Here is a 56,643-nt window from a genome sequence, read left to right as displayed (position 1 = left end):
CATCGCGGTGCGGGCCGAGTCGAGCCCGGAGACGCCGCGCCGCGGGTTGGGATTGGTGCTGGACGCGACGAGCGACTGCACCTCGGCGGTGAGCGCCCGGTGGCCCTCGACGGTGACGGTGGCGCAGGTGCCCGGCACCGCGCTGTCCCGATGCTCGCGGAACAGGCTGCTCGGGTCGAGCACCTCGCGCAGCCCGGCGTCGGTCTGCTCGAACGCGGCGACCTCGAGCGAGCCGAAGCGGTTCTTGACCGCGCGGAGCAGGCGCAGGGAGGTGTGCTTGTCGCCGTCGAGGCTGAGCGTGGTGTCGACGATGTGCTCGAGCGCCCGCGGCCCGGCGACGGTGGAGTCCTTGGTGACCTGGCCGACGAGGATCATCGGCAGCCCGCGCGACTTGGCCACCCGGGTCAGCACCTGGGCGACCTCCATCACCTGGGTGACCCCGCCGGGGCGACCCTCGACATCGCCCGAGGCGATGGTCTGCACCGAGTCGATGACGACGAGCGCGACCGAGGCACCGTGCGCGTCGATGTGGCCGATGACGCCGCCGAGATCGGTGTCGTCGGCCAGCAGCAGATGAGGACTGTCGGCGCCGAGCCGCACGGCCCGCACCGCGATCTGTTCGACCGATTCCTCGCCCGACACGTAGAGCACGGTGCGCTGCTCGCGCCGCGCCACCGAGTCGGCGACGGCCAGCAGCAGCGTGCTCTTGCCCGAGCCGGGCGGCCCGCTGCACAGGCACACCTGGCCGGCGACGAGACCGCCGCCGATGACGCGGTCGAACTCGCCGATGCCGGTCTGCAGCCGCGCGACCGGACCGCCGATCGCGACCTCGGAGACGGGCCGGGCCGGGCGGGCCGGGGCGCTGCCCTGCGCGCTCGCCCGCAGCCCCGCGGTGCGGGGAGCCGGGGCATCCTCGGCGATGGTGGAGAACTCGCCGCACTTGGGGCAGCGGCCGTACCACTTGCCGCTGACAGCACCGCAGGCCGAGCAGCGGAAGGAGGACGAGGTCTTGGCCATGTCAGCCCCGCCGGCGCGAGGCGGGTCGGAGCGGCGTCGGCGGGATCACGGCGTGACGGTATCGCCGGGTGCCGACAGAAACCGCCGGGTACCGATGAGGAGTGCTGCTCAGCCCTCGGCGCCGGCGCCGGACGGAGCCGGGACGGTGAGCGTGCCGCCGCCACTCGCGGACAGCGTCACCGGGACGGTGACGGTGACGGTGCCGGCCGAGGCGAAGGTGAAGGTGATCGGCACCGACGTGCCCGGGTACAGCTTGCCGGTCGACTTCAGCAGGAGCAGCACGTTCGTCGCGTCCGGGACGCCGTAGGGCACCCGGCCGCCGGGGCTGAGCGGGATGCTCTGGCTGCCGGGCGACGCCGCCGCGCCGCCGGTCCGGGCCGCCTTGGCGGCGTTGCCCGAGTAGCTGCCCCAGCTGCCGAACGCCGAGGACGTGATCGAGGTCAGCTTGTCGGCCTTCGAGCCGGAATTGACCAGGACGACGGTGAGCGGGGCGGCCGCGCCGGTGTCGTAGGCCGGGCCGGTCGGGGGCTGGATGGCGAGCCCGCGCAGGCCGATCGAGCCGACGGTGGCGTTGGTGCCGTCGAGGCTGGGCTTCTCGTTCGCCGTCTGGGCCTGCTGACCGGCGGCGCAGCCCGCGGTGAGAGCGGTGGCGACCACAGCGACGCCCAGGCGCGCGGCGACCCGACGGGTCAGGCCGGTGCCGGCGATTCCGCCACGGGGACGAGGTCCCTCGGTGACCGGCTCTGAATTCACGTCGACTCCTCGCTGACGACAACGAGTCCACAGCCTAGCGAGCCGCTGTTCGGCCTCGCGCCCGGAGTCGGTCAGATGTGATCTGTCAAGGGCCAAGAGGTACTCGGAGGGCCCACTTAGCGGGCGTTGCAGCAATTGGCAACGAGAATCGCCGACCAGCCCGATCATGTGCTGCGTGTTACCCTGGGTGTAGCGAAAGGGGCTTCACCACATGACTTTCAAGGTCGGCGAGACCGTTGTTTATCCGCATCACGGAGCCGCTCTGATCGAGGCGATCGAAGAGCGACTTCTCAAGGGAGTCAAGAAGACGTACCTGCGGCTGAAGGTGGCCCAGGGTGACCTGACGGTGCTCGTTCCGGCTGAGAACGCCGAGATCGTGGGCGTCCGCGACGTCGTGGGTCAGGACGGTCTGGACAAGGTGTTCGAGGTGCTCCGCGCGCCGCACACCGAGGAGCCGACCAACTGGTCGCGCCGCTACAAGGCGAACGGCGAGAAGCTCGCGTCGGGCGATGTCAACAAGGTGGCCGAGGTTGTGCGTGACCTCTGGCGGCGCGATCGCGACCGCGGCCTGTCCGCCGGTGAGAAGCGCATGCTGGCCAAGGCCCGGCAGATCCTCATCAGCGAGCTCGCGCTCGCCGAGGGCACCAACGAGGACAAGGCCGAGGTCGTGCTCGACGAGGTGCTCGGCGAGGCCGTCGTCGCCTAGGTCCGACTCCATACCCAGTTCCGCAACGATGGCGGCGAACGGTCCTGCGACCGTCGCCGCCATTCTTGTCGCCGCCGGGTCCGGGCAGCGGCTCGGCGCCGACCTGCCGAAGGCGTTCTGCACGGTCGCGGGCCGCACCCTGCTGGAGCACGCGACCGGCCGGTTCACCGCGCACGCCCTGGTGTCGACGGTCGTGGTCGTCGCTCCCGCGAGCCACCTGGACGACGCGGTGCGCCTCACCGGAGTCGTGGTCGTCACCGGCGGTGCAACCCGGCAGGAGTCGGTGGCCGCCGGACTCGCGGCGCTCGGTGCCGACGCCGACGTCGTGCTGGTGCACGACGTCGCGCGACCCTTCGTGCCCGACTCGGTGATCGACGCGGTGATCGCCGCGGTCGTCGCGGGGGCCGACGGCGCGGTGCCGGTGCTGCCGCTGCACGACACGATCCGGCGTATCGACGCCGAGGGGGAGTTCGTCGAGGTGGTCGACCGCAGCACGCTCGTCGCGGTCCAGACACCGCAGGGCTTCCGGGCCGCCGCGCTGCGGGCCGCGCACGAGGCCGGCCGCGACCGGGCCGTCACCGACGACGCCGGCCTGATCGAGGCGATCGGCGGACGCGTGGTGGCGGTGCCCGGCGCCGACGAGTCGTTCAAGATCACCCGCCCGTGGGATCTCACCGTCGCCGAGGCGGTGGCCGGTGGCTGAGCTGCGCACCGGCATCGGCGTCGACATCCACCCGGTCGAAGCCGGTCGCGACTGCTGGGTCGCCGGGCTGCTCTGGCCCGGGGTCGACGGCTGTGCCGGTCACTCCGACGGCGACGTCGCCGCGCACGCCCTCTGCGATGCCCTGCTGAGCGCGGCCGGGCTCGGGGATGTCGGCGCGATCTTCGGTACCGCCGATCCGCGCTGGGCCGGGGCGTCGGGCGCGACGTTGCTGGGCGAGGTCGTCCGCCTCGTCCGGGCCGAGGGCTGGACGGTCGCGAACGCCGCGGTGCAGGTGATCGCCAACGACCCCAGGATCGGCCGCCGGCGGGCCGAGGCCCAGGCCGCGCTGTCGGCGGTCGTCGGCGCGCCCGTCTCGGTGGCCGGCACGACGTCCGACGGTCTCGGCCTCACCGGCCGCGGCGAGGGCCGGGCCGCGACCGCCACCGCGCTGCTCACCCGCCCCTGACGCCGGCGAGCTGCCGGGTCTGACGAAACGCGGCGAGGCGTCAGCCGAGCGCCTTCGCCAGATCGGCCCAGAGGTCCTCGACGTGCTCGATGCCGACCGACAGCCGCAGGAGGTTGGCCGGCGTGCCGAACGAGGCGTCGATCGCGTGCCGGGCGCGACGCTCGATGAGCGACTCGACCCCGCCGAGGCTGGTGCCGTGATTGATCAGCCGCAACGACTCGCAGAGCCGCTCGGCGTCGTCGGCCGTCCCGTCGATCTCGAAGGCGATCATGGCGCCGAAGCCGGCGAAGTCGCGGGCGGCGACGGCGTGGCCGGGGTCGCCGGGCAGGCCGGGGAAGCGCACCCGGGTCACCCGGGGATGCGCGGACAGCCGCACCGCGAGGTCGGCGGCGTTCGCCTGGGCCCGCTCCATCCGCAGCGCGAGGGTGCGCAGCCCGCGAGTGGCGAGGTAGGTCTCGAGTGCCCCCGGCAGCGCGCCGGTCATCGTGCGCCGGGCGTGCACCTGCTCGGCGAGTTCCGGATCGCGCACCACCAGCGCGCCCATCAGCACGTCCGAGTGCCCGGACAGGTACTTCGTCACCGAGTGCATGACGATGTCGGCGCCGAGGTCGAGCGGGCGCACCACGAGCGGCGTGGAGAACGTCGCGTCGACGCCGACGAGCGCCCCGGCGGCGTGGGCCGCGGCCGCGAGCGTCACGAGATCGGGCACCGTCATCAGCGGGTTCGTCACCGTCTCGAGCCAGAGCAGGTCGGCGCCGTCGAGCGCGGTGATCACGGCCGCCGTGTCGCCCGGATCGACCGGGCGCAGCTCGAGCCGGCCGAGGTCCTGCTGGGCCCGGAAGATCGACACCGTGCCGGAGTACGCGTCGGCCGGCACCACGGCCACGGCACCGGTCGGGCGCCCCTCGACGACCGCCGCGATGGCCGCGATCCCGCTGGAGAACCCGAACGCCCGGCCGCCCTCGAGCTCGCCCAGGATGTCCTCGAACGCGGCGAGCGTGTCGGTGACGTCGTGGCGGGAGTAGCGGTTCTGCTCGCCGTCGTGCCGGAAGGGGGCCGCGAGCACGATCGGCGCGTTCAGAGGGGCGCCGGGCGCGTGCGGCCGGCCGCCAGCGACGACGAGCGATTCGGGGTGCAGCTTGGATTCGTCCACGCCGGTCACGGTAGTGCGAAGGTGTGCCCGAAGGGGCGGACCGCACGGGCAGGCGATCACCCGGGTCGGGTCGTAGCGTGCCGCCATGGCGATCCCCGATCCGCACGCGATCCCGGAGGACGCGACGGCGTGCACGGAGTACCGGACCGAGGCCGACCAGGCGTGGGACGGCGGTGATACCGATCGGGCGTACGAGCTCTACCACTCGCTGACGCAGTCCTTGGCCGCGACCGATGCCCAGACCAGCCACGCGCAGTACCGGCTCGCGCTCATCGCGGTCAACCGCGGCGATCACGACCTGGCCTACGACCTGCTCAGCCGCTCGTCCGAGCCGGGTGCCGCCGATCTGCGCCGCTCGCTCGACAACGCCACTCCGAACGACCCGGTCGCCGACCCCGACGTCGTGCCCCTGACCGCCGAGCAGACCGACGACTGGTGGGAGGCGGGCGTTGCGGCCAAGCACGCCGGCGACTGGGATCTCGCCCGGCGGTTCTTCACCTCCATCGCGTCCTCGACCTGCAACGGCCCGGACGTCATCGCCCGGGCCGAGGTGCTCGTCGGCGAGGCCACCCACCAGCTCGGCGAGGACGCGAACGCGCGGCTGTGGTTCGAGAAGGCGCTGCCGAACCTCAGCGGCGGCACGGCCGAGATGGAGATAGCCCGGACGATGCTGGGCGAGGTCGGCGTGCACGCGACGGCCGATCACAGCAGCCCGGCGGCCGAGCAGCTCGTCAACGGCATCGAGGCCTACCAGCAGGGTGACCTGGCCGCCGCGCGGACCGCGCTCGAGGCCACGCTGCACCTCGACGGCCCGGCCGAAGTCAAGGGCCGGGCCCGGTACTACCTCGGCGCCCTGGACTACCAGGACCGCCGCTACGCCGATGCGCGCAACCATCTCGAGGAGGCGGCCCGCAGCGCACCCGACCAGGAGCGGGCCTGGGCCACCGAGATGCTGTCGTGGCACTGGGACGAGGCCGCCGCGCCCTGATCGGGTCGGCCGGGCCCCCCGCCGTCCGTACGATGGGCGGGTGACGCTGCACCTCCACGACACCGCGACCCGGTCGTTGCGGGCTTTCGAGCCCCTCGAACCCGGCAAGGCGTCGATCTACCTGTGCGGTCTCACCACCCAGGGGCCGCCGCACATCGGGCACGTCCGCAACTGGATCAACATGGACATCCTGCGGCGCTGGCTCGAGCACAACGGCTCCGAGGTCACCTTCGTCCGCAACGTCACCGACATCGACGACAAGATCCTGAACAAGGCGGCCGCGGCCCGTCAACCATGGTGGGCGCTGTCGTTCCGCAACGAGCGCGAGATCATCGCGGCCGAGGACTCGCTGGGCTGCCGGCCGCCGTCCTACGAGCCGCGGGCCACCGGCCACGTCACCGAGATGGTCGAGCTGATGCAGCGCCTGATCGACTCGGGACACGCCTACGTCGCCGACGGTGACGTCTACTTCGACGTGCGCTCCTACCCGGCCTACGGTCAGCTCTCCGGGCAACGGGTCGACGAGATGCAGGCGGCCGGCGACTCGGTCGGCGACGACCGCAAGCGCGACCCGCGCGACTTCGCGCTGTGGAAGAAAGCCAAGGAGGACGAGCCGGCCAGTGCGTCGTGGCCGACCCCGTGGGGACGCGGCCGGCCCGGCTGGCACCTCGAGTGCTCGGCGATGGCGACGAAGTACCTCGGCCCGGCGTTCGACATCCACGGCGGCGGGCTCGACCTCGTCTTCCCGCACCACGAGAACGAGCTGGCCCAGTCGCGCGCGGCCGGCGACGGCTTCGCGAGCTACTGGATGCACAACGGGCTCGTGACGATGGCCGGCGAGAAGATGAGCAAGTCGCTCGGCAACACGCTGCTCGTGCGCGAGATCGTCAAGCACTGGCGTCCGGTCGAGGTGCGGTACTACCTCGGCGCGGCGCACTACCGCTCGGCGATGGAGTTCAGCGACACCGCGATGGACGACGCCGCCTCGGCCTACCGGCGCATCGAGAACTTCGTCGAGCGCGCGATCGAGGCGGTCGGCGAGACGGTCGAGGGGCCGGTGTGCGCCGACTTCACCGCCGCGATGGACAACGACCTCGGCGTGCCGCTGGCCCTGGCCGCGATCCACACCGTCGTGCGCGAGGGCAACACCGCGCTGGCCGACGGCAACCTCGTCGCCGTTCGCGGCGCGCTCGGCAGCGTGCTGACGATGACCTCGGTGCTCGGCCTCGACCCGCGGCAGTGGGAGACGTCCGAGGGCGATTCCGCCGGGCTCACCGACACCGTCGACGCGCTCGTCCGGGTCGCCCTCGAGCAGCGCACCGCCGCCCGGGCCCGCAAGGACTGGGCCGCCTCCGACGCGATCCGCGACCAGCTCGCCGACGCCGGCGTCCTCGTCGAGGACACCCCCGACGGTCCGCGCTGGACCCTCGCTACCCAGAAGGGCCGTTGATGGCCGGCAACTCGCAACGTCAGGGCGCGATCCGCAAGTCGAAGAAGGGGCCGCAGGTCGGCTCCGGCGGGCAGGTGAAGCGCGCGCTCAAGGGCAAGGGCCCGACCCCGCCGGCCGAGGACCGCAAGGGGCACCCGGCCGCGCGCCGGGCGGCGGCCGCGGGGCGTCGCGACACCGGCAACCGCAAGCCGCGCGAGACCGGCGCGGCCGAGCTGCTCGTCGGGCGCAATCCGGTCGCCGAGGCACTGCGGGCCAAGATCCCGGCCACCGCGCTGTACCTGGCCGTCGGTCTCGAGCCGGACGAGCGCATCACCGAGTCGGTGCGGCTGGCCGGCAACCGCGGCATCGCGCTGCTCGAGATCAGCCGCAACGAGCTCGACCGCCGCACCGGCGGCATCCTGCACCAGGGCATCGCGCTGCAGGTGCCGCCGTTCCAGTACAGCGAGCTGCCCACCCTGCTCGCTGATGCCGCCGACTCGGGCGTCGCGCCGCTGCTGGTCGCGCTCGACGGCGTCACCGACCCGCGCAACCTCGGCGCGATCATCCGCTCGGCCGTCGCGTTCGGCGCGCACGGCGTGGTGATCCCCGAGCGGCGCTCGGCCGGCATCACCGCCACCGCGTGGCGCACCTCGGCCGGCACCGCGGCCCGGCTGCCGGTCGCCCAGGTGACCAACCTCGTCCGCGCCCTGAAGGAGTGTCGCGACGCCGGGCTGTTCGTCGTCGGCCTCGACGCCGACGGCACGACGACCCTCGACGACCTCGAGATGTCGACCGAGCCGCTGGTCGTGGTCGTCGGCTCCGAGGGACGCGGGCTCTCCCGCCTCGTCGGCGAGACCTGCGACCTGACGCTGTCGATCCCGATGTCGCCCGCGGCCGAGTCGCTCAACGCGTCGGTGGCCGCCGCCGTCACGCTGGCCGAGATCGCGCGCCGCCGCCGTCACTCCTCCTGATCGCGCTTCCCTCCGGCCGACCCCGTGCTGAGGCCGGAATTCGGGGTCGACGGGAGGGGCGGCGCAGGTAGAGGATGCGCGCATGGGGCAGGCAATTGCAGGACGGCAGCGCGCGCGTATCGACGGTGACTTCGTCGTGTTCCTCATCGGCGCCCGGCTGCAACTGCGCCACCCGATCCGCTCCTTCGGCGACCTCGGCGGGCGCCGCGGCATGAAGCACATGCTCGACCACCTGACGAAGCACCCCGAGAAGGGCCTGCTCGGCTTCGAGATGGGCTTCCCGACGATCGTCCAGTACTGGCGCTCGTTCGATCACCTCGAGGCGTTCGCCCGCGACCAGGACGACCCGCACTCGGTGGCCTGGCGCAATTACTGGAAGCGCGTGGGCCAGGACAACCGCACCGGCATCTGGCACGAGACCTACCTCGTCCGGGCCGACGAGTACGAAGCCGTCTACGCCAACATGCCGCCGTTCGGGCTGGGTAAGGCCGGCTCCCTAGAGCCGCTCTCGCAGGACAGCCGGGCCCGGCTGCGAATCCGGCAGAAGGCCTGACGCTACTTCTTGTCGACGTACTTGCGGGCCGGGACGAAGAACTCGGCCGGCGCCGGCTCGCCGCGCAGGTCGGCGACCTCGGAGCGCACGGCGCTCATGATCTCGTCGGTGATCTCACGCAGTGTCTCGGCCGTCGGCTCCTTGCCGCGGAAGCGGCTGAGGTCGAGCGGTTCGCCGACCGAGGCCAGCGAGATGCGCCGCCGGCCCAGCCGCTTGTGGCTGAACCCCATCCGGTGCGCGCCCCACTGCCCGACCGGGACTACGGGGGTGTCGGGCGAGAGCAGCACCAGCCGGGCGATGCCGGTCTTGGCCTGCATCGGCCAGTTGTCCGGGTCCTTCGTCGTGGTGCCCTCGGGGTAGATGACGATCGCCTCGCCCTGCTCCAGCGCGGTGACCGCGTCACGCAGTGACTTCGAGGCGTCGGTCGTGCCGCGGTAGACCGGGATCTGCCCGGCACCGTGCATGATGCGTCCGACGATCGGCCAGCCGAACACGCCGGCCTTGATCATGAACCGGGGCACGCGGCCCGACTGCCAGACGAAGCGGGCCATGAGCACGGTGTCGACCTGCGAGATGTGGTTGACCGCGATGATCACCCCGCCGGTCCCGGGCGCCGGCACGCGGTCGAGGTGGCGCCACCGGATGCGGAACAGCAGGCCGTCGAGCGGATAGAGGATGACCACGCAGAGTCGGATCCAGAACCCGGCCTTCGGCTTGTGCAGTCTGCTCACGGTTGTCCCATCGACGGTTACGGCGGCGTAGGTGAGTCTGCCGATACTTTCGTGGGCCGGCCGCAGGAGGGTTCCCTCCGACGGGTCCGGACGCTCAGAGGTCGGTGCCCGCGTGGCCGGCGTCGAACAGCGTGGCGGTGTAGAAGAACGTCAGGGCGGCCAGGTTCTGGGTGGCCAACTCGTCCTGGAACGAGCCGCCGAGCAGGTCGGCGTCGCGCACCGGGTTGGCCACGGCCTGGGCGCGAGCCTCGCCCAGCCCGTCGAGGCTGTCGGCGTAGCAGTGCAGCGCCGCGACCCGGGTGACCACCGCGTCCCAGGCCTGCTCGACGACCGGGTCGGCCGGGCGCTCGATCGGCAGGCCGCCGGTCTCTCCCTCGTAGCGGGCCGAGGCGACGCGGAAGCACTGCGCATCGACCTGGTCGAGCTCGATCGCGACGTCGATGCGCACCCGGTGCTCGTCGAGGCGGCCCGAGCGCCAGCCCGGGCTGGCGATGATCCGTTCGACCGCCCGGATCGCCGCGACCACGAGCCCGCGCTCGCGGGTGTGCACCAGCGGCCCGCTCCAGGCCTGCTCCGAACGCCAGCGGCTCGCGACCCGGATGGCCCGCAGCTCGGCCGGGTTAAGCCGCGGCCCCGGCGTCGCCCGGCGGGCGGCCAGCGCGGCGCCCCCGAGGAGCACGAGGAGCACGCCGGCGACGATCGCGAGAACCCAGTGACCGGTGACGAGGGCGATCACCAGCAGGATCGCGTCGAGCACCGCCACGGCACTGGCCGCGGTGACCCGCGGCTTCACCGGGTCGGCCCCGCCGCGGGCGATCAGCTTCGTGGTCAGCTCGGGCGAGACGGGACGCAGCGGGCCGGGGGCGTTGAGGGTCAGCTGCTGCGGCGACCCGGCCGACCCGGCCACGGTCGCGAGCACCTCGTCCCGGGCCCGCTGCAGCTTCTGCTCGGCCTCGAGCGGCCCGGGTGATGGCGCGGTCACGAGGGGGGTCCGGGGTGGCGCGGCGTCATCGCCCCATCGTGCTCGTCCGGTCCGTCCCCCGCCAGCAGGGGCCGGGTAACCTCGTCCCCGTTGCCGCCTTAGCTCAGTTGGTCAGAGCAACCGCCTTGTAAGCGGTAGGTCGTCGGTTCGACTCCGACAGGCGGCTCCGCTCGCTCAGGCGTCCCGCCCAGGACATCAGGGGCAGCGCAGCGCCCTACGACAGGTCTCGTGGCTCGACGGCAACGCCGGCGAAGATCAGAATCGGTGCGTGCCGCTCATCCGCCCCGAATCACCTCGTTTCGCGAACGGCGCCGAGAAGCGGGTGTGGGAGAGCCTGCGGGACCGGCTCGACCCGGCCGACGCGCTGATCGCGAACTTCCGGTTCACCGACGAGAGGAAGGACCACGAGGCCGACGCGATCGTGCTGCTGCCCGGCTACGGCGCCGCCGTCGTCGAGGTGAAGGGCGGTCGCGTCTGGGCCGCCGACGGCGGGTGGCGGCAGGCCTCCGGCAACGGCCCCGGCCGGACCATCCACCCGGTCGAGCAGGCCCGCGCGTGCCGCTACGGCCTGCGCACCTACATCGAACGCGACGCCCGCTGGCGCGCGGCCGGCCACTCGCGGTTCCGCTGGACCCATCACGTCGTCGTCCCGTACACGACGCTGGACCACGACTTCGCCGTGCCGGACTGCCCGCGCTGGATGATCCACGACCGGGGTGATCTGCCCGACCTCGTGGAGCGGCTGCGTGCAGCGCTCCGCCGCCAGGACACCTCCAACCGTCCGCTCGATCACGACGACGTCGGTCTCGTCCTCGAGATCCTGGCCGGCCGCGGCCAGGCGCAGCGCGACATCGTCGCCGAGTCCGACGAGCGCGAGGACGAGGCGCAGCGGCTCACCGAGGCGCAGGCGATGATCCTCGACGCCACCCGGGTGCTCCCTCGCGTCGAGGTCCGAGGCGGCGCCGGCAGCGGAAAGACGTGGATGGCGGTCGAGCAGGCCCGCCGGCTGTCCCGGGCGGGCCGGCGGGTCGCGCTGCTCTGCTACTCGCGCGGTCTGGCGGCCTACCTGCGCCGGCACGTCGAGACGTTCGACCGGCGTCAGCGCCCGGCCTACGTCGGCGAGTTCCATGCGCTCGGACGCAGCTGGGGCGCCGCGCCGGGCTCCGACGACGACAGCGACTACTGGGAGCACCGGCTGCCGGCCGAGATGGTGTCGCTCGCGAGCGCCCTGCCCGACGGCAAGCGGTTCGACGCGATCGTCATCGACGAGGCGCAGGACTTCGCCGACGAGTGGTGGCCGGCCGTCCTCGCCGCGCTCAAGGACGAGGAGACCGGCGGGATCTACGTCTACAGCGACGAGGGGCAGCGGGTGTTCGCCCGGTTCGGCCAGCCGCCGGTGCCGCTCGTCCCGCTGATGCTCGACCAGAACCTGCGCAACACCAAGCAGATCGCGACGGCCTTCGGGTCGTTGGCGCCGATCCGGATGAAGCTCTTCGGTGGCGACGGGCCCGCCGTGCGGTTCATCGAGTGCGCGACGGTCGACGCGGTGGAGGTCGCCGACGACCAGATCGATGCCCTGCTGGGCGAGGGTTGGCGGGTGGAGGACATCGCGTTGCTGACCACGGGCAGCCGGCACGACGAGCAGGTGTCGCGGCAGGAGCTGCTCGGCCAGGAGGGCTACTGGGACACGTTCTGGGACGACGAGCAGGTCTTCTACGGCCACGTGCTCGGCTTCAAGGGCCTGGAACGGCGCTGCGTCGTGCTCGTGCTCAACGAGTCGACGGTGGGTGAGCGGTCCACGGAACGGCTCTACGTGGGGCTGTCCCGCGCGCGGGATCAGCTCATCGTGGTCGGCGACCCGGAGTTCGTGCGCACGGTCGGCGGCGACGAGGTGCTGCGACGGCTGCGCGGATGACCGTGTGACGCGATCCGACGACTGTGTCGTCTGGCCGGCAGCCCTGGTGCCGGCCAGACGACGTCGCGGAGTGTGTAGACCGGCTGGCGGATCGCGCCCCACGATCAGTCGACACCCACCACACAGATCGACGGGTCCGCCCCGGGCGTTACAGGTGCCGATCAGTGCGGGGAGCGGGTGACCGTCCTGCCCTGCGGGGTGTGACTGCTGCCCGGGGGAACCTTCGTGTGTGACCGGTTACCGGGGGCGGCCGGCGCCGACGACGACGCGGGATCGGACGACAGGCCCGCCGACGACGAGGCGGACGACCCCGGGTGCGACGGATGAACGGGGTGCGTCGGCGCGTCGCTCGGGCGGCCGGTCTCGGTGCGACGACCACCGGCCGGATTGCCGGGCGACGAGCCCGGGGCAGAGGGCTTGCCGGCCGGGTGCGTGGCCCCGGGGGCGCCGGCCGACGGATGCAGGACGGCGGCGCAGTAGGTCGCGACCTGTGCCTCGCCACCGGCCGCTGCGACCAGAGCACTGTAGCCGCGGGAGTGCGCGTAGGCCGCTCGCGGACCGGCGGTGCCGGTGCGCGACCGGTCGTAGGCGGTGCAGAGTCCGTAGGCGGTCGGTCCCGTCGCGTCGGGACCCGTGGTGTGGGTCGACCCGCCGCCGGGCGCCGTCGATCCGGACGGGCGATGGCCGGAGCTGTGGTTCGCCCCGTGGCCGGTGCTCCCGGGCGCGGGGACGCCGAGGAGCCGGTGGGCCACGGTCTGCAGGGCGTCGGGCAGGACGCCGGCGAAGGCCGCGCCGGTGACACCGCCGAGCCCGAGCAGGCCAAGAATCGACGCGGCGACCAGCCGGCCACCACCGCGGGACGGGGACGGCCGCCGGCGCGCACCCGGACGTGCGACCCGATGCGGCGCGGCGCCGTACCCGGCGGGACGGTACGCGCCGGGGTGTTCGGCCCGGAAGGCGAGGCGGGCCGCCTCGAGCCCCGCCGTCTCGCCGGCCGAGGGGGGACCGGCGAGCGCCGTGAAGAGGTCGGCGACGAGCCGCGCCTCGACGGGGGCGTCGGACGGCAGCGGGGTGCCCGAGACCAGCGCGGCGAGGATGTCGTCGTCACGCTTGTCGAAGGTGGAGGGAAGCGTCGGCATGTCGCCGAACAGATCGTCGGAACGCGTCATTGTGTTACGCCCCGCTCGGCCAGGATCTTGGCCAGGTTCTGCACGCCGCGGTGCGCGGCGACGCGAACGGCCCCCGGGCTGCGGCCCACGACCTCGGCCACGCGGGCGACGTCGAGGCCGGCCACGACGCGCAGGACGACGACCTCGGCCTGCAGCCGGGGCAGTTGGGCGACCGCGGCCAGGGCGGCCCGGGTGTCGAGGTTCTGCAGCGCGTCCTCGGCGGTGTCGCGGACGGGCGGGCCGTCGGCGTCAGGATGGCCCTCGGGCAGGTCGACGGTGGGCACGCGGCGCATCACCCGTCGGGTCTCCTCGACCGAGCGGCGCCGGGCGATGGTGAACAGCCAGCTGCGCCAGCCCGGTTCGTCGCCCGCGAAGCGCTTGATGCTGCGGACGACGCTGATCCACGTCTCGGCCGCGACGTCGTCGGCCGTGCGCGGATCGAGGATGCGGAGGTACCGGACGAGGGCCGGATTCGAGTCCCGGTAGAGCTGATCGAACGAGCGCTCGTCGCCGCGCTGGACGCCTGCCAGCACGGCGGGGAAGGCGTCGCCGATCACCGCGCAAGTATGAATCATGTGAGCCGATCGGGACACCCATGGATTGGCCGTTCGCGTCCGGATCGCGGCACTCGCGCGGCTTGTCGGATGCGTCGGCCGAGCGGGGTCAGCCCAGGCGCAGAACGTGCGTCGACACCGGTGCCGCCGCCGGTGCGAGACGGCCCGGCCGCGGGGCGGCGACGGCCAGGAAGCTCTTCGGCGACGTCGGCTGCGGGTAGAAGTCGAAGCGGCCGAACGACCACAGGTCGAGCCGCGCCCGACCCGACGTGTTCCGCACGTCGAGCAGGTTGCCGTTGCCGAGCGGCGCCGGGGTCGAGCCGAGCGTGGTCTCGTGGGCGTTCGCCCGCACCTGCGGCCGCGACGGGGCGCCGACGTGCGGCACGTTGCCGGGCCAGAGCGCCTCAGCCGTGGTCACCGCCGGGTTGCCCACCAGGAGCTTCGCGTTGAGGGCCGTCGTGTACCGGCCGGCGACACTGGTGCTCGGGGCGACGGTGCGGCTCCAGCCGGTGTACAGCGTCGTGGACAGCAGGTGCACGGCCGAGCCCGGCGTGTACCGCTCGCCGTAGGAGAACGTGTTGTCGTCGACGAACCCGAGGATCGTCACGATCAGGTGCACCGCGGTCGAGCCCCGGTTCAGCACGGTGACCGACGGGTACGCGTAGCCGGTGCTGCTGTCGACGAACCGGCCGGCGGCGACGAGCGAGACGTTGGTCGTCACCCGCCCGCCGGCATAGGTCATGACCGAGGTGGCCGGCGCCGCGTGGTTCGTCGGGTAGGCGGTCAGCGTGCCGCCGCCGGTGCTGCCGTACGCGGTGACCTCGACGAGCAGCGACGACACGTGCGGGGTGTCGCTCGGGTCGAAGTCGACCGGGATGTCGAGGTAGTAGCCCTTCGGTAGCGCCTTGAGCCCGAACGCCTTGGTGTCCATGATCGTGCCCTGGTTGAGGTACGTGTGCATGGCGCCGCCCTGGCCGTATGCGGTCGAGAGCCCGGCGGCGGAGTAGAAGCCGAAGACGTCGACGCTCACCGGGGTGGAGCCCGACGAGGTCGAGAGCACGATCCGCCCGCCGGCGCCGATGCGGGCCAGGACGAAGTTCGTGCGGGCCGAGCGCTGGGTGACGGTGAGGTCGGGCGCGACCGGACGAGCCGTGCCGGCCGGGTAGACGGTGACGGCGGTCGTCGAGGTCGGGTTGGCCGCCGTGATCTCCAGGGCGACGGCCGACACGCCGGTCGCCGGGATGCCGGGCGTGCCGGTGACCTGCAGCGTGTACGGGTGGCCGGCCACGATGGTGCGCGACTTCAGGACGCGCTGCGACGTCGAGAGCCGGTGGTACATGCCGGCCGAGTAGACCGGCCAGGCCGTCGCGGCCACCGCGCGGGGAGTGAGGTCGCCGGCGGTGGTGTCCACGAATCTCGGCCTGACCTGGTAGTAGTACGGCTGCCCGGTCTTCACCGCGACGTCGGTGTAGGACCGGCTGGCCTGGCTGATCCACTTGTAGTAGGCCACCGGCTGACCGATCGTGCCGCGGTAGAGGTACGAGCCGGCCACGCTCGAACCGATGGGGCTCGGCAGCAGTCCCCAGTTGACCGTGATCCGGCCCGGACCGGGCTGCACGTAGGTCGTCGGATACGGCCGGCCCTCGACCCGGATCGGGATGTCGATCGGATCGCCGCTGTCCTCGGTGAGGTGCAGGACCCGCAGCGTGCCCGGATTGGTCGAGCTGATCGCGGCCACCGGGTGCGGGGTGACGGTGACCTGGCAGCTGGCGCCGTTGGCCACCAGCGTGTTCAGGCAGGTGTCGGCGGTGATCTTGAAAGAGTCCGCCGTGCCGCCGGTGAAGGCCTCGGAGTCGATCCGGACGTCGAGCGAGCCGCGGTTCGTGATCGTGAACGTCTTCGGGGTGCCGTCGGTGTTGGTCGTCTGCCAGCCGAAGTCCCAGCCCGCAGGCGAGGAGTCGAGGGCGGAATAGGACCGGGTCGAGGCGAAGCGCAGCGCGCCCGTGACCGCAGTGCTGCCGGCGCAGGTGAGCGTGTAGTCGGCGGCGAACCCGGTGATCTGCTGGTCCGGCGCCGTGGCGTCGAGCTCGGTGATGTCGAGCGTCCCGGTGGCTGCGCTGCACGTCGTGGTGCCGACGGTGATGCCGAAGCCGGGCGATGACCCCGTGGCCGCGAGCGTCGTCGAGTACGAGCCGGTCTGGATCGCGCCGCCCGTCGGGGGAGTGATGACGGCGTCGTACACGGTGCCGGAGTGCACGCCGGTCTTCGCGGTCGCGGTGAAGTGGATCCCGCTGCTCGGGGTGCCCAGTTCGGTCGGCATCGTGGCGGTCGCCCCGTCGAGCGTCATCGCGCCCGTGTTCGTCCCGGTGACGGAGCGGCTCATGGTGAAGACGTCGTACGGCGGTGCCGCGGACGCCTGCGCCACGGCGGGGACAGCCAGGGTGGATGCCGCGAGCGCGGTGACGACGGCGATGCGTACGAGCCGCATGGAGGCCCCTTCCGGGCGGTGGGCTCGACCGCTCTCCGGTCGCAGCGCGCAGAACCTATCGGTTGCCGCCGACAGTTCTTGATCCGGATCGCCGCATCGATGCGGAATTGTCCGGCCGGGCGGGCCCCGCGGCGGTGCGGCACGATGGAGCGGTCGGGGGAGACGCGGGTGACGGAGGTGGCGGGATGGCGCTCGATGCCGATGCGATCGTGGTCGGTGGTGGGCTGGCCGGGCTCGTCGCTGCCGGCGAGCTGATCGACGCCGGTCGGCGGGTGATCCTCGTCGACCAGGAGCCCGCGCAGAACCTCGGCGGCCAGGCGTTCTGGTCGTTCGGCGGGCTGTTCTTCGTCGACTCCCCCGAGCAGCGGCGGCTGCGGATCAAGGACTCGCACGCGCTCGCCTGGCAGGACTGGCTCGGCACGGCCGGTTTCGACCGGCTTGATGACGAAGACACCTGGCCCTACCGGTGGGCCGAGGCCTACGTCGACTTCGCCGCCGGCGAGAAGCGGTCGTGGCTGCACCAGCGCGGCGTGCGCTGGTTCCCGGTCGTCGGGTGGGCCGAGCGCGGCGGCTACGGCGCGATCGGGCACGGCAACTCCGTCCCCCGCTTCCACATCACCTGGGGCACCGGCCCGGGTCTCGTCGCCCCGTTCGCGGCCAAGGTCCAGCAGGCCGCGGACGAGGGCCGTCTCACCTTCGCGTTCCGGCACCGGGTCGACGAGCTCACCGTCACCGGCGGCCGGGTCGACGGTGTGCGGGGCGCGATCCTCGAACCGTCCGACGTGCCGCGCTCGGCGCCGTCGTCCCGCGTCGAGGTCGGCGAGTTCGAGCTGCACGCGCCGACCGTGCTCGTCACCTCCGGCGGCATCGGCGGCAACCACGACCTCGTCCGGGCCAACTGGCCGGCCCGCATGGGTCGGGTGCCGGAGAAGATGATCGCCGGCGTCCCCGACTTCGTCGACGGCCGCATGATCGCCATCACCGAGCAGGCCGGTGGCCGGGTCGTCAACCGCGACCGCATGTGGCACTACGTCGAGGGCATCCAGAACTACGACCCGGTGTGGACGAACCACGGCATCCGCATCCTGCCCGGCCCGTCGTCGTTGTGGCTCGACGCCACCGGCAAGCGCCTGCCGGTACCGCTGTTCCCCGGCTTCGACACGCTCGGCACCCTCGAGCACATCATGCGGACGGGGCACGACCACACCTGGTTCGTCCTGACCAAGAAGATCATCGGCAAGGAGTTCGGGCTGTCCGGCCAGGAGCAGAACCCCGACCTCACCGGGAAGTCGGTGCGCCAGGTGATCGAGCGGGCCCGGGCCGACATGCCGCCGCCGGTGCAGGCGTTCCTCGACCGCGGCGTCGACTTCGTGCAGGCCGACACGCTCGACGCGCTGATCACGAGGATGAACGCCGTCACCGACGAGCCGCTGCTCGACCCCGAGACCGTGCGCCGGGAGGTGCACGCCCGCGATCGCGAGCTGGACAACGACTACACCAAGGACCTGCAGATCGCCGCGCTGCGCCAGGCCCGCGCCTACCTGCCCGACAAGATCACCCGCATCGCGTCACCGCACAAGCTGACCGACCCGAAGGCCGGGCCGCTCATCGCCGTGCGGCTGAACATCCTGACCCGCAAGACCCTCGGCGGGTTGAACACCGATCTGCAGTCGCGCGTGCTCGGCGCCGACGGCGCGCCGATCCCCGGCCTGTACGCCGCGGGCGAGGTCGCCGGGTTCGGCGGCGGCGGGGTGCACGGTTACCGGTCGCTGGAGGGCACGTTCCTCGGCGGCTGCATCTTCAGCGGACGCGCGGCCGGGCGCGCGGCGGCGGCCGAGACCGCCTAACTCAGCAGGACGCCGCGAGCCCGCGTCGCAGCCACAGCTCCCCGATGCGGCGGGGTGACACCGCGACCCGGACGAAACCGGCCGCGAGGTCGGCCAGCTCGGCCCGCGTCGGCGCATCGGCGAGCGACGTGGGGTCGGCGTCGGGGCGGCCGACCACCAGCACGGCGTCGACCCGCACACCGTGGCGGACGGCGTCACCCAGCGCGATGCGCCGTTCGTAGGACTCGCCGGGAGGTGAGGCGACGGCGTAGCGGGCGATGTCCTGATCGCGCCGGTAGCGCCAGAAGTAGTAGGGGACGGTGCCGGCCTCGTTGTCGAGGTCGAGGCCGTCACGGCGGTCGGTCACGAACCCGGCCGGGTCGGACAGCGGCTCCATCTCCACCGTCTTCGCGTGGTAGTCGTCGAGATTGAGCGACAGCACGGTCGACCGGGTCGGCAGGCAGGGCGCGACCTTCACGAGGTCGGCGACCCGCCGGCCGAGGTCGCGCTGCACCGGGAAGCGCAACGCGACGAGGCCCACCGCGAGGACGCCGAGCAGCGCGGCCAGTGCGAGTGCGGGCCGGCTCAGCGCCCCTGCCGGGGCGGCGTCGGCGCTTCGTGACCGGCCGAGCTCGCCGGCGACCCAGGCCGCGACCAGCAGCGGCGGCAGCATCGCCAGCCGCATGCCGAGGAAGTAGCCGCCCCCGCCCACGCCGTCCGGCGTGACGATCGCGACGAGCGCGCCGAGGACGGCCGCGACGAGCAGACCGTCGACGGCGTGCACCGCCCGACCCCGGCGCACGATCAGCACCGCGACGGTGGCGTAGAGCAGCAGCGCGATCACCCGGTACAGGTCGTACTCGGCCTGCACGGTGGTGACGGTGCCCTCGGTCATCCCGAGGACGGCGACGATCCGGTGGATCAACGACTCCGGCTGCGGGTGCGACGCCCCGGGCGGGCTCAGCGCGATGAACACGACGGTGAGGACGACGACGGGCACAGCGGCCAGCGCGACCCGGCCGAGGCCTGCGCCCCACGCCCCCGGCGGCCCGTCGCGGTGCCGGGCCACCGCCGCGGTGGCGACGACGGCCACGGCCACACCCAGCGTGGCGACGGCCGGGACGAGGTGGCTCAACCAGCTCAGCGTCAGCAACGCGGCGAGGGGGAGGAGAGGTGGCCGTTCGGGCCGCCGCAGCACGACCCCGACCGTGACGAGCAGGAGGACGACCCCCAGCGAGTAGTCGGTGAAGCCCCACGCCAGCGGGCGGTGCCAGGCGAAGGGCAGCAGCAGCACGGCCCACTCGGGGGCGGCGCCGGCCGAGGCAACGAGGAAGCGGGCGGCCAAGGCGAACCCGATCAGAATGCCGGCGACGAGGATCTTCAGCCCCCACGTCGCTCCGACGAGGTGGATGAGGGCCCAGAGCAGCAGCTCGGCGACGATGTTCGGCGGAACGCCCGGACGTCCGGTGATCACGTCGTCGAACCGGCCGGAGGCCAGCTGGCCCAGCGCGTCGGCCGACGAGACGTGCAGCGCGCCGTCCTGCACGACGAGCACGGGGACGAGCAGCACGGCCGCCACCGGCGCGAGCGCGACCAGCCAGAACCCGATCTTCCCCCATCGCGTCACAGGCGGAGGTTAGAGCACCGACGAGGTCATTCGACGATGCCCTGCTCGATCGCCCATCGGGTCAGCTCGACCCGGTTGTGCAGCTGCAGCTTCTGCAGCGTGTTCTGGATGTGGTTCTGCACCGTCCGGTAGGAGACCCCGAGGCGCTCGGCGATCTGCTTGGCCGACTGCCCGGTGGACACGTTGCGCAGCACCTCGGTCTCGCGCTCGGTCAGCACCGCGGCCGGCGACGGCTCGTCGCGCCCGATGCGGCGGTACTCGCCGAGCACGAGCGCGGCGAGGCCGGGGGAGAACGTGGCCTCGCCGGCGGCGGTCCGGGTGACGGCGTCGATGAGTTCGGCCCGGGCGGCCGACTTCACCAGATAGCCGCGGGCGCCGACCTTCACCGCCGCGAGCACGTCGGCGTCCTCGCCCGAGGAGGAGAACATGAGCACCCGGACGGAAGCATCGGTCGCGACCAGGGCGGCCGCCGCGTCGACGCCGGACATGCCCGGCAGCCGGAGATCCATCAGCACGACGTCAGGCCGGACGGCGGGGGCGATACGCACGGCGGTCTCGCCGTCGCCCACGGCGCCGACGACCACGAAGCCGGCCGCGACGAGGTCGCGCTCCAGGGCCTCGCGCCAGATCGGATGGTCGTCGACCAGCAGCACCCGCGTCGTCATCGGCTCGCCCCCGTCGGGATCGTCATCGAGATCTCGGTGCCGCGACCGGGCGCCGAGGTGATCGTGCAGCGGCCCCCGAGATCGTCGATGCGTCCGCGCACCGAGCGGGCCACGCCGAGGCGCCCCTCGCGCGCGGCTGCGTCGAGGCGGCCGTTCGCCATGCCCACGCCGTCGTCGCGCACGGTCACCTCGATCGCGTCGTCGAGCGACTCGAGGAGGATCCAGGCCCGCGTGCCGGCCCCGGCGTGGACGGCGACGTTGTCGAGGGCGGCCCGCACCGCGGCGGTGATCTCGTCGACCGTCGACGCGTCGAGCAGCACCGGATCAGCCGGTGTCGAGACGGTGATCGACGTGGAGCGCAACCCGCGCAGCGCGGCGCCGAGGTCGCGCGAGCCCGGGCTGCCGGCCGACGGGGCCGAGGTGATGAGCCCGCGCAGCGCGGCCTCCTGCTCGGCCGCGGCGTGGGCGAGGCGCTCCCACTCACCGCCCGCGTCGCGTCCGGTGCGGTGCACCAGGCCGAGCACCTGCAGCACACCGTCGTGGATCGAGCGGGCCAGCCGTTCGCGCTCCTCGAGCGCGGCCTGGGCCGCGGCGGCGGCTCGCAGATCGGCCTCGGCCCGCACGGTCGACCGGGCCAGCAGCCCGACGACGACCCCGGTCAGGAGGAGCAGCACGGCGCTGTTCAGCGTCCGGCCGTCGTAGCCCTGACGCACGACCATCGCCGCCGCGAGCTGGAACAGGCCGGCGAGCACGCCACCCACAGGGCCGGCCACGAACGCCGCCTCGATCACCGGGCCGGCGGCCCAGGTCGTGGTGAGGGTCGGCATGCCGCCGTGCAGCTGGCCGGCGGTCTGGGCGCCGATGGTGACGTAGGTGAGCCCGGCGGTGACCAGCGCGTCGACGGCCACGAAGGCGATGCGGTGCGCGCGGCCGGCGAGCGCGAGCCAGGCGACCAGCGCCGTCCACGCGAGCATCGCGCCGCCGGTTGCGAGGGCGGCCGACGGGTGCCGGTAGAGGGGCTGCCAGCGCACGATCAGGTACAGGCAGAGCGCGAGGGTGACGATGCGGAAGACCGCCACGGCCCGCCACAGCGACAGCCGCACCCCGGCGACCGGCAGCGGCACCCACATGGCCGGAGGCTATCGAAGGCTCAGCCGGCGAAGGCTAACCGAAGGCCCGCGGCGCGGCCGGGTCACCGGGCGTGGGAACGCGGTAGGGGTCGAACTCGGCCATCATCCGTTCGATGCGGGCCTGGTCGATGCGGCTGACGACGCTCTCGGTCTCCTGCTGGTCGCGGATGCACTTGGCGAGCGTGAAGCACGAGCTGACGAGGAAGACGGTGCCGAGCCCGAGGAAGGCGCGGGTCCAGCCGGCGACGGGGAGATTCACCTCCCCGACGATGACGACGGTGAGGGCGATACCGAACGAGGCGATCGACTGGGCGACGTAGGCGGTGGTGTTCTTCGTGGTGTTGGTCATGGCGACGACCCTGCCTGCGCGGGGGCGGCCGGGCCTGAGTAGCGCTACTCAGCTCGTCGCGAAGAACTGCTGGCAGCCGCCGGCCATCCGCCCGAAGTTGAGGCGGTTGACCGGGCTCAGTGCCTTGACCAGCAGGCGGGTTCGGCGCGTGCCCTCGAGCGCGAAGGTCCAGGTGAAGCGGGTGCCGTCCCCGGACGGCTCGACCAGGTAGTCCTCGGCCATCCGGCCCAGCAGGGGACGCGTCGCCTCGGTGCCGTGGAAGGAGAAGCGCCGGCCCTCCTCCCACCTGAAGAAGTACTCGTGCATCGTCAGCGCGCCGCCGGGCAGCACGACGGTGCGCGTCGCGCCCAGGCCGAGGTCGGACGTCCACTCGACGGATTTCAGCAGCGGGGTCCAGTCGGCGACGCTGTTCGGCGCGGTCAGCGACTCCCACACCCGGGCCGGCGGGACCGGCAGTTCGTGGGTGAAGCGGTACACGTGCGGCGCGGCGGTGAAGTACGACTCGGTGCAGGGGGCGAGGGGGTACCAGCGGGGCATCAGCGCATCATGCCGTCCCGCCGATGGCCTCGCACGGCGGCCCGGCCGGGCGATCTACGCGTGGCGTAATGCGGATGTCACCGGACGGGTGCCAGAGTGTCGCCCATGACGACGACTCCGCTCATCCCGGTCGACGACCCGAATCGTGATTACGGCGACCGCATCGCCGCCGTCGAGCCCGGCGGCGTCGAGGTCATCCCGCTCGACGAGCGCCACGGCTCACCGCGGCAGATGTTGTGGACCTGGACCTCGCCGAACATGGAGTTCGCGACCATCGGGGTCGGCATCCTCGGCGTCCTCTACTGGGGCCTGACCTTCTGGCAGACGGTGGCCGCGATCGCGATCGGCACGGCCGCCGGCTCCCTCACGCAGGGCATCCTGTCGACCTGGGGGCCGAAGGACGGGCTGTGCCAGATGGTGCTGAGCCGCACCGGCTTCGGCTTCCTCGGTAACATCCTGCCCGCCGGGCTCAACGCGATCATCGCGGGCATCGGCTGGTTCGCGGTGAACAGCATCAGCGGCGCGCTGGCCCTGCACGTGCTCATCACCGGCCTGCCGAGCCAGCTGTGCCTGCTCATCGTCGTCCTCGCGCAACTCGGCATCGCCTACTTCGGGCACAACCTGGTGCACGCGTTCGAGCGGTACGCCTTCCCCGTCCTGACCGTGATCTTCGTGATCGCGGCCGTCTGGGTGCTCGGCAAGTCGCACCCCGGGGTGTCGCCGTTCACCGTCAACTTCCCGCCGCCCACCCTCGGCGGTTTCCTGCTCATGACCGGTGCCGCTTTCGGCTACGCCGCCGGCTGGAACCCCTACGCCTCGGACTACACGCGCTACCTCGAACCGACGGTGAAGCCGATCAAGGTCGCGCTGTACTCCGGGCTCGGCGTCTTCATCTCGTGCGTCGTGCTGGAGGTCGCCGGGGCGGCCGCGGTCACCACCCTCACGCCGGCGCAGGCGGGCAAGACCACGATCGGCCCGGCCATCGTCACCGACCTGCTGCCGACCTGGCTCGGCAAGCTCACCTTGCTGGCGATCTTCCTCGGGGCGATCTGCGCCAACGTGCTCAACATCTACTCGGGATCGCTGTCGTTCATGGCGCTCGGCGTCAAGCTGCCGCTGCACGTCGCCCGCGCGATCGTCGCCGTCGTCCTCGGCCTGATCGGGTATGCCGTGGCCGCGCACTACCTGAAGGATCCGTCGAGCTACGAGAACTTCCTGCTGATCATCGCCTACTGGATCGGCCCCTGGCTCGCGGTCGTGTTCATCGACCGCTGGTCGCGGCGCGATCCGGCCGAGATCATCGCCGTGGCCGAGAACCCGAAGCATCGGAACTGGGCCGGTCCGATCTCGATGGCGATCGGCGGCGGCATCGCGATCTGGCTGTTCGCCAACCAGTACCCGAAGTACGTCGGCCCGATCCCGACCCATCACCCCGCCTTCGGCGACATCACCTTCGAGGTCGGCTTCGTCCTCACCGGTCTGCTGTATCTCGTGCTGCGGGCGGTGCTCAAGCCGACGCCGGCCCCGACCGCGTCGGCGGCCCCGGAAGCGGTGGATGCCGGGTGAGCCGGTACGACGAATGGCTCGCGGTCGCGGTGGCCGAGGCCGAGGCCGGGCTCGCCGAGGGCGGCATCCCGATCGGCGGCGCGCTGATCGGGCCCGACGGCACGGTGCTCGGGCGGGGCCACAACCGCCGGGTGCAGGACGACGACCCGTCGATGCACGGCGAGACGGCGGCCTTCCGCAACGCCGGCCGGCAGCCGACCTACCGGGGCACGACGATGGTCACCACGCTCTCGCCGTGCTGGTACTGCAGCGGGCTGGTGCGCCAGTTCGGCATCTCGCGGGTCGTGATCGGCGAGGCGAAGACGTTCTTCGGCGGTCACGAGTGGCTGGCCGAGAACGGCGTCGAGATCGTGCTGCTCGAGGACCCGCGCTGCATCGAGCTGATGACCGACTTCATCGCGGCGCGTCCGGAGCTCTGGAACGAGGACATCGGGGAGTGACGAACCGTGGCTGACGCCGTACCGATCATCGATCTCGAGCCGTGGTTCTACGGCGAGGAGGACGACCGCGCGCGGGTGGCGGCGCAGGTCGACGAGGCCCTGCAACGCGTCGGTTTCCTGCTGGTGACCGGGCACGGTGTGCCGCGCTCGGCCCGCAACGACGTGCGGGCGGCGGCGCGCCGGTTCTTCCACCTGCCGTCTTCGGTCAAGGAGCAGTACGCGGTGACGGTCGCGGGCCGGGGCTGGCTGCCGCCGGGCGTCGAGGCCAACGGGTACGCCGAGGGCACCGAGACCCCGCCCGACCTCAAGGAGTCGTACTCGGTCGGGGCCGATCGGCCGACCGGTGATGCGGCGATCGACGCCTACTGGTTCCAGCCGAACGTCTACCCGATCGAGGTGCCCGAACTCGAGACGACGGTCGTCGACTACCTCGCCCGCATGCGCTCGCTGGCCGACGACCTGCTGCGCCTGTGCGGCGTCGCCCTCGGGCTCGCCGACGACTTCTTCACCCGGCACACCGGCCACTCGACGCACACCATGAACATCAACTGGTACCCGCCCATGGATGTCGTCGGCACGCCGCAGGACAACCAGTTCCGCATCGGCCCGCACACCGACTTCGGCACGGTCACGATCCTCGATCGCGAGCCGGGCAAGGGCGGGCTGCAGGTCTGGACCGAGTCCGGCGGCTGGGCCGACGCGCCGTTCCATCCGGACGCGTTCACCGTCAACACCGGCGACCTGCTGGCCCGGTGGAGCGGCGACCGCTGGCGCTCGAACCGGCACCGGGTGCTGCCGCCGCAGGCCGACGCGCCGGACGAGGATCTCGTCAGCCTCGTCTACTTCTACGAGGCCGACCACGACACCGTCGTGCACGCGCTGCGGCCGCCGATCGGCCGGGCCAACGACTACCCCCCGGTGGTGTCGGCCGACTTCCTGCGCGAGCGCCTCGACGCGATCACGATGAGCTGAGCGTCTCCAGGGCCGCGCGGATCTCGGGCGGCACCGGTACGGGACGGCGGGTGTCGCGGTCGACGTAGACGTGCACGAAACGTCCGACCGCGGCCGGCGTGGGCGCGGCGCCGAACAGGGCGAGCCGGTAGACGACGCTCGAGTTCCCCACCCGTTCGAGGGCGAGGCCGGCGGTCACGACCTCGGGGAAGCGCAGCTCGGCGAAGTAGCGGCACGAGGTCTCGACCACGACCCCGATCGCGGGCAGGCGGCGGATGTCGACGCCGGACGCCTCGAGCAGCCAGCCGTTGACCGCGGTGTCGAACAGCGAGTAGTGCACGACGTTGTTGACGTGGCCGTAGACGTCGTCGTCCGACCAGCGCAGCGGCAGGGTCCGCAGCACGGCGAAGTCCTCGCGGCGCCGCTCGAGCGGGTCGGTCATGACATCCTCATCTCGTCGTCGACGAAGCGCGGCGCCGTCGCCGGCCAGGCCGCGACCTGGGTGATGACCAGCGACCCGAACAGCACGGCGAGCGGCAGTGCCCACGAGCCGGTGGCGCCGAACAGCGCCCCGAAGAGCAGGGGGCCGCTGCCGGCGATGATGTAGCCGAGCGACTGCGAGAACGCCGACAGCGACGCGGTCGTGCCGGCGTCCCGCGCGCGCAGGCCGATGATCGTGAGCGCGATCGGGAAGGTGCCACCGCCGATGCCGGCCAGCACCATCCAGACCCACGCCCCGCCGACGGGCGCGAGCGCCATCCCGACGTAGGCGATCAGGTTGCACCCGCAGAACGCCGTGATCACCGCGCGCTGGCGCTCGGCCGGGACGCGCGGGGCGACGAGCGATACGGGGATGCCGACGGCCGACAGCGCGGCCACCATCGCCCCGGCCGTCGCGTGCGAGATGCCGTGCCCGACGAGGAAGCGGGCGAACCAGCCGAAGGCGATGTAGGCCTGCATCGACTGTGCGGCGAAGAAGATCATCACGGCCCAGGCGGTGCGGCTGTGCAGCATCGCGCTCATCGGCACGGCGTGCGCGGCCCCCGCCTCGGCGGGATCGCGCCGCAGCGTGGGCAGCCAGGGCAGCACGGCGACGGCGGTCAGCAGGCCCCACGAGCCGAGGCCGACGCGCCACCCGCCGACCGCGTCGCCGATCGGCACGGTGAGCCCGGCACCGGCGGTGACGCCGACGGCGAGCGCCGTCGTGTAGAGCGCGGTCATCGGGCCGATGCGCTCGGGGAAGTGCAGCTTCACCAGGGTCGGCATGAGGACGTTGCTCACCGCGCCCGCCGCCAGCGCGAGCACGCTGAGCGCGGCGAAGCCCGCCGAGTTGCCCATCTCCGGCCGGAGCAGGAGACCGACGGTGGTCACCACGAGCGACCCGGTGAGCAACCGGTGCGCCCCGAGGTGGCGGGAGAGGCGCGGGGTCAGCGCCCCGATGCCGGCGAAGCAGACCACGGGCAGCGTGGTGATCAGCCCGGCGACCGTGCCCGAGGCGTGCAGGCCGCGCTGCAGGTCGTCGAGCGCGGCGCCGACGCTCGTCACCGCGGTGCGCATCGACAGCCCGGTGAGCAGCAGCGCGGCCACCAGCATCCGGTGGTGCGAGCCGCGGGCGACGGCGGTCGGGGTGGCGGCGGTGGTCACGTCCGCCCATCCTGCCCGGTGGGTCAGGCCGGCGGCCCCAGCGGGCCCACCCGCAGCGTGCACGCGCGAAGCTGGATCGGGCGCACGGCCGTCGTGGTCTCGCCCGGCACGGTGACCCGGGCCGAGTCCGACAGAGGGGCCTGGCAGGTGGAGAAGTCGCGCATGAGGCTCTCGACGGTGTCGCCCGGCTGCAGCGTGAGCGTCCTCGGGGTGGAGCCGTTCGGCTGCGACGGCGAGCCGACCGCCTGCCCACCGAGCATCAGCGTGACGGTCGGGAAGCCGCCCAGCCGGCACGACGACGTGCCCGTGTTGGTGAACTGCAGGGCGGCGATCTCCGCGCCCCGCTCGGCGCCGCCCTGGATGACGCGGACGCCGACGCTGCGGCAGGTCGACGGTGACACCGGCGGTGCGGCGGCCGTCGCCGGCGCGGTCGAACTCGCTGCCGTCGTGCTCGGTGCCGCGCTCGTGGTCGTGGGCGGCACCGGCGTGGGGGTCGGGGTGTCCGACGTGACCGGCACCGAGACAGGGGCGGCCGACGACGTCGGCGGCGTCGAGATCGTCCGACCGGTTCCGGACGTAGCGGTGGACGACGAGCAGGCCGCGCTCGACAGCACGGCGGCGACGAGGCCGGCCGCGCCGACGACCCGCGCCGCCCGGGCGGCGCGCGTCATCGGTCGATCCGCAGGTCGGTCGCGTACGGCAGGCTGCTCACCCGGAGCCGGGCGTCGGACTGCAGGTTGCTCCACATGCGCGACCACGCATTGACGCCGCTGATGCTGCCGCAGCCGCCGCTCTGGGCACACGCCGTCCACTCGGTGAGCGGGCCGCCGAAGTTGATCCGCGGGCTGCCGTTCACGACGCCGGTCAGCGAGATGTACTTCCACTGGTCGGCCATCGTGTAGTTGTAGATCTGCGGCAGGTTGAGCGAGCGGGTCGGCGCGGCACCTGCGGCCAGCGTGTACAGCCCGCTCATCGACCAGCCGTTGTTGCAGCCGCGGTTCGTCACCGTCCAGGCACAGCCGTCGGCCGAGCCGTTGAAGACGAACGGCGCCCCGGTGGTGGCGAGGTAACCCGACAGCCACGACCGGGTCTGCGGGTACGTGGCGCGGAAGCCCGGCTCGATGTCGTTCGCGCCGGCGACCCGCATCGCCCCGTACCGGGCGGCGTAGCTCGCGAGCGGCGCCACCACCTGGCTGGCCCACTGCTGGCCGGCCGTGTAGCTGACGTTCATGTCGTTGTTGGTGCCGACGGCGATCATCACCGGCGCGGTGGAGCGCTGCGCGCTGTGATAGCCGTCGACGTAGGCCCGCAGGTTCGCCTGCAGCGCGCCGTAGCTGACGAACCGCGTGGTCGCGCTCAGCACGACGCCGCCGTTGTACTGGTCCTGACCGCCGATGTCGAGCAGGATCAGGTAGTTGTGGCCCGACGGGTTGGCGGTGGCGTCGGCCGCGCCCTCGGCCCGCAGCGTGGCGAGCTCGGTGCTCGTCGCCGCGCGGATGTTGCGGATGTAGCGGCTCGTCGACACCGGGGCCGGCGTCGTCTGCGGCGGCGGGCCCGTCAGGGTGGTCACCGCCGGGGAGACGCCGGCCGGCGACGCACCGGCGACGTTCACGGCCTGCACCGAGAAGGTGTAGGCCGCGCCGGACGTCAGCCCGGTGATCGTGGCCGTAGTGGCCGTGGCCGGCACGGCCACCGAGCGGCCGCCCGGGCTCGCCGTCACGATGAACTTGGTCCAGGGGGCGCCGCCGTCGGACAGCGGGCCGACCCAGCTGATCGTGGCCGAGCCGTAACCGGCCGCCGCCGTGACGTTGCGCGGCACGGTCGGCACGACCGGGTTGACGGCGTTGATCGTCTTGCAGCCGAGGTCGAGGTCCGAGCCGCCGCCGACGTTGCGCGCCGTCAGGCAGACCGTGTGCTCCCCGGTGTCGGACGGGATCACCACGGCCAGGCCGTGGTTCGCGCCGAGCGTCGGGTAGGTGCTGCCGATGTCGGGCCGGTTGGTGTCGGCCGTGAAGGACGGGCCGGCCGCGCCGTCCACCGTCGAGGTGACGGTGAGCGGAGCCGAGGTGTCCGGGTCGACGGCCCACCCGGTGACGGTCAGGTCGGTCGCGCTGCCGACGCGGACGAGGTTCTCGAACTGGCCGATCGGGCTCAGCGCCAGCGTGATCGTCCGGCACGCCGGCGTGGAGTTCGAGGTTCCGTAGAGGACGTTCAGGCCGATCGCGCACAGGGTGTGGGTGCCCGACGTCATCGCGAACGCCTTGATGAAGTTGTGACCGTTCTGCGTGCTGCCAGCGCCGTTGGCGTAGACCGTGGCGCGGGTCTGGCCGTCGATCGTGATCCGCACCGAGATCGGCGAGGAGGTGTCGGGGTCGGTGGCCCAACCCGACAGGGTGGCGCCGTTCGGGATCGCGGTGAGACCCGTGATCGCGGCGGTCGGGGTGAAGCTCAGCGTGACCGACTTGCAGGCCAGCTGCACGTTGCTGCCGTATCCGATGTTCGTCGCAGTCAGGCAGATGGTGTGCCTGCCTTCGCGGAGCGAGAGCAGCTGGTCGAACCCGTGGTACGGGCCGGCGCCGGGGTGGGCCGCCGCGATATCCGATCGGGACAGGTTGGCGGTGATCACCCGCGGGGTGCCGCCGTCGATCACGAGGGACAGCCGCACCGCGGTCGTCGGCTGGTCGTTGTCGAGGGCCCAGCCGCGCAACCGCACCTTGTCGGCCTGCTGCGCGAGGACCTCGACCTTGCCGATCGGGTCGTCGTTGAGGGTGACAGTCCTGCAGCCGAGGGCGTTGTCGCTGCCGTAGCCGACGTTGACGCCTGTGACGCAAACGCGGTGCACGCCCTGTGCGACCTGGTAGGTGACATCGAAACCGTGCTGCGTGCCCGCGCTCGCCGGCACTCGGCGGGCCAGGTCGGGCCGTCGCACCTGGGCCGGCAGCACGTAGGAGTAACCATCGACGGAGATCACGACGACCACCGGAGCGGCCGGCGCGTCGACATCGAAAGACCAGCCCGTGATGTGCAGCGAGCCGGGCGGCGTGGTGACGCTGTCGAGCGACCCGGTCGGGCCGTAGTCGAAGTTCTTCGAGGCGCAGGCCAGCCTCGTGGTCGAGCCCGCGCCGAAGTTCTGGGCCCAGAGGCACACGGTGTGCTGGCCCTCGGGCACCGGGGCGACCCAGGAGAAGCCGTGCCGCGGACCGGCGTGGGGGTACCTGGCCGCGACGTCGGTGCGAATGCCGTTCGCCAGCGTGGCCGCGTTGGCGTGGCCGTCGACGCTCGACCAGGTCCGGAGCGACACGCTCGGGTTGCTCGGGTCGAGATCCCAGCCCATGAAGCGGACACCGCCGGGCACCGAGTAGCTCGCCTCCACCCTGCCGATCGGGGACCACGCGCTGAAGGCGGCCGCGCGGCTCGCCGGCGCGGGGGTCACGACGCCGCCCGCCAGCGCCACGACGAGCGCGGCACACAGCAACGAGGGCAGCAGGGTCAGCACGTGCCGCGGTCGGCGGAAACGGATACGGGTCATGTTGCGTCTTCCCGTCAGGCGCGTGGGCGGGGGAGTCCACGAGTCATCGGGGCCGCTTACCAGGTCAGCAGCGAGCCCGCCTCCGCGGGGGGACGGAGGCGCTACAGATCAAACCATCAATGTTACGTGTGTGACAAGTGTTGCTCGTGTTGCGACACGCCGGGAGTTCGCGGGTCAGGCAGTCGGCAGCTCGTACTCGGAGAACTTGTCCCGGAGGGTCTTCTTCGAGAACTTGCCGACGCTCGTCTTGGGGACCTCGTCGATGAAGACAACATCGTCCGGGACCTGCCACTTCGTGAGCCGTTCGGCGAGAAATTCCAGAACTTCTTCCCGGGTGAGCTCCTCGCCCTCCTTGACGACGACGCAGGCGAGCGGACGTTCCGCCCATTTCGGGTGGGGCACGGCGATGACCGCGGCCTCGGCGATCTTCGGATGGCTCATGATCTGGTTCTCCAGATCGACCGAGCTGATCCACTCGCCGCCGGACTTGACCAGATCCTTCGTGCGGTCGACGAGCCGGACGTAGCCGAGCTCGGAGATGCAGGCGACGTCGCCGGTGCGCAGCCAGCCGTCCGGCGAGTACTGCTCGCCCGGCTCGTCGGTGCGGTAGTACTGCTTCGCGACCCACGGGCCGCGGGCCTCGAGCTCGCCGGAGGCCTCGTTGTCCCAGGGGAGCTCCTCGCGCGTCTCGGAGTCGACGATGCGCAGCTCCACGCCGGGCGGGGCGATGCCGGCCGTAGCCCGCAGATCGGCCTTCGCGGCCTCGTCCAGGTCGAAGGTCTCGCCGCGGGCGATCGCCACCGAGCCGAGCGGTGAGGTCTCGGTCATGCCCCACGCCTGGGTGATCGGGATGCCGATCTTCTCCTTGTAGGCCTCGCTGAGCGACTTCGGCACGGCCGAGCCGCCGCAGACCACCATGCGCAGGTTCGACAGGTCGCGGCCCTCGAGCAGCGGCAACATGCCCATCCAGATGGTCGGGACGCCGGCGGTGACCGTGGCCTTCTCGGTCTCGAGCAGCTCCATGACGGCACCGGGGGACAGGTCGGGCCCGGGCATGATCATCGAGGCGCCGGCCAGCCCGGCCGCGTAGGGCAGGCCCCAGGCGTTGGCGTGGAACATCGGCACGACGGGCAGCACCCGGTCGGAGTCGCGCAGGCCGAAGACGCTCGTCGTCGTCGTGGCGTTGGAGTGCAGCCACGTCGAGCGGTGCGAGTACATGACGCCCTTGGGATTGCCCGTGGTGCCGGTCGTGTAGCAGATCGCGGCGGCCTGGCGCTCGTCCGTCACGCGGTCGAGGAAGTCGATCGGGTCGGCGCCGCCGACGACCTCCTCGTACCGGACGATGCGCGGGTCGTCGGGCAGTTCGGTGTCGGCGCCGTCGTCCATGACGATGACGTGCTTCACGGTGTGCAGCTCGGGCAGGTACTTGCTGAACAGTGGCATCAGCGAGCGGTCGACGAAGACGGCCTCGTCCTCGGCGTGGTCGACGGTGTAGATCAGCTGCTCGGCGAAGTAGCGGATGTTGAGGGTGTGCATGACCCGACCCGAACCCGGGATGGCGAAGTACAGGGACAGGTGGTGCGCGCTGTTCCACGCGAACGTCCCGACCCGACCGTCGGTCGAGATGCCGACGCTGTCGAGGTAACCCGCGATCTTGCGCGAATCGTCGAGCACGTCGGACATCGTGGCCCGCTCGATGCCCTTCGCCGTCCGGGTGACGATCTCCTTCTTGCCGTAGTACTGCTCGGCGCGGCGGAAGATCCAGTTGGTGGTCAGGGGGAGGTCCTGCATCAGTCCCAGCATGCTCAGGATCGTCGTGGACCGGCGGGGCCGAGGCAAGGGTGGCGTCGGATTCAGTGCCGCCGCACAATCCGGGGGTGATCGGGCTGTGCATCAGTACGTCCGGATCACCTGGTAGGTCTGGGTCACCACCCTTTCCGCCCGGAAGAAGCCGTCGGCGCCGGTGAGGAAGTCGTGCACCGAGCGGTCGTGGCTCGTCTGCACGTCGCCCGCCAGGGGCAGGTAGGCGTCGTGGACGCTGTGGTCGCCGCCGACCGTCCCGTCGCCGCGCGCCCCCGAGGCGGTCGTGACGTTGCGCTGGTCCGGGTTGGCCCGGCCGTCGAGGTGTGGCACGACGTCGCGGGTGTTCTCGAGGGCCAGCACCTGCACCTGCCTCGGCACCTGCCCGACCGTGAGGCCGACCGGTGAGCCGGCGGTGACGACGTGGGTCACGTCGAACTCGCCGCTGGTGACGGCGTCGCGAGCCGTGGTGACCGCGACCATGCCGCCCTCGCTGTGCCCGACGAGCATCACCTGGTCGGTGCGCCGCACCCCTGCGGCCCGCATCGCGGCGAGCACGCCCTGCTCGTAGGCCGTGCGCAGGCCGACCAGCGCCCGCCCGTTCGTGGTGAGGCTGGTGACGTCGCTGGTCGGGCCGAGCGACCACGACTTCGTGCCGGTGATGTCGACGATCGCGCGCCGCGAACCGTCGGCGAGGGTCAGGATGCGGACGTCGACGGCGCCGTGGTGGCCGTCGGCGTTGCGCCGGTCGAGGTCGGCGACGACGTCGGTGAGCCGCCGCGGCGGGGTGCTCGCCCCGGTGTCGGCGCCCAGCGGCCGGGCGACGCCGTGACCGTCGGGCAGCGAGCGGGCGCCGGACGCCAGGAGCCCGGGCACGCCGAGGCCGTCGATGATCGTGTCGGCGAGCGCGGGATCGAGCGCGACGACCTGCTCGGCCGCCCCCAGGGGATCGCGGGTGCGGGCGAGCGCCAGGCTCGCGGCCTGGGTGGCGATCGGCAGTTCGATCGCGCCGAGGATCGCGTCGGACGCAAGGTGGTCGGCGAGTTCGTAGGCCGTGGCGGCGGCGCGCAGTTCGAGATCCAGAGCGGCCGCGCGCAGGCCGATCGGGGTCAGCCCGTGCAGCCCGTCGAGCGCGAGCAGCAGGTCGGCCTCGAAGGTGGCGAAGCCGACCGGGTCGAGCAGCGCCGACTCGAGCAGCACGGGCTGGGCCAGGTAACCGTGCAGCGACCAGGCCGAGTGCAGGGTGTCGGCCGAGACCTCGCCGAGCCGGCGGGCCAGCGTGCGGAGGTCGTCGCAGTGCGCCGTGATGCCGCCGGTGCCGCCGTCGACGGTGACGCCGCCCATCAGAGCCCGAGCAGGGACAGCGCGCCGCCGACGGCGCCGCTGAGCACCCCGTGCGTGATCTCGTGCTCGACCAGCGTGAGTGCCGACGCCTCGCCGATCCGGTCCGCGTGCCGGCGCAGGGCATCGGCGGCGTCGTCGAGGCGGGCGGCGGCCCGGCGCAGCTCGCCGATCACCTCGGCCGCGCTGGTGCCGAACACGTCTGCGGCCGTGCCGCGCCACGGCGACTCGGCCGTCGCGCGCCCCAACGCGTGCGCGCGGGACCGCGTGCCGGTGGCGTGGGCGGCGATGCGATCGGCGATCGCGCGGAGGTCGGCGGGGTCCGGAAGCAGCGACATGGGGCACAGAGTGGACCTCCCCTGTCGCTCGTGGCGGGGCATCGGGCAGGCTGTGGACAGCGGGGTGCAGTGCGGGCCGGCGGGCGCCGGCCCATCCACAGCGCGCCGCACCCGCTTGACAGGATTCCGCCGTGGTTGAATGGCGGCAGGAATCACACGGGTGTCATTCGTTCCTTCCTTCGGGGAGGTCGGCTGCGCCCGACGCGTTGGTCGAGGACGTCGGAGGAGCGCACAGCATGCAGTCCGCGCACGCTGCCGAGGAGCCTGAGGGCGACGCCGGTGAATCGGGCGACGGCCTCAACCGTCGCGACCGCGAGATCCTCGCCTTCGAGCGCCAGTGGTGGAAGTACGCCGGCGCCAAGGAGCAGGCCATCCGCGAGCTCTTCGACATGTCGGCGACCCGGTACTACCAGGTGCTGAACGCCTTGATCGACACCCCGGCCGCGCTGGCCGCCGATCCGATGCTGGTGAAGCGTCTGCGACGATTGCGGGCAAGCCGGCAGCGTCAGCGGTCGGCACGTCGTCTGGGTATCGAGGTCTGAAGCACTGAACACGCAGCATGGTCGCCTGGCTCGGCAGCAGGCCCGGCGGCGCCAACGCGAACGGCTGGCCGGGGTTCTGGTCGCCGTTCTCGGTGTTGTCGTCCTGATCGTCGCCGTCGTGGCCCTGCAGCATCCCAAGGGCGCCGTCAGCAAGGCCGCGGCGGGCCCGTCCTCTGCGGCGAAGACCAGCAGCGCGCCGTCGTCGCGGTCCACCAGTCGGTCCACCAGCCGGTCCGTCGGCTCCCCGCCGGCATCGAGCCGGACGTCGCCCTCGGCGTCGACCTCCGCCCCGTCCGGCACCGGGTTGAAGGCCACCCCGCTCGTGGTCCTGAACAACTCGACGACCACCGGGCTGGCGAAGCAGGCGGCCCAGCAGTTCGAGGCCGGCGGTTGGAGCGTCACCGACACCGGCAACCTGACCAACGACATCGTCTCGACCTGCGCCTACTACGACCCGGCCGACGGTTCGGCGCTGGCCGCCGCCGAGGCGCTCCAGCAACAGTTCCCGGCGATCAAGCGCATCAAGCCGAAGTTCGCCGAGCTGCCCAGCGGACCCATCGTGGTCGTCCTCACCTCGGACTTCACGCTCGGCTAGAGGCCCCGGCCCGCTGTGTCATCATGGGTTGTCCCGTTCACGGGGCGACAACTGAACAAGCACAGCTCATCCAGAGGGGCAGAGGGACCGGCCCGACGAAGCCCCGGCAACCACGCGCGAACCTACTTTCTGCGTCTTCACGCAGCGAGGCCGCTCGCCGCAGGTGCCAACTCCGGCCTGTACACGATCTTGTGTGCGGGGAAGATGAGGGGAAGGCCTCGGAAATGACTGCATTGGTCGACCGTCACACGGTCCCATCGCCCGCGTCCGCGCTCGTCTGCCGCAACTGCGGCGCCGAGTTCCCGCTCGGGGCCCAGCACGCCTGCTCGGAGTGTTGGGGTCCGCTCGAGATCGGCTACGACGCCGCCGCGCTCGCCCGCGTCACCCACGACGAGATCGCGGCCGGCCCGCACTCGCTGTGGCGCTACGCCGGGCTGCTGCCCGTCGGGCAGAACCCCGCCACCCGCGTCGACTCGAACACCGGCATGACGCCGCTGATCCGGGCCGACCGCCTCGCCGACGAGCTCGGCTTCACCGCGCCCCTCTACGTCAAGGACGACTCGGCCAACCCGACGCACTCGTTCAAGGACCGCGTCGTGTCGGTGGCCATCACGGCCGCGCGCGAGCTCGGGTTCTCGCGCATCGCGTGCGCCTCGACCGGAAACCTGGCGAACTCCGTCGCCGCCCACGCCGCCCGTATCGGGATGCCGTCGATCGTGTTCATCCCGGCCGACCTCGAGTCGGCCAAGATCACCCAGACCGCGATCTACGGCGGCACGCTCGTCGGCATCGAGGGCTCCTACGACGACGTGAACCGGCTCTGCTCCGAGCTCGCCGAGACCGACGAGTTCGAGAACACCGGGTTCGTCAACGTCAACATCCGGCCGTACTACGCCGAGGGCTCGAAGACGCTGGGCTACGAGGTCGCCGAGCAGCTCGGCTGGCGCCTGCCCGGTCAGTACGTCGCCCCGATGGCGTCCGGGTCCATGCTGACCAAGATCAACAAGGCGTTCAAGGAGCTGGTTGCCGCCGGGCTCGTGCCGGCGTCCGACTGGCGCATCTACGGCGCGCAGTCGGCCGGGTGCGCGCCGATCGCGACGGCGTTCGCCGCGGGTGACGACGTCGTGCAGCCGGTGCGTCCCACCGGCATCGCGAAATCGCTCAATATCGGCAACCCGGCCGACGGCCCGTACGCCCTCGATGCCGTCCGCGCGTCGGGTGGCTCGATGGCCGCGGTCGACGACGACGAGATCCGCGAGGGCATCCGCCTGCTGGCCCGCACCACCGGCGTCTTCGCCGAGACCGCCGGCGGGGTCACCGTCGCCGTGCTGAAGAAGCTGGTCGAGTCCGGCGCCATCGACACCTCCATCGAGACCGTCGTCTACAACACCGGCGACGGCCTGAAGACGGTCGACGCGGTCAGCGAGGGCGCGCACCCGACCGCCGTCATCAAGCCGACGATCAAGGGCATGCGCGAGGCCGGCCTGCTGTAGCACGATCGGGTTCCCCTCGCGTCGGACCGCGTCGGTGCCTTGGGGTCACCAGCGAGGAGAAGGGGCGCGGGGGACCCAACCTTGTGCGCGGCGGCGGCCGTAGACAAGGTGTGGACGTGCAGACCGAGCCGGAGCTGTCCGGCGACCCGGGCGCCTTCGACGAGTGGGCCCGCCCCTCGTTGCCGGCGATGAACCGACTGGCGCGCCGCCTCGCGCCCCAGACCGACCCGGACGACATCGTGCAGGAGTCGCTCGCCCGGGCGTGGCGCAAGTGCGACCAGTTCGACCCGCGGCGCGGGACGGCGACGGCCTGGCTGCTCGCGATCACGGCCGACCAGGCCCGGGCCGCGCGCCGCTCGCGGGCGCGGCGGCTCAAGGTCGTCGACGACACCTCGCCCGTGCCCGACGCCGCCAGCACCGACCACGCGGCCGACATCGACCTCGAGCGCGCGATCGAGCAGCTGGCCGAGCGGCAGCAGCTCGCCGTGCACCTGCACTACTTCGTCGGGCTCACCGTCGACGAGACCGCGGGCGCGATGGCCTGCTCGGTCGGGACGGTGAAGTCCACGCTGTTCGACGCGCGCCGGCGGCTGCGCACCCTGTTGGGAGACACCGATGCCTGAGTTCACCGACGAGCAGATGGACGCCCGTCTGCACGGTGCCGGCGCGCGCTGGCGCGAGGCCACCCCGGTGCCGACGCTCGCGCCCGCGGATCGCGACGAGGTCGAGATCGAGCGATCCGTCCCGGCCCCGCCGCACCACCGGCGTACCTGGGTCGCCGCGCTCACCGGCGCGGCCGTCGTCGCGGCCGCCGTCGTGATCGGGGTCGCGGTGACGCGAGACAGCGGGAGTCCGCAGCCCGCCGGTCAGTCCGAGCTCGCCGGCACGAGCTGGCAGCTGACCCGGCTCCGACCCAGCGGCACCGAGGGGCTTCCGCAGACCGCGAACCTGCCGGCGGGCCCCGGGCTGGATGCGCTCCTGGAGTTCACCGTCGGCGGCAAGGTCTCGGGTAGCGACGGCTGCAACTCCTTCAGCGGACCGGTGGACATCCAGGCGAGCAAGCTCGTACTCGGAAACCTCGCCATCACCGCGATGGGCTGCCCGGACATCCAGGCGTCAACCGCCCGGATCGACCGCATCCTCGTCGGGGACGTCGGCTGGACCATCAGCAACGGGCAGCTGGTGCTGACCAAGGCCGGGGTCGGCGAGCTGACCTATGCGCCGAAGCCCGCGCCCGTCACGAGCACCGATCCGGCGAAGCTCGTCGGGGTCACCTGGGGGCTGTCCGGCGTCGAGCAGGACACCGGCACCGCGTCCTCCGGGTCCGGCTCGTCGGACACCTCGGCCATCACGCTCACCTTCGACGGCGTTCGCGGATTCCGCGTCGAGGAACCGTGTCGGGCCGTCACCGGCAACGTCCGGCTCGGCCGCGGATCGGCCACGTTCTCGAATCGCGTCGCGCAGGAGCACTCCTGCCCCCAGCGGGCGGCGGATGCCCCCACGCTGACCGCCGCGGTCGACGACGCGCTGTCCGGACGCACCGTCTGGTCGATCGTCGACGGCACGCTGACGATCACGAAGGCCGGCACGAAGCTGATTTTCACCAGGCTGACTTCGACGGCACCGCGGTCCGTCCTGCTCGGCACGACCTGGCTGCTGTCCCAGGTGACCAGCCCGACGTTCCGCCAGCCGCTCGACACGACGAAGGCCGAGCTGAAGCTGACCATCGACCAGCGCGGCTCGCTGAGCGTCGACGACGGCGTGAACTTCCACAGCGTGCCCGACGGCAGGCCGGTCGCGATCGGCGCGAACACCATCACGCTGACCGGACTGGGCTCGACCCTCGCCGGCTGCGCGCCGACGGGCACCGGCGCGGACCCGTGCACCCGGGCGACCGTGATCTCGGACTTCTTCGCCGGCACGATCGTATGGTCGCTCGCCGGCAGCCACCTCACCCTGACCAAGGGCGGCACGACCCTCGTCTACGGCCGGACGTGACGATCTTCGTATTCGTTCGCGACACGATCAAAATCCCCCGGAAGATCGAGGGAAGACGGGCCGAAGTCGCGGGTTGGACGGCCCTGGAAAACCCTCAATCAGCCGTGTAGCGTCCGCCCCGGTCGAAGTGACGAGTGTTATCGCGGAGCGTGCCCACGTGAAGCGGGGACCAGTGGAACGAAGACCCCGGCCCCGCGCGGTGCGGGACCGGACCGGCCCCTAGCAAGGAGTGCACGTGGCACAGGGCACCGTGAAGTGGTTCAACAACGAGAAGGGCTTCGGCTTCATCGCCGTCGACGGGGGGCAGGACGTCTTCGTCCACTACTCGGCGATCCAGTCCGAAGGCTACAAGTCCCTCGAGGAGAACCAGCGGGTGGAGTTCGAGGTCGTCCAGGGCCCGAAGGGCCCGCAGGCGGACGGCGTGCGCATCGTCGGCTGACCGAGACGAACCGCCAAGGACAAGGGCGGCCCGGACAACGCGGTCCGGGCCGTTCTGCCCTTAATCCGCGAGCGGCAGGTGCAGCGGCCCGCGGATGGTCGCGGCGTTGCGCCGCACGACCCGCCCCGCGCGGCGCAGGCCGGGCCGCCGCTCGGCGAGCACCCGGAACGCGATCGTCGCCTCGAGCCGGGCCAGCGGTTGGCCGAGGCAGTAGTGGATGCCGCTGGAGAACGCGAGGTGCTCGACCGGCAGCGAGCGGGTGATGTCGAAGCGGCCCGGCTCGGCGTAGACGGACGGGTCGCGGTTGGCCCCGCCGATCAGCGTCGCCACGAACTGGCCGCGCCGCACCGTCACACCTCCGACCTCGACGTCGGCCAGCGCGACGCGCGCGGTGCGCTGCACCGGCGGGTCGAAGCGCAGCACCCCCTCGACCGTGTTCGCGGCGAGCGACGGGTCGGCGCCGAGCGCGGCCCACTCGTCCGGGTGGTCGAGCAGAGCCAGCACGCCGTTGCTGATCAGGTTCACCGTCGTCTCGAACCCGGCGATGAGCAGCAGCGTGCACAGCGGCACCATCTCGGCGCCGGAGATGCGCTCGCCCTCGGCCGCGACGACGCTGCTGATGACATCGTCGGCCGGGTCGCGGCGGCGCAGCTCGAACAGCTGCTCGAACAGCGCGGCCAGCGACGCGTTCGCCGCCATCAGCTCGCGGGCGTGGCGCAGCGACTTCACGCCGTCGAGCGCGCTGCCGATGGTCGCGCCCCACACGGCGAAGTCGTCGGCGTGCGCGTTCGGGATGCCGAGCAGGTCGGTGATCACCGCGATGGGCAGCGGCGCGGCGAACGCGGGAACCAGGTCGAAGGGGCCGTCGGGCAGGTCGTCGATCAGCTGGTGCACCGTCTTCTCGATGCGCTCGCGGTAGCCGGCCATCTGCTTCGGGCTGAACGCGGGCGTGGCCAGGCGGCGCAGCCGGGTGTGATCGGGCGGGTTGAGCTCGAGGAAGGACAGTCCGAAACCGTCGTCCTCGACCGGGCCCTCCGGGCGGACGCCGAAGTGGCGGTCGCGCAGCACCCGGTTGCACACGGGATGGCTCGTGCTGACCCAGTTGCCGAGCCGGGTCCGGCTGATCGGGCCCTCGGCGCGCAGCCGCTCGTAGATCGGGTAGGGGTTGTCGCGGGCCGGCCCCAGCTGAAGCAGCGCCATCGGGTCGTGCCGGGCGTAGCCGTGATAGGCGGTCACCGCCTTCTGCCGGTACAGGCCGGCGGCGAATCTCGCGACCTGCGTCAGCTGCGCCATCGGCCCAGCGTAGGCGGATCGGGCGGGCCGCGGGCGGCCCGAATTCTTGCACTCGACCGGGGCGAGTGCTAAACCTGAATTAGCACTCGGCTAGCCTGAGTGCCAGCTGGCCTGAGGTGAGGCGCTCCAGTGAGCCGCCGTCCGTCGCGGGCACCGCCGGCCGGATCACAGGCATGTTCAGTGAAGGGACGAAAGCCGAATGGCAAAGTTGATCGCGTTCGACGAGGAGGCCCGTCGCGGCCTCGAGCGCGGCATGAACCAGCTCGCCGACGCAGTGAAGGTGACGCTCGGCCCGAAGGGCCGCAATGTCGTGCTGGAGAAGAAGTGGGGCGCCCCCACGATCACCAACGACGGTGTCTCCATCGCCAAGGAGATCGAGCTCGAGGAGCCGTACGAGAAGATCGGCGCCGAGCTCGTCAAGGAGGTCGCCAAGAAGACCGACGACGTCGCGGGTGACGGCACCACCACGGCCACCGTGCTCGCCCAGGCGCTCGTGCGCGAGGGCCTGCGCAACGTCGCGGCCGGCGCGAACCCGATGGCGCTCAAGCGCGGCATCGAGGCCGCCGTCGCGTCCGTCTCCGAGGTGCTGGGCAACCAGGCCAAGGACGTCGAGACCAAGGAGCAGATCGCGGCCACCGCGTCCATCTCCGCGGCTGACACCACGGTCGGCGAGATCATCGCCGAGGCCATGGACAAGGTCGGCAAGGAAGGTGTCATCACCGTCGAGGAGAGCAACACCTTCGGCCTCGAGCTCGAGCTCACCGAGGGCATGCGCTTCGACAAGGGTCACCTGTCGGCGTACTTCGTCACCGACGCCGAGCGCATGGAGACCGACCTCGAGGACCCGTACATCCTCATCCACGAGGGCAAGATCTCCAACGTCAAGGACATGCTGCCGCTGCTCGAGAAGGTCATGCAGACCGGCAAGCCGCTGGCCATCATCGCCGAGGACGTCGAGGGCGAGGCCCTCGCGACCCTGGTCGTGAACAAGATCCGCGGCACGTTCAAGTCCGTCGCCGTCAAGGCTCCGGGCTTCGGCGACCGCCGCAAGGCCATGCTCGCCGACATCGCCATCCTCACCGGTGGCGAGGTCATCAGCGACACCGTCGGTCTCAAGCTCGAGACCGCCGGCCTGGAGCTGCTCGGCCGCGCGCGCAAGTTCACCACCACCAAGGACGAGACGACGATCGTCGAGGGTGCCGGTGACGCCGACCAGATCCAGGGTCGCGTCAACCAGATCCGCGCCGAGATCGACAAGTCCGACTCCGACTACGACCGCGAGAAGCTGCAGGAGCGGCTGGCGAAGCTGGCCGGCGGCGTCGCGGTCATCAAGGTCGGCGCGGCCACCGAGGTCGAGCTCAAGGAGCGCAAGCACCGCATCGAGGACGCCGTTCGCAACGCGAAGGCGGCCGTCGAGGAGGGCCTGCTCCCGGGTGGTGGCGTGGCTCTGGCCAACGCGACCGTCACGGCGTTCGAGAAGCTGGAGCTCACGGGCGACGAGGCCACCGGTGCGAATATCGTCAAGGTCGCGCTGCTCGCCCCGCTGAAGCAGATCGCCATCAACGCCGGCCTCGAGGGCGGCGTCGTCTCGGAGAAGGTGCTGGGCCTGAAGCCCGGTTGGGGCCTGAACGCCTCCAACGGCGAGTACGTCGACATGTTCAAGGAGGGCATCGTCGAGCCGACCAAGGTCACCCGCTCGGCGCTGCAGAACGCCGCGTCCATCGCCGCGCTCTTCCTGACCACCGAGTGCGTCGTTGCCGACAAGCCGGAGAAGGCGTCCGCGGCGGCCGGTGGCGGCATGCCCGGCGGTGACATGGACTTCTGATCCCGCGCTGGATCAGCAGTACCTGAACACAACGAAGGGGCGGTCCCGAGAGGGACCGCCCCTTTCGTCATGCCAGGCGGCGGTTCAGATCAGAACCCGCTGGAAGTACAGCGCGCTCATGACGTAGCTCAGTACGACCAGCCCGCCGAGCGCCACCGCCTGCACGGCGCGCGGTAGCTTGCGCGTCAGCAACACCGAGGGAAGCAGCAGCGCCTCACTGCGGTAGAGGTGAACGTCGGCCCCGAGACTGAGCGGGAACAGCCAGAACACCAGCACGGTGGTGAGCACCAACCGGTCGAGCGGTTCGAGGTTTCGCCGCTGCCACAGGGCCCAACCGGCCAGACCGACGCACAGGACGGCGACGAGCAGGGTCTGCAGGGCCGCCACCTGATGACGTCCGAGCCCCTGCGCGAACAACGGTCGCAGCGTCACCGCCAGCTTCGAGGTCGGCAGATGCAGCCCGGAGTAGCCGTACTTCTTCTGGATCTTGAAGAAGGCGCTCCAGGTTCCGGTGCCGATCCGCTGCACCGTCAGGACGGCGAGGTAGCCGACGAGCGTCAGCCCGCAGGCCACGATCGCCGCCCTGACCTTGCCGAGGAACGGGCCGATCGAAGGCTCGAGCAGGATCCAGAGCCCCAGCGCAGCGATGAGCAGGAAGCCGGTCGAATACGTGAACGCGGCGGCCGCACCGGCCAGGCCCGTGCGCACCCACCACCGACGCTGCGCGAACCACACCGTGAGGAGCAGGAAGAAGATCTCCATGGAGATCGGGAACACTGCGCGCTGGTACACCTGGCCGAAGAAGAACCCGGCAGTGGCCAGCGCCATCAGGGCAGCCGCACGGTCGCGGCCGTGCCTGAGGAAGCCGTTCCAGAGCACGAGGAGCAGGCCGAATTCGAAGCCGACGGACACGACGACCCCGGTCGCCGGAGCGCTCAGGCCCAGGCGCTCACCGACCCACAGGAGCGTCGGGTACCCGGGGAACCAGCCGGCGTTGCCGCAGTAATCGGCGGGCGTGTACCGGTGGATCCGGGCGCACGAGAAGAGGTTGTAGCCGTGGCGCGAGATGTCTTCGTAGAGCAGCGAGTCGAAGCGCACCCAGGTGCCGGAGTGGAAGAAATCGAAACCGTGACGCGCCGCCGACAGCCAGCAGACGAGATTGGCCAGGACGACGACGGCTGCCGGTGGCCCGAGCGCAAGCATCGGGCGTAGACGTGCGTCCGGTTTCTCCTCGGTCAGTTCAGACACAGGCAGACCGTAGCTGTGAATCGGGACAGTCCCGCAGTCCGGCGCACCGAGCTCTCAAGAACGCGTCGCCGGCGGTGCCGGCGCCGTCCGGAGCGCCGACGACTGACCGGCCGCGGGTCGGCTCAGGTCAGCCGCGAGATTGCCGGGCGCCGGGGATCAGGGCGATCTGCCGCTCCAGGTCGTTCGCGGCCACGATGAGCAGGTCCCGGCGGAGCGTGCGGGTCCGTTCCAGCAGCCAACCCGACGTGAGCAGCAGCATGAAGACGACGAACGACGCCACCCCGGCGATGAGGCTGGGGAAGGTGGTGACCTCGCCGCGACGGAAGTACTCGTTCACCGGACGGATGACGAGCGCGATGCTGAGCAACAGCCACGGCGCCGCCAGGGCCGAGAAGGCGTTGAACGGGTGCAGATCGCGATAGAGCCGCAGCAGCATCCGCAGGATCGAGATGCCGTCGCGATACGTCGACAGCTTGGACTCCGACCCCTCGGGCCGGGCGCCGTACGGAGCCGAGATCTCGGTGTACGCGAAGTCCATCGCGACCGCGTGCGACGCGATCTCCATCTCGAGCTGGAAGCGCTGCGAGCGGATCGGCAGCGATGTGACGAAGCGCCGGCTCATCGCCTTGTAACCGGTCAGGATGTCTTCGAGCCGGACGCCGGTCAGGCGGCGCTGCAGCTGGGTCAGTACCCGGTTGCCGAGCTGGTGCCCGGAGCGGTACGCGGCACCGGCCTCGTCGACCGGCGTGATCCGCCTGACGTTGACCAGGTCGAATCCCTCGCACACGACGAGGTGGATCAGCTCGGCCGCGACCGACGGGTCGTAGGTGGCGTCGCCGTCGGTCATGATCACGACTTCCGACGTGCACACCTCGAACAGCCGACGCACCGCTCGACCCTTGCCGGCCAACGGGACGGCGATGACCTCAGCGCCCCTGGCCCGCGCGATGGCGGCCGTGTCGTCGGTGCACAGGTTGTCCGCGACGATGATCCGCGCCGTGGGCAACGCCGCCAGGAACCCGTCGACGACGCCGCCGATCGCGGCGGCCTCGTTGTGGCACGGGATGATGACCGTGACGTCGGTCGTCGTGCACCGACAGCCGACCCCTTGCGTACTCTCCACCGAACCGCCTTCGTGATCAGATTTCCGGGGCCCCGGCGCTACGAGTGAGGGGCCGAGCAGGGGTGTTACGTTACCCGGCGTGACCGCTGTGACTCGTGCATCTGCTGCCGTCGGGTCGGTTTCCCGCACACCCGTTCGGATCTAACCTCATGCCGTCCACGCCGTCCGATTCGTCGCCACTCTCCACTCAGGACCTCACGGCGGAAGGCTCGGACCCCAGCGGGGCGCCGCCCGAATCCGGCCGCGACGACGCTGATCCGATCGGTCCTACCCCGCGGTCGCGCCTCCGTCGCCGCTCCTCTCTCGTGCTCGGTCTCGCCGGGCTGAGCTACCTCCTCCTGAGCTTCCTGGCCTACTGGCCGGTCGGCCCGTTCGACCAACACCACCTCGTCGACTGCGTGTGCGGTGATCCGGTCCAGGAGGTGTGGTTCCTCGACTGGATGCGATTCGCCGTGGTCCACGGGCACAACCCGTTCATCACGCACTTCATGATCGCGCCGACCGGGGCCAACCTGGCGCTCAACACGTCGTTCCCGCTGCTCGGCGTGCTGGCGTTGCCGATCACGACGACCCTGGGCCCGGTCGCGGCGTACAACTTCATGCTGCGGCTCGCGCTCGCGCTGTCGGCGTTCTCGATGTTCGCGGTGCTGCGGCGCTACACCTCGTGGCTGCCCGCCGCGTACTTCGGCGGCCTGCTGTTCGGGTTCTCGCCCTACATGATCGGGCACGCCCACCGACATCTGTTCCTGACCTTCCTGCCGCTCCTGCCGGTGTTCATCCCGCTCGTCGACGACTGGCTGGTGTCGCGGCGCGCGAACCCGTGGCGAGCCGGCGCGGTCATAGGCCTGGTCGCTGCGGCCGAGTTCCTGATCTCGCCCGAGATCGTGATGACCGTTGCCCTCGCGGTCGTTCTCGGGCTGGTCGTCATCGGACTGTCGCGCCCGCGAGAGGTCCTCGACCGGTTCGGCGTGCTGTGGCGCGGGGTCGTGACGGCGATCGGCGCGTTCTTCCTCGTCGCCGGGGTCCCGGCGTACCTGCTGCTGGCGGGACCGTACCGACCGGTCGGGGCCATTCACTCGGCTGAGTCGCTCGCCCCGTTCAGTGGTGACCTGCTGGCCCCGGTCGTCGGCACGCGCGCACAGTTCCTCACGCCGGCCCGCCTGGCCGTCGTCGGGGACCGCTTCACCAACCGGAGCATCGAGGAGAACGGGTTCTACCTCGGCCTCGCTCTCGTCGTGCTGCTCCTGGTGCTTGCCTTCAGGGGCCGCCGATCGCTGCTCCTGCGCGCTGCGTTCGTCGTCGGCGTGGTGGCATTCGTGCTGGGGCTGGGCAGCACGCTCAAGGTGCGTGGCCACACCGTGCTGAGCCAGATGCCGTTCCGGATCTTCACGAAGGTGCCCATCCTCGAGAACCTCGAACCGGCGCGGCTGTCGCTCTACGTGCAGACCGCCGCCGCGATCGTGCTCGCCGTCGGCCTGGACATCGCGTGGGTCTCGCGTCGCCAGAGCGCCGACGGCGGCGGGCACCGGCGTCGGCCGGACGCGCGCGCGGCCGGGTTGCTGGCGGTGACGGTCGTTTCCCTGGCCTTCCTCGTCCCCACGGTGCCGCTGCCCACGGGGGTCGTCAGGGTGCCCTCCTTCTTCACGACCTCAGCGGTGAAGCGGGTACCCCAAGACGCGCTCGCACTGACGTTTCCCTACGACCGCGCGCCTGCGAACGTACCGATGGTGTGGCAGGTCGAGTCGAAGATGCGTTTCCGCATCTTCGGCGGCGAAGCGTTCGTGCCCGCCCCGAACGGCGTGAGCACCTACCGGATCCGGCCGCCCGCGCCGCCCGACATCAGTGCCATCCTGCTCAGCGGGACCGCGGACCACCCGGGCCGGCCGCCGATGAGCGCGTCGGCGATCGCCGACGTCCGTACCTTCTGCCGCACCTACCACGTGACCGTCGCCCTGGTGGACCCGAACGCCAAGTTCGCCGACGACGTCCGTCTCATCTTCACTCGGGCGCTGGGGTCGGCGCCCCGCATCGAGGGTGACATGTACGTGTGGCTCGACGTGCCAGGGGCCGTCGCTCGCGACTGACGCCGGGTGGCCCTGCCCCTGCTTCTGTCCGCGTGAGCGGTCAGCGGCGGACGAGCGCCGCCAGCCGCCGGCGAATGGCGCGGCCGGCGTCGGCGCTCCCCGCGTCGCGGACCGGCAGCAGCACGCCGTCGGGCCCGGTCGCCCAGCGCAACTCTCCGGCGGTCTCGGCCGGCTCGAGGATGGTGACCCACGGCGCGTAGCCCTCGGTCACGGGAGGGGCCACGCGGTAGGTCGCGGGGCCCGGCCCCGGACGGGGACGGCGGTGGATGGACGTGAGCTCGTGGGCCATCGCGTACGACATGGGACTACCTCCTGCTGCGACCGGCCGGCACCGGTTCTTGCCAGCTACAACGACGCCCGGACCGGATGGATACCGGCCGGCGGACCGGCGGCCAACGGGGTGGGAGCATGGCGGTCGTGAGCGGCCCACGGGACTTCGATCCGATCCGGCTCGGTGGGGCCGAGTTCGACGCCTGGGTGGCGTACTACCGGCGTGACTGGCGCGGTGTGCTGACGTCGGCCGTGCGGATGGTGCGGCTCGGGTTCGGGATGAACCGCCCGCGCACGCTGCAGGGCGCCTGGTGGGTGCTGCGGGCGAACCAGGCCTGGGCGCCGTATCCCGACAACCACCCCGAGAAGGCGCGCGCGCTCATGCGCCGCTTCTACGCGCTGGTGTCGGCGCAGTCGTCGCTGCGCCTCGACCCGACCCGGGCCGCGGCGCTCGAGGTCGAGTGGTGGCGCGTGCACCGTGAGCGGCAGCGCGAGAACCGCGCGTCGGAGGATCAGCTCGCCGAGGCCCTGGTCGACCTCTACGCCTATGTCTACGACACGCCTCGCGAACCCCTTGCCGAGGCCGCGGCCCAGCGGGTGCTGGCCATGCGCCACTCCGACGAGTGGGTCGCCGCCGGTTGCCGCGACGGCGACCCGCTCCTCGACCACGAGCGCACCGCCCTCGTCGCGTCCTACACCGCCCTGCTGGCCGCCGTCCGGCGCTGAGCCGACCTCAGCCCAGCAGCTCGTCCACGTAGCACCAGCGCCAGGCCTCGCCCGGCTCGATCGAGCGCATGACCGGGTGGCCGGTCTCGTGGAAATGCCCCTCGGCGTGCTTGCCGACCGAGGAGTCGCAGCAGCCGACGTGACCGCACGAGAGGCACAGCCGCAGGTGCACCCACCGGGTGCCGTCGCGCAGGCACTGCTCGCAGCCGTCCGGCGTGTTCGCCCGCATCTGTCGCGGCGCCTTCTGCAGGTGCTCGCAGTCGCCGGCGCGCCGCTCCGAGGTGACCAGCTCGTCGTCGACCCGGGCGGCGGCGTCCTCGATGCGGTCGAGCAGGGACTCCTCGAGGTCGATCGCGGTGAGCGCGCTGCGCAGCACCTCGTCGTCGTACACGCCCCGACCGCGCGCCTCGAGGATCGAGCCGCGCTCGGCCGAAAGCATCTGCAGCCGCAGCCGTCGGTACGCGGCCGCCGGGGGTTCGAGCTCGTCCTGGGAGCGGCCGAGCTGCTCCCAGATCTGGTTGCTGCGCCGGTTGGCCCGCTCGCGCAGCTGCTCGAGCACCTCTTCGGGGTCGCTCTCGGTGCGGATCTCCTCCAGCACGGCGAGCCCGGCCTTGGCCGCGTCGGTGACGAGCCCGGCCGACTGCAGCGCGTCCTCGGCGGCGTCGGGCGCCGGCAGGTTCAGCCGGCGCACGAGCCAAGGCAGGGTCAGCCCCTGGACGAGCAGCGTGCCGGCCACGACGGTGAACGCGGCGAGCGCGAGCAGCGCCCGCGCCGGTGTCTCCACCGGCAGCAGGAAGACGGCGGCCAGGGTGACGACGCCGCGCATGCCGGCCCACGAGACGACGGTGCTGACCTGCCAGCTCCACACCTGCAACCGCAGCGCCTTCATGGTGCCGACCACGGCGATCATCCAGACGACGCGGGCCAGGATCGTCACGGCCAGCACCACCAGGCAGGGCCAGGCCACGCGAGCCACGGCCAGGTGCTCGTCGGCGACGCTGCTGAGCAGCCGGCGCAGCTGCAGGCCGATGAGCAGGAAGACTGCGTTCTCGAGCAGAAACTGCACGGTGCGCCAGTTGATGTTCTCGGCGATGCGCGAGCCGGCCGTCTGCAGGATCGGCGCCTTGTGACCGAGCAGCAGCCCGCACACCACGACGGCCAGCACGCCGGAGGCGTGGATCTCCTCGGCGGGCAGGAAGGCGACGTAGGGCGCCGCGAACGACAGCGTCGTGTCGAGGACGCTGTCGTTGATGCGCTTGCGGATCTGGGCGAGGACGAACGCGGCGGCCAGCCCGACCACCACACCGCCGCCCGCGGCGACGACGAAGCTCCAGGCGACGTGCGCGACGGTGACCGAGGCGGTGATCGCGGCGATGGCGGTGTTCAGCGCGACCAGGGCAGTGGCGTCGTTGACCAGGCTCTCGCCCTCGAGGATCGACACGATGCGCCGGGGCATGCCGACCCGGCGGGCGACCGTGGTGGCGGCGACGGCGTCCGGCGGAGCGACGACCGCGCCCAGCGCGAACCCGGCGGCGAGGCTGGCCCCAGGGACGACCCACCACGACACGAGCCCGACCGCGACCGTCGAGAAGGCCACCAGGCCGACCGACAGCAGCAGGATCGCCCGCCGGTTGGCCCGGAAGTCGATCAGGCTGGTGCGGATCGCCGCGGCGTAGAGCAGCGGCGGCAGCAGCCCGATCAGGACGAGGTCGGGCGTCAGTTCGATCTCGAGGAAGTTCGGCACGAACGACAGCCCGACGCCCACCGCCACCAGGACGAGCGGTTCGGACCAGCCGAGCCGCCGGGCGAACCCGGCGACGAATCCGACGACGGCAACCAGCGCGAGGATGTCGAGGGCGGCATGCACCCGTTCAGTCTGCCGGGTGCGTGGTGATGCCCGTCGGGATCAGCCCGAGCTGACCTGGTCGGCGGGCGGTGCCGTGATCGTGACGGGCTGGTTGTAGCGCGTGACGGTGATCTTCGTGGTGACCGTCTGGCCCTGCACGGTGACGTTCTCGTCGACCTCGACCGGCCGGCCCTGGTGGTCGACGTAGAGCTCGACCGGGATGCGGGTCAGACCCGTCTTCTTCAGAGCGTCGATGCCGGGGAAGGTCGAGGGCAGCTTGCCCGTGTCGACCACCATCGAGTAGTGGGTCGTGTCGGCGCCGGCCACGGTCGCCGCGCCCTTGACCGTGACCGAGGAGGCGGCCTGCGCGAAGTCCTTGATCGTGTCGAGCGAGGCCGACGAGCGGGCGGAGGCGATCGACGCCGCCATCTGCTGGATGACCGGGTTGGTGCTGTCGGCCGTGACGAGCGTCCACGGCTTGCCGCTGCCGTGGCGAATCGCGGGCGGCAGCTTCACGTAGGTCTTGTCGCCGACGATGACCACGCCGAGTTCCCCGGCGCCGGGCAGCGTCTCGCTGAGCTGCAGGTTGGACAGCTTGCCGTTGTCGACCTGCTCGTCACCCTGGCCGTTGATCGTCTGGCCGCCCACGCCGACCTCGAGGGTGAGGTGGGCGGACCGGACCGTCTGCATGCCCGCGCGCAGGGCCGTGCCGAGGTCGGTCGCGGTGGTCGGGGTGGCGCCGCCGGACGAGGGCGCCGCCGGGTTCGACGACCCGGCCGAGCCGACGGTGCCCCTCCCCGGAGCGGTCGAGGAGGCGCAGGCTGCGAGCGCGAGGGCGGCGGGCAGGACGATCAGGGCAGTGCGTCGGGAGGTCATGTCACATAAGTACCAGTTCGTCAGCCTTCGTAACGAACCCTGTGGATCACGCCTCAGATCGAGCTGACCGAAGCCGCCGGCGGCGCGGTGATCGTGACCGGCTCGTCGAAGTGGCTCAGAGCGAGCGTCGTGTCGACCGACTGGCCGCTGACGCTCGCGGTGATGGCGACGCGGACGGGGCGGGACTTCGCGTCGAGAGCCAGTTGCACCGGCACGGCGGTGAGGCCGGTGGCGACGAGATCGGCGCGGCCCGGGAAGTCCCGGGGCAGCTTGTCGGGCGCGATCACCATCGAGTAGTCGGTGGCGGCCACCCCGCCGACCCGGGTCGGCCCGACTCGGTTGAGCGAGATCGCCGCAGCGGCGAAGCCGCTGACGCTGGACAGCGATGCCGACGACTTCGCGATGGCGATCGTCGAGGCGAGCTGGCGCACGGCCGCGTTGGTGCTCGTGGCCGACACCCGCACCCACGGCTTGTCGGTCTTCAGCAGCGCGGCCGGCAGCCGGGCGTAGGTGGTGTCACCGACCACGACGACCGTGATGACGCCGAGCGAAGGCAGCTTCTCGGTGGCGGTGAGGGTGTCCAGCCGGCCGCGGGTCAGCGTTTCGGCGCCGGTGCCGGACACGGCCTCACCGGCGAGGGTGAGGTCCAGGCGCAGGCGGGCCGAGCGCACGGTCGCGACCGCGGTCTGCAGCTGCGCGGCGAGCACCGCGGGGGCGACCGGCGTGCCGGGCCGGGCCGTGGCGGTGGCGAGGGGGCTCGCGGAACTCGGCGGGGCCACCGACGACTTCCTCGGTGCGCCCGATCCGGAGCAGCCCGCGACGGCGAGAAGCGCGAGCCCGGCGGCGGCGAGGCGGAGTCTCATGCCCGCACGTCCCAGGCGTGGTGCGCGAGGTCGTGCAGGAAGTAGCGGGCGAACGTGTCGACGGTGAACACCGACCCGTTGCTGCGCCGACCCGGGCGCGACCACTGTCCATCCTCGACGGTCGCGAACGCGCTCGCGATCGAGTCGGCCGCGGCGGCCAGCTGGTCGGCGACAGCGGTCGGGTCCTGCGTCCAGTACTTCGCCTCGAGCGCCGTCTCGTCCTGGTCCCAGTTGGCGAATCGCGGGTCGTCCTCGGTGAGCATGAGGTCGAGACGCTGGGCGAAGAGCAGGCAAACGTCACGGACGTGGCAGCCGTACTCCAGCGGCGACCAGACGTCGGCCCGGGCCCGGGTGGTGGCGCCGGGTCCCAGCACCGCCGCGCGCACCGACGTCGCATGGCGGCGGGTCAGCGCCGGCACCTGACCGGGCGTCACCGACGCCGGATCGAATCCGCAGTCGGGGCACGGTTCGGTGATCGCCCACGTCCAGTCCTTGACGTCGGCGGGTGGGGTCGTCGGCTCGGCCATGACCGTCACGCTACCGATCAGGCGGCGGCGAGCACCTTGCGGACGACCGCGCCGAGGTAGGGCGCGAGGGTGCGGGCGTAGGTGGCGGTCATGTGCGAACCGTCGAAGTAGACCGGCACGCCGCCGGCGACGGCCGGGCACACGACCGGCCCGCAGATGTGGCCGATCAGGTCGGCCAGCACGATGTGCGGATCGTGCACGGCGGCGATGGCTTCGACCAGCGGCTCGCGTGGCAGCCACTTGGCCCGGGTGCCGTTGCACTGCGAGTAGTCGTCGGTGTGCGCGGCCAGGCAGTCGGGGATGAGCGGCTGGCTCGGGGCCGGGGTGTCACGGATGCCGACGACCGGGATGTGCGCCGCGCTGAGCTGGGCGAGGTAGTGCCGATAGCCCTGCGCGTACAGCGGCCAGCTCTGCGCCAGCGACCTGCCCTCGGCGCTGACCGAGACGCGGTTGGTCATCACGACCAGGTTGTAGTGCCCGGTGAGGAGTCGCTTCGCGACGCTCGCACCCCAGTCGACGCAATTGGTGGCGAACTCCGGGGTGGCGAAATTTTGCCGCGTGGTCGCGAAGGCGCACTGCGAGGCGAGGTAGGTGGTGATGCGCCAGTGGTTCTGCGCGGCCAGCGTCTCGAGCGCGGGCAGCCACTGACCGGCGTGCGAGTTGCCGACGAGCGCCACCGAGGTCTTGGCCTTCGGGTCGCCGAACGTGCAGGTGCGGACGGCGAACGCCGGGATGAAGGCGAAGCAGTCGTGGCCGTCGGTCTTGTGGTACGCGTCGGACTTGTCCGTCGCCGCCTGGAGCGGGGTGGGTGTCAGGGCGCCGGTCGTCTTCTCCGGGCAGCGGGCGGGCGCGTCGAACGACGCCGCGCCGAAGCAGGGCTGGGTCCTGGCCTTCGCGAGCGCGGACTTCGCCGCCGTCTCCCGGTGCTTGACCTCGACGACCTGGGCCGTCGCGCAGCCGGCGACGAGAGCCATCAGCGTCGCCCCGAGCACGAACGGCTTGAACAGGGGACGCCCCCACGAACCGGCGCGGAAGCGGTCCTCGACGAAGCGGCGGGTGAGATCGGCGAGGATCAGGGACAGCAGGACGATGACGGCCTTGTCGAGCCGGCCGAGGTGGTCGCCGCTGACGTAGGGGACCAGGACGATCATCGGCCAGTGCCACAGGTAGACGGAGTAGGAGATGTCGCCGAGCCACTGCACCGGCCGGATCTTCAGCACGCGAACGGGGGACCAGCCACTGCCGGGCGCGCAGGCGGCGATCACCGCGGCCGTCCCGAGAGTCGGGACGAGGGCCTTCCAGCCCGGGAACGGCGTGGCGCCGGTATAGGTGAGGCCGGTCAGCAGGATCGCGGCCAACCCGAGCCAGGCGAGGACGACGCGGGCCCCGACCGGCAGCGGCACGGCCTCGGAAACCTTCTGGCGGCCGAGGGCGCGGCGGGACAGCGCGGCGGCGAGCAGGCCGCCGATGCCGAGCTCCCAGACCCGGGTCGGAGTCACGAAATAGGCCCGGGCCGGATCGGTGATCGTCTCGTGGATCGAGTAGTAGAGCGACAGGCCGACGGCGATCGTGAGGCCGATGGTGACGGTCGGGATGAGCTTCCAGCGGCGCCACGCGGCGAGGGCCACGAGGATCAGGATGAGGATCGGCCAGCCGATGTAGAACTGCTCCTCGACCGACAGCGACCAGAAGTGCTGCACCGGTGACGGCGCGGCCGCCGCGGCCAGGTAGTCGACGGAATCGTTGGCCAGCCGCCAGTTGACGATGTAGAGCGCGGCGGCCTTGGCCTGCGCGGCGGTGTTGGCCCACTGCGTGTCGGGCGCGACCAGTCGCGACGCGGCGAGCGTGGCCAGCAGCACCAGCGAGGCCGCCGGCAGCAGGCGGCGGATGCGGCGCGACCAGAACGTGGCGAGGTCGCGGGCCGAGGCCGGCGGGTGGGCCAGCAGGTGCGAGGTGATGAGGAAGCCGGAGATGACGAAGAAGACGTCGACGCCGGTGAAGCCGCCGGTGAAGCGGTGCGGGAACAGGTGGTAGACGAGGACCATCGACACCGCGACCGCCCGCAGACCCTGGATGTCGGGTCGCAGGATCGTCACGGCGGGGGCGGTCGGGGCCGCGGACCGGGCGGGTGCGGTCGTACTGGCCACGCGGAGATCCAGCCTCACTGGGTTCGGGGCACGCGGCGGGAGCCACGTCCGGGCCACCCGATGGTATCGAGACGGGCCGGAAGTCGGGGTGCCCCTCTAAGCGGGCGGTAATTCAGCCCTTCCGGGCCGCAGCCAACCGGGCCTTCAGCGTCCCGGCCCGGCGCCGCAGGCCGTGACGCACGTTCGCCGGGGTGAGACGGAGTGCGCGTCTGAGAGCCTGACCGTCATCGGTCGTCAGGTGCCAGTAGGGACTGCGCGCGACGGTCGAGCTGTCGTCCTTGTAGTACGGCTTCGACAGGGTCAGGTGGGGACGCTCCCAGGCGGTGTGGCGGCGCACCACCCGGGCCGGCACGCCGACTGCGATGCAGTTGTTCGGGATGTTGCGGGTGACCACGCCGGCGTAGCCGATGACCGAGCCGTCGCCGACCTTCGCGCCGCCGAGCACCGCGGCGCCCGCGCCGAGCCAGACGTGGTTTCCGATCGTTATGGATCGCGAGGGGTTCACCCGCTTACCGGTACGCACATCGAAGATGGGATGGCCGTCGTCGGCTCGCACCGCGTTGTCCGAGGCGAACATGACGTCGTTGCCGATGCGGACGACCGCGCCCTCGGCGGCCGAGATCGCGCACGGGGTGGTCGAGGACACGTCGTTGCCGATGCGCACCTGCGCGTCCTGCCCGACGCGGATCTTGGACCGGAAGGCGGGATTGCTGTCGCGGGTGCCGCCGATGGTGACGAATCCGTTGTCGCAGTCGAAGGTGATCACCGTCTGAGCGAGATGGGCGTGATTGCCGAGGACGAGACGGTTGTTGCGACCGAGGAACTTCACCTTGCAGTCGAGGTCGCGGGGGCCGTTGTACTCGATCGAGTTGCCCCGCTCGTCGCTGTAGGGCCCGATCTTGTGGACCCAGATCGCACCGTCGTCGCCGTGGGGTCGGGTCACCGAGCCCGCAGTCCTGCGAACCGGCTCGACCTCCTGAGGGAGGAAGAGAACGTCGGTCGTCCTCGTCAGGCGGGCGAGGTCGAGCGCCCGACCGTCGATGTCGTAGACCCGGTAGCCGAGATCGAGCATGCGGGTGAAGACGGCGAGCTCCGCCTGCCAGTGCGGGTGGGCCTGGCCCCAGCCGATCTCGCACAGCACCGGCGGGCGCGGGCTCCACTGCTCGAAGGCGTCGAGCATGCCGCCGAGCACCTTCGACTCGGCGCCCTCGACGTCGATCTTGACGAAAGCCGGGGTCGCGCCGAGTTCCTCGGGCACGAACTTGCGCACCCGGATCTTGTTCGCGGTCATGCCGGCGGCCCGTTCGGCGATGATGGTGTTCCAGCCGAGATTGCCCGACACGTCGGTGAAGATCTCGATCTCGGCGTCCTCGTCGCTCAGGCCGTACTCGTGCACCACGGTCTCGAACGGCAGGTCGGCCGTCGTGACGCGGCACAGGGCCGCGAGGTTGGGAACCGGTTCGAACAGGTGCGTCGTGCCGGTGAGCCCCAGGGTCTCGCCCAGGATCTTGGTGAAGTAGCCGACGTTCGCGCCGACATCGATGATCATCCCGGTGGGGTCGACGTACGGGGCGACTGCTTCGGCGAGGCGGACATACCCGGCCTTGCGCCTCGCGAACCAGGCGAGGGCCTCCGCGTGCGTGACCGAACCGGCCCGGAACACGGCCGGCATGCTCGGCTTCACCGGTTCCGTCGTCTCGACAGCGGTCGCAGCCTCACGCTCCATCACGGGTTCCCCTTCGGTCGTGGCCGGCGTCGGCGCAGGTGGGGCTAAGGATATGTTGGACCCTTTGTGCAGACCCGCCCGCTGGATTGGCCGATACTCATGTCTATGACTTGCCGACCGTACGCGATCAGTCGACGGTCGCCCGATTCGCCGGTTCCCGGTGCAACCGGGCCGACTCGGTGACCGGGGGCGAGCGCGCGCCGCGGTTCTCGATCGTCACCGCGGCCTACAACGTGGGCCGTTACCTGCAGGACTTCATCGACTCGATCGAGGCGCAGACCCACGGCCTCGACGACATCGAGGTGGTGATGGTCGACGACGGGTCGACCGACGACACGCTGGTCATGCTCGAGCAGTGGGCCGAGCGGCGCCCCGGCGTCGTGCGGGTGCTGACCCAGGCGAACGCCGGGCAGGGTGCCGCACGCAACCTCGGCCTCCAGCACGCGCGGGGCGAGTGGATCACCCTGCCCGACCCGGACGACATCCTCGAGGCCGAGTACTTCGCGCGCGTGGCGAGCTTCCTCGATCGCAACCCCGAGACCGCGATGGTCGCCACGAACCGCATCTTCCTGATGGAGGGGTCGGGCGAGATCGTCGACAGCCACCCCCTGAGGCGCATGTTCGCGGCCGACGACCAGCTCGTCGACCTGGACCAGTTCCCCGATTTCTTCCACGGCAGCGCGCCGGCGTCGTTCGTCCGC

52 protein-coding genes, 1 tRNA gene and 1 riboswitch (1 of these 54 only partly in view) are annotated in these 56,643 nt (G+C 71.7%); of the genes, 23 read left to right on the top strand and 30 right to left on the bottom strand.

From position 1 onward, the window contains the following. Together radA and VGN18_RS14140 are read right to left on the bottom strand one after the other, a co-directional pair. On the bottom strand, positions 1–1,017 hold the 5' portion of the coding sequence (radA, locus tag VGN18_RS14145; RefSeq protein ID WP_327540345.1) for a DNA repair protein RadA. It extends 435 nt beyond the left edge of the window; the window shows 1,017 of its 1,452 coding nt (coding positions 1–1,017); it begins with the start codon at positions 1,015–1,017; the stop codon falls past the left edge of the window. A gap of 108 nt (positions 1,018–1,125) precedes the next feature. Beyond that, a complete protein-coding gene (locus VGN18_RS14140; protein ID WP_327540344.1) occupies positions 1,126–1,770 on the bottom strand; it encodes a hypothetical protein in 645 nt (214 codons plus the stop codon). 211 nt (positions 1,771–1,981) lie between these two features. Here VGN18_RS14140 and VGN18_RS14135 point away from each other — a divergent pair, with 211 nt between their 5' ends. Genes VGN18_RS14135 through ispF form a run of 3 tightly spaced genes read left to right on the top strand, consistent with a single transcriptional unit; the run spans position 1,982 to position 3,645 of the window. After that, the gene (locus tag VGN18_RS14135) at positions 1,982–2,476 is read left to right on the top strand and encodes a CarD family transcriptional regulator (RefSeq protein WP_327540343.1); all 495 of its coding nucleotides are present in this window, start codon (positions 1,982–1,984) and stop codon (positions 2,474–2,476) included. A gap of 28 nt (positions 2,477–2,504) precedes the next feature. After that, positions 2,505–3,179, top strand: coding sequence for a 2-C-methyl-D-erythritol 4-phosphate cytidylyltransferase (gene ispD / locus VGN18_RS14130; protein WP_327540342.1), 675 nt, complete (start codon positions 2,505–2,507; stop codon positions 3,177–3,179). Between the two features lies 1 nt (position 3,180). Next, a complete protein-coding gene (ispF, locus tag VGN18_RS14125) occupies positions 3,181–3,645 on the top strand; it encodes a 2-C-methyl-D-erythritol 2,4-cyclodiphosphate synthase (protein WP_349259922.1) in 465 nt (154 codons plus the stop codon). Positions 3,646–3,685: 40 nt separating this feature from the next. Here the strand turns inward: ispF and VGN18_RS14120 are convergent, their stop codons facing one another. Beyond that, a complete protein-coding gene (locus VGN18_RS14120) occupies positions 3,686–4,798 on the bottom strand; it encodes a trans-sulfuration enzyme family protein (protein ID WP_327540340.1) in 1,113 nt (370 codons plus the stop codon). A gap of 85 nt (positions 4,799–4,883) precedes the next feature. Here VGN18_RS14120 and VGN18_RS14115 point away from each other — a divergent pair, with 85 nt between their 5' ends. From VGN18_RS14115 to VGN18_RS14100, 4 genes are all read left to right on the top strand, one after another. Beyond that, positions 4,884–5,786, top strand: a complete 903-nt coding sequence (locus VGN18_RS14115) for a tetratricopeptide repeat protein (protein WP_327540339.1) — start codon at positions 4,884–4,886, stop codon at positions 5,784–5,786. A 40-nt stretch (positions 5,787–5,826) separates the two neighbouring features. Continuing rightward, entirely contained in the window at positions 5,827–7,236 is a 1,410-nt protein-coding gene (gene cysS / locus VGN18_RS14110) for a cysteine--tRNA ligase (RefSeq protein ID WP_327540338.1), read from the top strand. Further along, on the top strand, positions 7,236–8,186 hold the full coding sequence (gene rlmB / locus VGN18_RS14105; protein ID WP_327540337.1) for a 23S rRNA (guanosine(2251)-2'-O)-methyltransferase RlmB: 951 nt from the start codon (positions 7,236–7,238) through the stop codon (positions 8,184–8,186). Before cysS ends, rlmB begins: the two co-directional genes overlap by 1 nt. Before the next feature lie 82 nt (positions 8,187–8,268). After that, positions 8,269–8,739, top strand: a complete 471-nt coding sequence (locus VGN18_RS14100) for a DUF4188 domain-containing protein (protein ID WP_327540336.1) — start codon at positions 8,269–8,271, stop codon at positions 8,737–8,739. Positions 8,740–8,741: 2 nt separating this feature from the next. Here VGN18_RS14100 and VGN18_RS14095 read toward each other — a convergent pair whose 3' ends face one another. Together VGN18_RS14095 and VGN18_RS14090 are read right to left on the bottom strand one after the other, a co-directional pair. Then, positions 8,742–9,470, bottom strand: coding sequence for a lysophospholipid acyltransferase family protein (locus VGN18_RS14095; RefSeq protein WP_327540335.1), 729 nt, complete (start codon positions 9,468–9,470; stop codon positions 8,742–8,744). Positions 9,471–9,564: 94 nt separating this feature from the next. Further along, the gene (locus VGN18_RS14090) at positions 9,565–10,452 is read right to left on the bottom strand and encodes a hypothetical protein (RefSeq protein ID WP_327540334.1); all 888 of its coding nucleotides are present in this window, start codon (positions 10,450–10,452) and stop codon (positions 9,565–9,567) included. Positions 10,453–10,544: 92 nt separating this feature from the next. Here VGN18_RS14090 and VGN18_RS14085 point away from each other — a divergent pair. Together VGN18_RS14085 and VGN18_RS14080 are read left to right on the top strand one after the other, a co-directional pair. After that, positions 10,545–10,618 (top strand) — tRNA-Thr (locus VGN18_RS14085). A gap of 102 nt (positions 10,619–10,720) precedes the next feature. Then, positions 10,721–12,367 (top strand): nuclease-related domain-containing DEAD/DEAH box helicase, encoded by a 1,647-nt coding sequence (locus VGN18_RS14080; protein WP_327540333.1) that lies wholly within the window; start codon positions 10,721–10,723, stop codon positions 12,365–12,367. Positions 12,368–12,528: 161 nt separating this feature from the next. Here the strand turns inward: VGN18_RS14080 and VGN18_RS14075 are convergent, their stop codons facing one another. The 3 genes from VGN18_RS14075 to VGN18_RS14065 form a co-directional block, all read right to left on the bottom strand. Next, the gene (locus VGN18_RS14075) at positions 12,529–13,536 is read right to left on the bottom strand and encodes a hypothetical protein (protein ID WP_327540332.1); all 1,008 of its coding nucleotides are present in this window, start codon (positions 13,534–13,536) and stop codon (positions 12,529–12,531) included. After that, positions 13,533–14,093 (bottom strand): RNA polymerase sigma factor, encoded by a 561-nt coding sequence (locus tag VGN18_RS14070; protein WP_327540331.1) that lies wholly within the window; start codon positions 14,091–14,093, stop codon positions 13,533–13,535. Before VGN18_RS14070 ends, VGN18_RS14075 begins: the two co-directional genes overlap by 4 nt. Before the next feature lie 106 nt (positions 14,094–14,199). Continuing rightward, positions 14,200–16,578, bottom strand: coding sequence for a hypothetical protein (locus VGN18_RS14065; protein WP_327540330.1), 2,379 nt, complete (start codon positions 16,576–16,578; stop codon positions 14,200–14,202). A gap of 185 nt (positions 16,579–16,763) precedes the next feature. Between VGN18_RS14065 and VGN18_RS14060 the strand changes: the two genes are divergently transcribed. Continuing rightward, positions 16,764–18,425 carry an FAD-binding dehydrogenase gene (locus tag VGN18_RS14060; protein WP_327540329.1) on the top strand — a complete coding sequence of 554 codons (1,662 nt, stop codon included), beginning with the start codon at positions 16,764–16,766 and terminating at the stop codon, positions 18,423–18,425. 1 nt (position 18,426) lies between these two features. On the opposite strand, the gene VGN18_RS14055 is transcribed toward VGN18_RS14060, so the two are convergent. From VGN18_RS14055 to VGN18_RS14035, 5 genes are read right to left on the bottom strand one after another with little or no spacing between them, the layout of a single operon-like run. Next, a complete protein-coding gene (locus tag VGN18_RS14055; protein WP_327540328.1) occupies positions 18,427–20,031 on the bottom strand; it encodes a hypothetical protein in 1,605 nt (534 codons plus the stop codon). A 26-nt stretch (positions 20,032–20,057) separates the two neighbouring features. Next, entirely contained in the window at positions 20,058–20,696 is a 639-nt protein-coding gene (locus VGN18_RS14050; RefSeq protein ID WP_327540327.1) for a response regulator transcription factor, read from the bottom strand. Continuing rightward, the gene (gene macS, locus VGN18_RS14045) at positions 20,693–21,826 is read right to left on the bottom strand and encodes a MacS family sensor histidine kinase (protein ID WP_327540326.1); all 1,134 of its coding nucleotides are present in this window, start codon (positions 21,824–21,826) and stop codon (positions 20,693–20,695) included. Before macS ends, VGN18_RS14050 begins: the two co-directional genes overlap by 4 nt. A 34-nt stretch (positions 21,827–21,860) precedes the next feature. Next, complete coding sequence (locus VGN18_RS14040) at positions 21,861–22,175, bottom strand: YiaA/YiaB family inner membrane protein (RefSeq protein WP_327540325.1); 315 nt, start codon at positions 22,173–22,175, stop codon at positions 21,861–21,863. Positions 22,176–22,223: 48 nt separating this feature from the next. After that, positions 22,224–22,712 carry an SRPBCC family protein gene (locus tag VGN18_RS14035; RefSeq protein WP_327540324.1) on the bottom strand — a complete coding sequence of 163 codons (489 nt, stop codon included), beginning with the start codon at positions 22,710–22,712 and terminating at the stop codon, positions 22,224–22,226. A gap of 105 nt (positions 22,713–22,817) precedes the next feature. Here VGN18_RS14035 and VGN18_RS14030 point away from each other — a divergent pair, with 105 nt between their 5' ends. Genes VGN18_RS14030 through VGN18_RS14020 form a run of 3 tightly spaced genes read left to right on the top strand, consistent with a single transcriptional unit; the run spans position 22,818 to position 25,690 of the window. Then, on the top strand, positions 22,818–24,278 hold the full coding sequence (locus VGN18_RS14030; protein ID WP_327540323.1) for a purine-cytosine permease family protein: 1,461 nt from the start codon (positions 22,818–22,820) through the stop codon (positions 24,276–24,278). After that, the gene (locus tag VGN18_RS14025) at positions 24,275–24,718 is read left to right on the top strand and encodes a nucleoside deaminase (protein WP_327540322.1); all 444 of its coding nucleotides are present in this window, start codon (positions 24,275–24,277) and stop codon (positions 24,716–24,718) included. The genes VGN18_RS14030 and VGN18_RS14025 overlap by 4 nt, the downstream gene beginning before the upstream one ends. 6 nt (positions 24,719–24,724) lie before the next feature. After that, positions 24,725–25,690: an isopenicillin N synthase family dioxygenase gene (locus tag VGN18_RS14020; RefSeq protein ID WP_327540321.1), complete on the top strand. Its 966-nt coding sequence runs from the start codon at positions 24,725–24,727 to the stop codon at positions 25,688–25,690. Here VGN18_RS14020 and VGN18_RS14015 read toward each other — a convergent pair. The 7 genes from VGN18_RS14015 to VGN18_RS13985 form a co-directional block, all read right to left on the bottom strand. Next, positions 25,677–26,111 (bottom strand): thioesterase family protein, encoded by a 435-nt coding sequence (locus VGN18_RS14015; protein WP_327540320.1) that lies wholly within the window; start codon positions 26,109–26,111, stop codon positions 25,677–25,679. The genes VGN18_RS14020 and VGN18_RS14015 overlap by 14 nt on opposite strands. After that, positions 26,108–27,313, bottom strand: coding sequence for an MFS transporter (locus VGN18_RS14010; RefSeq protein ID WP_327540319.1), 1,206 nt, complete (start codon positions 27,311–27,313; stop codon positions 26,108–26,110). The genes VGN18_RS14015 and VGN18_RS14010 overlap by 4 nt, the downstream gene beginning before the upstream one ends. A gap of 23 nt (positions 27,314–27,336) precedes the next feature. Then, positions 27,337–27,984 (bottom strand): DUF4232 domain-containing protein, encoded by a 648-nt coding sequence (locus VGN18_RS14005; RefSeq protein WP_327540318.1) that lies wholly within the window; start codon positions 27,982–27,984, stop codon positions 27,337–27,339. After that, the gene (locus VGN18_RS14000; protein WP_327540317.1) at positions 27,981–30,842 is read right to left on the bottom strand and encodes a fibronectin type III domain-containing protein; all 2,862 of its coding nucleotides are present in this window, start codon (positions 30,840–30,842) and stop codon (positions 27,981–27,983) included. Before VGN18_RS14000 ends, VGN18_RS14005 begins: the two co-directional genes overlap by 4 nt. Positions 30,843–31,016: 174 nt before the next feature. Next, positions 31,017–32,633: a long-chain fatty acid--CoA ligase gene (locus VGN18_RS13995; protein ID WP_327540316.1), complete on the bottom strand. Its 1,617-nt coding sequence runs from the start codon at positions 32,631–32,633 to the stop codon at positions 31,017–31,019. Positions 32,634–32,735: 102 nt separating this feature from the next. After that, positions 32,736–33,986 carry a hypothetical protein gene (locus VGN18_RS13990; RefSeq protein WP_327540315.1) on the bottom strand — a complete coding sequence of 417 codons (1,251 nt, stop codon included), beginning with the start codon at positions 33,984–33,986 and terminating at the stop codon, positions 32,736–32,738. Further along, positions 33,986–34,321: a hypothetical protein gene (locus VGN18_RS13985; RefSeq protein WP_327540314.1), complete on the bottom strand. Its 336-nt coding sequence runs from the start codon at positions 34,319–34,321 to the stop codon at positions 33,986–33,988. The genes VGN18_RS13990 and VGN18_RS13985 overlap by 1 nt, the downstream gene beginning before the upstream one ends. Before the next feature lie 236 nt (positions 34,322–34,557). Between VGN18_RS13985 and VGN18_RS13980 the strand changes: the two genes are divergently transcribed. The 6 genes from VGN18_RS13980 (at position 34,558) to VGN18_RS13955 (ending at position 39,388) form a co-directional block, all read left to right on the top strand. Continuing rightward, positions 34,558–34,863, top strand: coding sequence for a DUF3263 domain-containing protein (locus VGN18_RS13980; RefSeq protein ID WP_349259921.1), 306 nt, complete (start codon positions 34,558–34,560; stop codon positions 34,861–34,863). A gap of 118 nt (positions 34,864–34,981) precedes the next feature. Then, entirely contained in the window at positions 34,982–35,458 is a 477-nt protein-coding gene (locus VGN18_RS13975; protein ID WP_327540312.1) for a LytR C-terminal domain-containing protein, read from the top strand. A 63-nt stretch (positions 35,459–35,521) separates the two neighbouring features. After that, a riboswitch (SAM riboswitch) is annotated at positions 35,522–35,669 on the top strand. Between the two features lie 13 nt (positions 35,670–35,682). Next, entirely contained in the window at positions 35,683–36,951 is a 1,269-nt protein-coding gene (thrC, locus tag VGN18_RS13970; RefSeq protein ID WP_327540311.1) for a threonine synthase, read from the top strand. Between the two features lie 116 nt (positions 36,952–37,067). After that, on the top strand, positions 37,068–37,574 hold the full coding sequence (locus VGN18_RS13965) for an RNA polymerase sigma factor (protein ID WP_327540310.1): 507 nt from the start codon (positions 37,068–37,070) through the stop codon (positions 37,572–37,574). Further along, a complete protein-coding gene (locus VGN18_RS13960; RefSeq protein WP_327540309.1) occupies positions 37,567–38,949 on the top strand; it encodes an META domain-containing protein in 1,383 nt (460 codons plus the stop codon). Before VGN18_RS13965 ends, VGN18_RS13960 begins: the two co-directional genes overlap by 8 nt. Before the next feature lie 235 nt (positions 38,950–39,184). Next, a complete protein-coding gene (locus tag VGN18_RS13955; protein ID WP_327540308.1) occupies positions 39,185–39,388 on the top strand; it encodes a cold-shock protein in 204 nt (67 codons plus the stop codon). A gap of 60 nt (positions 39,389–39,448) precedes the next feature. Here VGN18_RS13955 and VGN18_RS13950 read toward each other — a convergent pair whose 3' ends face one another. Beyond that, positions 39,449–40,681 (bottom strand): cytochrome P450, encoded by a 1,233-nt coding sequence (locus tag VGN18_RS13950; RefSeq protein WP_327540307.1) that lies wholly within the window; start codon positions 40,679–40,681, stop codon positions 39,449–39,451. 199 nt (positions 40,682–40,880) lie between these two features. On the opposite strand from VGN18_RS13950, the gene groL reads away from it, so the two are divergent. Next, positions 40,881–42,506, top strand: coding sequence for a chaperonin GroEL (gene groL, locus VGN18_RS13945; protein ID WP_327540306.1), 1,626 nt, complete (start codon positions 40,881–40,883; stop codon positions 42,504–42,506). A gap of 84 nt (positions 42,507–42,590) precedes the next feature. On the opposite strand, the gene VGN18_RS13940 is transcribed toward groL, so the two are convergent. Next, complete coding sequence (locus VGN18_RS13940) at positions 42,591–43,754, bottom strand: hypothetical protein (RefSeq protein ID WP_327540305.1); 1,164 nt, start codon at positions 43,752–43,754, stop codon at positions 42,591–42,593. Between the two features lie 127 nt (positions 43,755–43,881). Further along, positions 43,882–44,877 carry a glycosyltransferase family 2 protein gene (locus tag VGN18_RS13935; protein WP_327540304.1) on the bottom strand — a complete coding sequence of 332 codons (996 nt, stop codon included), beginning with the start codon at positions 44,875–44,877 and terminating at the stop codon, positions 43,882–43,884. Positions 44,878–45,182: 305 nt separating this feature from the next. Here VGN18_RS13935 and VGN18_RS13930 point away from each other — a divergent pair, with 305 nt between their 5' ends. Then, positions 45,183–46,961: a hypothetical protein gene (locus tag VGN18_RS13930; protein WP_327540303.1), complete on the top strand. Its 1,779-nt coding sequence runs from the start codon at positions 45,183–45,185 to the stop codon at positions 46,959–46,961. A 40-nt stretch (positions 46,962–47,001) separates the two neighbouring features. On the opposite strand, the gene VGN18_RS13925 is transcribed toward VGN18_RS13930, so the two are convergent. Next, positions 47,002–47,262, bottom strand: a complete 261-nt coding sequence (locus VGN18_RS13925; RefSeq protein ID WP_327540302.1) for a hypothetical protein — start codon at positions 47,260–47,262, stop codon at positions 47,002–47,004. Positions 47,263–47,378: 116 nt separating this feature from the next. Here VGN18_RS13925 and VGN18_RS13920 point away from each other — a divergent pair, with 116 nt between their 5' ends. Continuing rightward, positions 47,379–47,957, top strand: coding sequence for a hypothetical protein (locus VGN18_RS13920; RefSeq protein ID WP_327540301.1), 579 nt, complete (start codon positions 47,379–47,381; stop codon positions 47,955–47,957). A gap of 7 nt (positions 47,958–47,964) precedes the next feature. Here VGN18_RS13920 and VGN18_RS13915 read toward each other — a convergent pair whose 3' ends face one another. The 6 genes from VGN18_RS13915 to VGN18_RS13890 form a co-directional block, all read right to left on the bottom strand. After that, positions 47,965–49,824 carry a Na+/H+ antiporter gene (locus VGN18_RS13915; protein WP_327540300.1) on the bottom strand — a complete coding sequence of 620 codons (1,860 nt, stop codon included), beginning with the start codon at positions 49,822–49,824 and terminating at the stop codon, positions 47,965–47,967. A 39-nt stretch (positions 49,825–49,863) separates the two neighbouring features. Continuing rightward, positions 49,864–50,679, bottom strand: a complete 816-nt coding sequence (locus VGN18_RS13910; RefSeq protein ID WP_327540299.1) for a hypothetical protein — start codon at positions 50,677–50,679, stop codon at positions 49,864–49,866. Positions 50,680–50,732: 53 nt separating this feature from the next. Next, a complete protein-coding gene (locus tag VGN18_RS13905) occupies positions 50,733–51,542 on the bottom strand; it encodes a hypothetical protein (protein ID WP_327540298.1) in 810 nt (269 codons plus the stop codon). Then, a complete protein-coding gene (locus VGN18_RS13900) occupies positions 51,539–52,069 on the bottom strand; it encodes a DinB family protein (RefSeq protein ID WP_327540297.1) in 531 nt (176 codons plus the stop codon). Before VGN18_RS13900 ends, VGN18_RS13905 begins: the two co-directional genes overlap by 4 nt. Before the next feature lie 17 nt (positions 52,070–52,086). Continuing rightward, positions 52,087–54,216 carry an acyltransferase family protein gene (locus tag VGN18_RS13895; RefSeq protein WP_327540296.1) on the bottom strand — a complete coding sequence of 710 codons (2,130 nt, stop codon included), beginning with the start codon at positions 54,214–54,216 and terminating at the stop codon, positions 52,087–52,089. Between the two features lie 112 nt (positions 54,217–54,328). Next, positions 54,329–55,942, bottom strand: a complete 1,614-nt coding sequence (locus VGN18_RS13890; protein WP_327540295.1) for an FkbM family methyltransferase — start codon at positions 55,940–55,942, stop codon at positions 54,329–54,331. Between the two features lie 179 nt (positions 55,943–56,121). On the opposite strand from VGN18_RS13890, the gene VGN18_RS13885 reads away from it, so the two are divergent. Beyond that, a partial coding sequence (locus VGN18_RS13885) for a glycosyltransferase family A protein (RefSeq protein ID WP_327540294.1) occupies positions 56,122–56,643 on the top strand: 522 nt, incomplete at its 3' end.

The sequence above is a fragment of the Jatrophihabitans sp. genome, assembly GCF_036000465.1.
Taxonomy (GTDB): domain Bacteria; phylum Actinomycetota; class Actinomycetes; order Mycobacteriales; family Jatrophihabitantaceae; genus Jatrophihabitans.
Note: the sequence above shows the minus strand (reverse complement) of the source record. Positions and strands in the feature narration are given on the sequence as shown.

Coding starts and splice junctions, on each gene's coding strand:
- VGN18_RS14135 (WP_327540343.1), top strand. CDS start 1,982: ATGACTTTCAAGGTCGGCGAGACCGTTGTTTATCCGCATCACGGAGCC.
- ispD (WP_327540342.1), top strand. CDS start 2,505: ATGGCGGCGAACGGTCCTGCGACCGTCGCCGCCATTCTTGTCGCCGCC.
- VGN18_RS14115 (WP_327540339.1), top strand. CDS start 4,884: ATGGCGATCCCCGATCCGCACGCGATCCCGGAGGACGCGACGGCGTGC.
- rlmB (WP_327540337.1), top strand. CDS start 7,236: ATGGCCGGCAACTCGCAACGTCAGGGCGCGATCCGCAAGTCGAAGAAG.
- VGN18_RS14100 (WP_327540336.1), top strand. CDS start 8,269: ATGGGGCAGGCAATTGCAGGACGGCAGCGCGCGCGTATCGACGGTGAC.
- VGN18_RS14075 (WP_327540332.1), bottom strand. CDS start 13,536: ATGACGCGTTCCGACGATCTGTTCGGCGACATGCCGACGCTTCCCTCC.
- VGN18_RS14065 (WP_327540330.1), bottom strand. CDS start 16,578: ATGCGGCTCGTACGCATCGCCGTCGTCACCGCGCTCGCGGCATCCACC.
- VGN18_RS14060 (WP_327540329.1), top strand. CDS start 16,764: ATGGCGCTCGATGCCGATGCGATCGTGGTCGGTGGTGGGCTGGCCGGG.
- VGN18_RS14050 (WP_327540327.1), bottom strand. CDS start 20,696: ATGACGACGCGGGTGCTGCTGGTCGACGACCATCCGATCTGGCGCGAG.
- macS (WP_327540326.1), bottom strand. CDS start 21,826: ATGTGGGTGCCGCTGCCGGTCGCCGGGGTGCGGCTGTCGCTGTGGCGG.
- VGN18_RS14040 (WP_327540325.1), bottom strand. CDS start 22,175: ATGACCAACACCACGAAGAACACCACCGCCTACGTCGCCCAGTCGATC.
- VGN18_RS14035 (WP_327540324.1), bottom strand. CDS start 22,712: ATGCCCCGCTGGTACCCCCTCGCCCCCTGCACCGAGTCGTACTTCACC.
- VGN18_RS14030 (WP_327540323.1), top strand. CDS start 22,818: ATGACGACGACTCCGCTCATCCCGGTCGACGACCCGAATCGTGATTAC.
- VGN18_RS14015 (WP_327540320.1), bottom strand. CDS start 26,111: ATGACCGACCCGCTCGAGCGGCGCCGCGAGGACTTCGCCGTGCTGCGG.
- VGN18_RS14005 (WP_327540318.1), bottom strand. CDS start 27,984: ATGACGCGCGCCGCCCGGGCGGCGCGGGTCGTCGGCGCGGCCGGCCTC.
- VGN18_RS14000 (WP_327540317.1), bottom strand. CDS start 30,842: ATGACCCGTATCCGTTTCCGCCGACCGCGGCACGTGCTGACCCTGCTG.
- VGN18_RS13995 (WP_327540316.1), bottom strand. CDS start 32,633: ATGCAGGACCTCCCCCTGACCACCAACTGGATCTTCCGCCGCGCCGAG.
- VGN18_RS13990 (WP_327540315.1), bottom strand. CDS start 33,986: ATGGGCGGCGTCACCGTCGACGGCGGCACCGGCGGCATCACGGCGCAC.
- VGN18_RS13985 (WP_327540314.1), bottom strand. CDS start 34,321: ATGTCGCTGCTTCCGGACCCCGCCGACCTCCGCGCGATCGCCGATCGC.
- VGN18_RS13980 (WP_349259921.1), top strand. CDS start 34,558: ATGCAGTCCGCGCACGCTGCCGAGGAGCCTGAGGGCGACGCCGGTGAA.
- thrC (WP_327540311.1), top strand. CDS start 35,683: ATGACTGCATTGGTCGACCGTCACACGGTCCCATCGCCCGCGTCCGCG.
- VGN18_RS13960 (WP_327540309.1), top strand. CDS start 37,567: ATGCCTGAGTTCACCGACGAGCAGATGGACGCCCGTCTGCACGGTGCC.
- VGN18_RS13950 (WP_327540307.1), bottom strand. CDS start 40,681: ATGGCGCAGCTGACGCAGGTCGCGAGATTCGCCGCCGGCCTGTACCGG.
- groL (WP_327540306.1), top strand. CDS start 40,881: ATGGCAAAGTTGATCGCGTTCGACGAGGAGGCCCGTCGCGGCCTCGAG.
- VGN18_RS13925 (WP_327540302.1), bottom strand. CDS start 47,262: ATGTCGTACGCGATGGCCCACGAGCTCACGTCCATCCACCGCCGTCCC.
- VGN18_RS13910 (WP_327540299.1), bottom strand. CDS start 50,679: ATGACCTCCCGACGCACTGCCCTGATCGTCCTGCCCGCCGCCCTCGCG.
- VGN18_RS13905 (WP_327540298.1), bottom strand. CDS start 51,542: ATGAGACTCCGCCTCGCCGCCGCCGGGCTCGCGCTTCTCGCCGTCGCG.
- VGN18_RS13900 (WP_327540297.1), bottom strand. CDS start 52,069: ATGGCCGAGCCGACGACCCCACCCGCCGACGTCAAGGACTGGACGTGG.
- VGN18_RS13890 (WP_327540295.1), bottom strand. CDS start 55,942: ATGGAGCGTGAGGCTGCGACCGCTGTCGAGACGACGGAACCGGTGAAG.